The organism is Acinetobacter lactucae, assembly GCF_013122135.1.
Lineage (GTDB): Bacteria > Pseudomonadota > Gammaproteobacteria > Pseudomonadales > Moraxellaceae > Acinetobacter > Acinetobacter lactucae.
In genome coordinates this window covers 1,326,100-1,383,770 of sequence record NZ_CP053391.1, presented here as the reverse complement: position 1 = coordinate 1,383,770, position 57,671 = coordinate 1,326,100, and the positions used below count along the sequence as shown (strand labels likewise).

Sequence of the window (57,671 nt, the reverse complement as noted above, 5' to 3'; positions counted from 1 at the left end):
GCGGGGCATCCGTTTCAGCAACTAATACATCGCCATTTGGTAATACATAAAGCCAGCGTGGATGTTCAAGTCCTTTTGCAAATGCTTTTACCTTTAAACCTTCCGCTGGGGTTGGCATAACTCCACTTGGCCAGCCTTTTGCAGGTGCAATATTAACGGTCGGAAATAAACTTGATTTAGGTTCAGGTAACTTTGGATCTGGACCATAACTCTCAGTAATTGGATATTGCGAGGATGAAGCGCATCCAGCTAATGTAATTAAAACCGTAGTGCCTAAAACTGGCAGTAAAAAAAATTTAGTCATGATTTATCACCATTTATTTTTTGTCGTCTTGGAAATAGCGTAATTTATGTTTGCAATTAAACAAGCAACTTTAATGGAGTCTTTTGTTTATCGCTTGCAAAAAAGTTTCTTTATCTTTTGGCGAAATCATCACTGAACTAATTTTTCCATTTTTCATATAATAAATTTTGAGTCGATCTAATGAGAGTGCTGGAGATGAAAGTGGATTATGAGTAGGCTCTATTTGGGTAATATCATTAATATTAATTTTCCATCGGAATACCAAACTCTTAATCATTAAAGTGTTGTTTTCTACCACATAATAAGTATTAAAGATGGGGAGCCAAATAAGAAAAATAATTAAACTATAAATGACGAGATGTGGAAAATTTGAAGCTAAAGAATAATGATGATTTGCTTCATAAATTTTCATAAGGATATTGGCAGTAATAACCACAAATATTAATAAAAGCCACCAATCAATTTTTGATCTAAATTTCAAAAGTCATCCTCCACGTCTAAAACTCATTGATAACGAGTCTTTCTATATTTTTTTTATAAAATAGTTGAACTAAAAATTAGCTTTAAATGTTAATGATACAAAATCTCGATCATCTATCGTGCTAAATTCATTAGAACCAAAAAAGTTATTATAGGCAATCTCTGTTGTATATTTTTGCTGATAAGTCATAGATAACGCTGCGCTTACACTCATTTGCCCTTCTTGAAAGTTTTGGCTATATCCATAAACATCATGTCTAAAACTAAGACTTGGCGTAATCACTGTAGAGGGTAAAATATCTTGATAATTTAATGCGCCACGTAATCGGTAGCCAAATGACCATTCATTAAAAAATCCTTTTTTATTACAAAAGCGTTCATTTAAATTGTCTATTTCTGTATTTGTAAGATGAGCTGTACCATACGGCGTACATTTAAAGTCGCCTGTTTCAGGATTATAAGCACCTGTTGAAAGCTCACTACGGCCAAATGCGCCTGTCCGGCCAATCCGATGATTACCAATATCTGCAATATGGTTTAAGGCAAACTCTGTAGACCATGTCATCGAATTTGCACCCCAAATATTGAATATGCTATCAGTTGCTCCAACCGAAAATTGTGTTACGGGTAAACGTACATATCCTTGAATATATTGACCCAATCCAACAGTTTTTCCCGGGGGAGCAAATGGTGTACCTTCCGATAGCACTTGAGCATAGACAATATCTGTGCCGTTTAATTGCAAAGGTTGATTAGGCTTGTGGGTTAATTCACTAAAAACCATCGTTGTGCCAACTTTACCAGTCAGACTTAATCCAAACATTTTGATATTTTCAGGATAAATAGAAAAATAACTTGCGGTATTAAAGTGCTCTGGCCCGCGCGCTGTTACTGCCGTTCCATCAAAGTTTGCATTACGGCTATGGAAGTTGGCATAGTAAATACCTAACTCAGCATTATTTAAACTTGGTAATGTCTGTTTTAAAGCAATACCATATTGGCCGTTATCCTTTGCTTTTCTACTTTCTGCGCGTGGAATATAGGTACGTAAACGAATTGCGGTATCTGATAATTTATCTCCCCCTCCAGCAATCAGAACTGGTCCTGCGTTTTCAGGCACAAAGTCTGAAATCTCAAAGAAAGTTCCACTACCATCAACAACTGAAGGTCTAAATTTAAATTGATAGAACCCTTCTATTTTCAAATTTTTATTAATACTTGTGTCGAATGAAAACATTTCGGTTGGAATGATTCTTTCTTTTGCATCACCACCCGGTCGGTTGATTGCAGCAAAATCAAATGCACTTACCGAATTTAACCCGTTTTGGAAAAACTGAGATTTCCCCCAATTTAATGTTTGTTTGCCTAGTTTTAAATTTATGCTTTTTCCATCGCCTAGTTCAAAATTTTTCCATATATAGGCATTCCATAAATCAATACCTTTGAACTTTGCGAGCCTTGGCCACGCTGAATCATTAAAAGGTTTAAAGTCTCCTTGTCCTGTCTCATAGGCATGGTCATACCAATATTTAGTGCTAATGACCGCACCCTGCTGTTTTCCATTTAGCTTAACTTCAGTTATGCCTCTGATAATCTGTGAAATGGCATCATATTTACTAAAATTCATACGTCCATCATCACCATTCACATCAATGCTAGCGCCTTGTTTCCCTATTTTGTTTGCGTCGGGACGGTAAAGTAATGAAACGGATGGGTCTTGTGTACTCCAACTCGCACCTAGGCTTAATGTGGTTTTTGTCTCGAACTTCCAGTCTTTATCAATATCAAAACTGGCTGCATTTGCTTTAGACATAAATAAAATTAGGCTGAATGAAACACCTATTTTTTGAATATATAAAACGTGATTATTTCTTTGATTTAAATATAGGTAATGACCCATCATATTATCTTCCTATAAATATGATTTTTCTTATTTATTGCTTATTACTCAAAGCCATCCTTTGGCTTTTAAATGGTTTACACAAGCAGGTATTTTTAACTAGGCAGGTTGTTCAACTTGATCTAACTGTTGAATAAATTTTTCAGCTAAAGGCCAATAGCCAAAGCCAGATGCAGGATTTAAATGTCCCACATCACCCAAATTTACGAGTTGACTGCCCCACTTTTCTGCCATTTCACTGACAGCTTCATAACGAGCTAAATGGTCATTGGTACTTGCAACCAAAATGCTGGGAAAAGGTAATGTTTGATCTGGTAAAGGACTCCATCCTTCTTGATGAAGTGCAGTTGGGCTTGGATAATTTTCTGGCCAGCTTTGGTTTAAGTCAGGTGGAGCCACAAGTAAAGCGCCCTGAATTGCTCGTTGGTATTTTGCAGCCCAGTGTAGTGTCATCAGCACGCCTGCACTGTGCGCAACCAAAATGACAGATCCTTGTATTTGTTCGAGTTGTGCCTGAATAGCAGCAACTCTATTTTCACAATTGAGTTTATTAATTTGCACAGGTGGTACAGAGTGAACCTTTGCTAGCTTTGTTTCCAAGATCGTTTGCCAATGTTCGGAAACATGATCGCGTAAGCCCGGAATAATTAAAATTGTTGCGTTGGTTTGTATTTTTTCCATTTCGACGCCTGTGAACTTTGCCATCTAGGATGCCTAAGAATTTTTATAAAACTCCATTCACAATAAAGACTCATTTCAGTTAGTGGTGTACATAAGACGTCACGGACTTTTCATTTGATGACACATATTTTTAAAATTTCTTAAATTAATTAAAATAGTTTTTGTAATTACAAATAAGCCAAAAGAACAGATTTAAAATTGATTCGACATCACGATTGGGCTCTTAAATAAAAGCTTTTGTAATGTAGATATTTTAGTTATAACTAGATATGAGCTGTAAGGAATATGGCTGATTAAGAACAGGAGATAATAAAATGGTGCCTCTTGCGCATACCGCCTCTTTAAAAAATTATTTGGCAGTTGCTCAGCAATTAGATCTAAATCCCTACCATTTATTATCACGTGTTGGGCTTAGCCAAATTCAATTGAATGATCTTAAACAACGTATTCCTGTAGATAAAGCCATTACCTTGCTTGAAGACTCAGCCCAGATGAGTAATTGTGATGTTTTCGGTTTACATATGGCAGAGCAACGTGAAATCGCGGATTTTGGTGAACTGAGCTTATTATTAAGTTACCAATATACCTTGAGAGAAGCACTACAAACGATTGTTCGTTATAGAAATTTACTCAATAACTCACTTGAAATATATATTGAAGAAATTGACGATACGGTTGTTATTCGAGAGGAAGTGGTAACCACAACTTGTGGGTATAGCCGCCAAGCCACAGAACTTGCTTTAGGAATCACCCATCGTTTTTGTGCAGCACTCATGATGCAAAAATGGCGGCCATTAAGTGTACATTTCACTCATAACCCACCGAGTGATCTAACTTTGCATCGGCGGATTTTTGGCTGTGCACTAGAGTTTGGTAGTGACTTTAATGGCATTGTTTGTACAGCGGCTGAACTTGATACAACCAACCCTCAAGCAAATCTGGCTATGGCCAACCATGCACAGCGTTATTTAGATATTTTGCAGAATAGTAATGAATCGACCATGATTTTTGATATTCGAAAAAGTATTTATCTTCTTTTGCCAATGGGCCGCGCTACAATTGATCAAGTCGCTCAAACACATGGGATTCATGTTCGGACCTTACAGCGCCGATTAGAAGAAGCTCAAACGAGTTTTAGTGATTTAATCAATGAAGTACGCAAAGACCTCGTATTTCGTTATTTAAAAAATCTAAATTATTCACTTGCTCAGGTGTCTGATATTTTAGGTTACTCAATGCCGAGTTCTTTTACGCGCTGGTTCATTAGTCAATTTGGTATGTCACCGAACATGTGGCGTAGTCACAATAAAGCCCTGCTCAATTAATTTCTCTTTATTTGATGCCAAATGAAATCATTTAGAATATAAGGAAGTTATGGGAGAACCACTTCAGAACTTCCTTAAGAATTTAATTTTTAAAATTAAAACCACAAGCGCATAAGCCCAAGAACCAATACCACTAAAAAGATACTTTCGCCAATCATTAGAAGAATCGGTTTAATTCCAACAGATGCTAATTCTTTTAACTGAGTTTTCATTCCTAAAGCACTAATTGCAATGACTAAAAACCAGCGTGATAAATCATTAATTCCATTTTGTACCATCATGGGCACCCATCCTGTACTGTTAATACAAGCGAGTATTAAAAAGCCAACAGCAAACCATGGCAATAATGGTGGTCGTTCTCCCGTTGAATCTGCACCTTGCATGCGGGTAATCATGGCTGCACAAACAATTACTGGAAGCAACATTGCTACACGCATAAGTTTAACTACAGTGGCTGTATCACCTGTTTCAGTAGACATGCTATAACCAGCTCCCACCACTTGCGCTACATCATGAATGGTAGCTCCGAGAAAGACACCGGCAGCCTGTGGCGATAGATCTAACCACTTCGCAATCATTGGATAAACAATCATTGCTAATGTTGAAAGTGCAGAGACCCCAATGACAGTAAACAAGGTCGCTTTTTCTTTTTGGGGATGATTCGGAAAGGCAGCTGACAATGCTAGCGCAGCTGAAGCACCACAAATTGCTGTTGATCCACCAGTGAGCATGCCAAATAGTTTTTGGAAACCTAAAATTTTAGCTGCAATCACTGAAACGGCGATTGTAACAATAACCAGAGTTATGACTAAGGCTACAGGCTGCCATCCTAGTGCAGTGATTTGTCCTAAAGTGATACGCATGCCGAGTAACGCGATGCCTATTCGGAGTACGTTACGTGCAGTAAATTCGATACCTACCTTACATTTACTTTCAGCCGCTAAAAAATTTAGGCTCATACCGAGTAACAGTGCAAACAACATCACTGGCGCACCATAGTGCTCTGATAAAAAACAGGCAGCCGCAGCAACGACCGAACTGACCACAAAGCCTGGTGCTAATTCTCTTGTACGCTGGGAAAAATTTTTCAAAACTAAACTACTCATGATTTCCCCCACAGCCCATCACAATAAATACCTTGTCCTCAATCACTTCTACGGGATAGGTTGCAACTTTGAGCAAAGAAGAATTAACTAAACAGCCATTTGTTAAATCAAAACGTAGACCATGGGCACAGCACTGAATCACTCGTCCTTCTAGACGTCCGCTAAATAGCGATGCGCCCTGATGAGGACAACTGTCATCGATTGCATAAAATTGAGCCGCAACGTTAAATAGTGCGAGAGTTTTATCTCCAATTTTAAAAAAAGCCCGCTCACCTGAATTTGGAATTTTTTCAAAAGGCACTTGAAATCGGTTGGTCATATCAACTCTCCTTGTGCCAGCATTGCCTCTTGCATCGCTTGATAAAGTGCATCTGCTGATTGCGCACCCACTAAGGCTGAAGCCCGATCAAAAATAAAATAAGGCACGCCATTACCTCCTGTACTTGCAGAGATAAAATCTTGATGATCTTGAATCAGTAAATCTTTGATCATTTCACGCGGGAAACCACAGCGTTTGGCGATTTTGTATAAAGTGGTGGTATTTCCGATGTCTAAGCCATCATAAAAATATGCAGCAAAGAGTTGTTCTAACAACACATTGCACTGCTCAGGAGTTCCTATCTTTAAAGCTTTATCAAATAAGCGATGAGCTTTGGCCGTATTTGGCATTCGTTTAATTTGCTCAAAATCGATCTTGAGCCCAACTTTATTTGCAGCTTTATTGACCTGTTCTTGTCTCATACGAACTGCTGTCAAGCTACCTAACCGTTTCAAATAAAACGTTTGAAACTGTACACCTTCAACAGCTAAGTCGGGTATGAGCTGAACACCTCGCCAGTGTACGACCACTTTGACTTTGGGGTGAAGCTGATAAAATCTATTTATAGCGATCAGTAACTGACGTTTGCCGATCAAACACCAAGGACAAATAAAGTCAAAAAATACATCAATATGTAATTGCCGAATCATCATTTGTTATTCATCCCGCATTTTTGTATTTGGTTACCTAAATGATTTTTAAGCTCAGTTATTCCTTGCTGCTCAAAGCGTGCAATATCTTTGTGATAATGGCGTTTGGCATAAAAAAATACGGCTGCAGCTGCAATACTGACCAATGGCATGAGTTGAAATGCGCTATGTAATCCAATCACATCAGATACTTTGCCAACGACTAAAGGACCAAGAGCTAAACCAAGAAAATTGTTAGCAAGAGTAAGGGTTGCAAACGCAGAGCCATGAACTGAGTTGTGTGTAAGATTGGCCACCATGGCACTAGATGGCCCATTGGTTCCTAGGGCAATAAACATTCCGAGGCAGATGAGAAGTAACTGGTTACGTCCCGCAGGTACAGCAAAAGCAATTAATAAAAGAACACAACCGAGCAAGCAGTATGTAATCGCTAAACTGACTTTACGATCTGGACAGTTACGGCCCAAATAATCACACAACATGCCGCATAGAATTGTGCCTACTGCACTACATAGCAAAATGACCGCTGCCATCACACCTGCTTTGTCAGTAGTCATGCCGTAATAGCGATTGAGATAACTCGGCATCCAGACAATCACTGTGCCACCAACAAATAATTGCAGGCCACTACCAATATAAGTGGCAATGACTGAACGACTTGAATATAAAGTTTTTAAAGGGCTTTTAATGTGCTGGGCTTTACTACGAATTTTATTTTGAGGTGCTGCGTTTATTCTGTTTTCTTTCACTAAAATTGGATATAGAAAAGCCAAAATGAGACCAAACAAAGCAATGGCGCCAAAAGCCCAACGCCAACCGAAATACTGTGCGAGTACACCACCTAAAGCCACACCCAAAAACGAGCCAAATACGCCACCCGCCATAAAAGCACTGGCGAGTGTTGCACGCATTTCTCTTGGAAAAACAGCCACAACCACGGCGATTCCAACGCTGCCATAAGCTGCTTCACCCACACCAACCATAAAACGAGCAATAAACATTTGCTCATAATTTTCAGCCAGTGCACATCCTAAAGTCGCCAAACTCCATAACGTCGCCATAATGGCCAAGCTTTTCACTCGCCCAAAACGGTCTGCCAATAAAGATAACGGCAGAGTCAATAAACCCACCATTAAAGCGACAATGCCACTGAGCAAACCTAACTGACTGTCGCTGAGTAACCACTCATTTTTAAGTAAAGGAAAAACTGCGTTTAAGACTTGTCGTGACATGTAATCTGAAATGAGCAAACCGAATGTCAAAGCAAAAACAAGCCATGCATAACGACGAGGTATACTGATTGACGTATCAACATCGCTCATCTGATCTGAATACTGATGTGCATTCATACGACCTCCTTGTATTTTTTATAATTTCTATTTAGCTAGTGCAGCAGCGCACTTTTAAAGTCAAAGCGAATCAGCTGCACTACAATTGAGGTCTAAATTCCGTTAGACCTTGTCACATTAATTACGCTGTGGAACGCCCTTTTGCCCTGCTTTACGATTGGGTGCCATACCATTTGCGATTAGGGTTTCTTCGATACTGTTGTATTGCACCCCTATACGATAAATTTCGCGGGCTTCTTTTCCTGAGGCAATTTCGCGTCCTAGTTCATGAGCAATACGAACAGTTTGTTTAATTTGCTCTACAGATGAAAAACGGCGCCCGTGATGATCAATGATCGTGTCTTCGTTACCCACACGAGCATGTAAACCCATTGCCATCGACATCGTATTAAAAGGCAATACATTTTTGAGCAGAGATTCTGATGTCAACGTACATCCATCAGGTACGCGATGAATAAAATTAAAGAAATTAAATGGGTTTGGACCATCAAAACCTCCACCAATTCCAATCCACGTTAAGTTTAACGGCCCCATGTACAATCCTTTGCGCACCATACGTTCTAGCGTCTCAAGACCATGCATACCCGTTAATTGAAAGTGCGGTTGAATATTGTTTTTACATAAGCGCTTGATGTGTTCGGTGACCCATGCAGGTCCTGCAGGCACAGTCATTTCTGCATATGCTGCCTGAGTCGCTTGATGTGCCAATGATGTCCCTTCTAAATATTCTGGATAGAGCAATTCCATAATATTCATTTGTGTGGTGTTAATTGCCACCGTGACCTGATCGGGCTTTGGAGTGAGTTCGGCCAACATATGTCGGGTGTCATCACTTAACCATAGGGCCGCTTCACCTTCACTCTCTGGTGCAAATGAAATCGAACCGCCTACCTGAATAATCATGTCAGGTACAGCTTCACGAACACCTGCGATGAGTTCATTAAATTTTGACAAGCGTTTAGAGCCTTTGCCATCAAGCTCACGGACATGTAAATGCAGCACTGTCGCGCCCGCTTCATAGCACTCAACCGCTTTTTGTATTTGCTCATCCATGGTCACAGGAATATCTTCGGGAAAGTCTTCTGGCATCCATTCAGGTCCATACGGCGCAACCGTGATTACCACTTTTTCCATATTTTCTGGGTGCAATGAGTCGTCAAAGAATTGCATATGCATCTCCTCATATATTTTTAGAATTTTCAATTAGATAAAATTATTTAGCCAATAGACTTAATAGGTTGCGTCACCAATAATGCCAGCCCGCTCCATTTTTCGGTGGCAAGGTGGGTAATCCATGACTGCATAATGTTGTGTACTTCGGTTATCCCAAATGGCAATACTGTTAGGCTTCCAACGCCAGCGCACTTGAAACTCTGGAATATACGCTTGAGAAATTAAGTAACGCAGTAATTCAGCTGCACCCGGATTGGCATCTTGGCCAAATCTGACCCGTTCTTTGGTGTGATAGTTACTGAAGTGGGTCGTAAACGCGTTGACGTATAAAATTTTCTCTCCCGTTTCAGGATGAGTACGCACTACTGGGTGCTCAGCATCGGGAAACTTTGCTTTTAAGTCTAAGCGCTTTTCAGGTGGCATTGCCGCCCCAAAACTTGCTTCTATGCTGTGATAAGCACGTAAATCTGCAATCTTAGCCTTAATATCGTCGGGTAAAGACTCATAGGCCATAACCATATTGGTCCACATCGTGTCACCACCCACTGGTGGGCATTCGACACAATGCAGCACACATCCCATCGGTGGAACCTTGCGCCAGCTTGCATCGCTGTGCCAAGCATTTTCATAACGATCGACAGGACTTTCGGGATGTTTATAAATCTGTACCAAACCCGGATGATCAGGATGGCTGCCTACCGCAGGATGATCTTCTAACTGTCCAAATTTTTCTGCAAATGCAACATGATCCTGACGGGTTAAGTGCTGATCTCGTAAAAACAACACACGGTGTTTAAGTAGTTGTGTGCGAATTTCAGCAAATAATCCATCATCATAAATCGCATCAGCAAGTTTGACGCCACTGAGCTCTGCACCAATATTGCAAGTTAACTGTTCAATTTGCATAAGAAATCCCTTCAAATTACAAAGATTGATGAACCTATTGTTTTACGTGCTTCCAAATCACGATGAGCTTGCACGGCATCCTTTAACTCATAGCGCTGATTAATTTCAATTTTGATTCGTCCATGTCGAACATGCTCAAATAATTCATTTGCCAGTTCTTTCTTCTCGGCAGGATCTGCAATGTAATCTGCCAAAGCTGGACGTGTGACAAACAATGAGCCTTTCACGGCGAGTAATACCGGATCAAAAGCAGGGATTGGACCAGACGCTGTTCCTACGCAGACCAACAAACCACGGCGTTTGAGGGAGTCTAATGAACTCATAAAAGTGGCTTGACCAACACTATCGAAAACGACATTTACACCAACGCCACCTGTTAACTCGCGTACACGTTCAGCAACATTTTCATGGCTGTAGTTAATGACATGATCACAACCATGAGCTCGTGCTACGGCAGCTTTTTCTTCTGAAGATGTGGTCCCGATAACAGTCAAGCCAAGTAATTTGGCCCATTGAGAAACAATCAGCCCAACACCGCCTGCGGCTGCATGTAGTAAAATTGAATCGCCCGCTTTAAAGTCATAAATACGGCGCATCAGATAAGCAGCGGTCAGTCCTCGCATGGTCATGGCTGCCGCTGTTTCACAAGAAATTTCTTCGGGTAATTTAATTAAAGCATTTGCTGGAATTAGACGGTGGGTACTATATGCACCTAAGGTATTTAAAAAACCAGTATAAGTAACTCGATCACCTACTTTAAGCTGAGTGACCCCTTCACCTAAAGCCTCAACTACACCTGAAGCTTCGACGCCCATGCCGTTGGGCATTGGAATTTTATAAGTTCCATTACGAAAATATGTATCGGCATAATTTAAACCGACTGCCACATGACGTAGGCGTACTTCTCCAGCTTTGGGATCTCCTACTTCTACATCTTCATAGCGCATTACTTCTGGCGTTCCTGTTCCATAGAAACGTATAGCTTTCGTCAACGTCATGTCCTATTCCATATTTTGGTTTTTTATTGAGTGCCTATAAAAGCAATAACCAAAATTACAACAGATAGGATATGGGCCACTTTACATTTGACGACACAGGCTTAACGTTTAATGACAGGCAGATTATTTGAAATATTGCTAAACCCTGTTGCCAACCGTTGCCGTAGATATATGTAGATTGGCGCTATTAGAAATTTTATTTTCATTCAAGCTAAAACTCACCGCTTCTTTGGCATGAATGGCAGTCGTATCAAATAAAGGAACCGAGAATTTAAGCTCACCAATCAACATACAAATTTCGGTACAACCTAAGATAATTCCTTGGGCGCCTTCAGCTATGAGTCTCTCTACGATAGCCATGTACTTTTGCCGAGACTCTGGGTTGATCACACCTAAACAAAGTTCCTCATAAATGATGCGATGAACGATCTTTCGTTCAGCTTCATTTGGAATAACGACATCAATTCCATAATCCTGCAATCGAGTTTTATAAAAATCTTGCTCCATTGTAAAAGCTGTTCCCAAGAGTGCGACTCTACGAATGTCTTGACTCACAATTTCTTTTGCTGTCGCATCGGCAATGTGTATAAAAGGGACCGTAATTGACTCTTCAATTTGTGCAGCAACTTTATGCATAGTATTAGTACACACCAAAATACAATCTGCGCCTGCTTTTTCTAAATTTTGTGCTTGCTCAGCTAAATATGCACCTGCCTCTTGCCATAAACCCTTCGCTTGCAAGGCTACAATTTCTTCAAAATCAAGACTATTAATAATGACCTTAGCTGAATGCAATTTTCCTAATTTATGATGAACCATTTTATTGATTTGTTGATAATAAAGTGCTGTAGATTCCCAACTCATTCCGCCTAATAAGCCGATTGTTTTCATTATTTAGTCCTTCTATTTATGCAAAACTTATCTATATCTCTTATGAGTAAAGCGCAGCTAGAATAAAATTGCTTTTTTGATACTTAAAACTTTAAATGAAGTTAAAATATTTAGATTGAATTTATACTTGATAAAAAAGACATGAATATTGATATATTTAATGATAATTATGAATACATTGGGATTGCTGATAAAAAATTAGCCCATCAATTGGGACTATGGCATAGGGTATTTACTTGTCTTGTATATAACCCATCAACTCAATATGCTTATTTTCAGCTAAAAAATTGTGATAATTATACTTTTGACAGAGAACGTTTTCTTGATATCTCTGTTGGTGGACACTACGAGGCAGGTGAAACCATTGAACAAGGCATAAGAGAATGCGAGGAAGAGTTAGGAATTAAGGTGGAATTCAACCAACTTATCCCTATAGGAATTAGGCAGACTGCTTGCCATATTGCAGATAATTACATTGCAAATGAATTTCAACATATCTTCTTACTACCTCTAAATATTGAATTATCCGAGCTAAAGCCGAAAGATAAAGAGGTAGTAGGATTTGCAGAAGTCCAAATATATGATTGTATTGATTTACTCCAACATAAAGTTAATACACTACAAATAAAACAGAATATTAAAACTAAAGAAGACTTATGGGAAGTAAGTACCAAAACCATTACGTTAAAAGACTTTCCTCCAAATTATTTAGCTATTGATAAAATAATTGAGAGATTGCTCATCGCAGCTACAAGACAAATTTCCGGCGAAAATACAAACAACATTTATTGGTAAATTCAAAGTCGATTTATAAAGGAAATTTATTGATGCTTATATATTTCATAGGACCAGGAGGTGCTGGAAAAACAACTCTAGCTAAGCAATTTTCTAAAGATTTCGGTGCTATTTATTATGATTTAGATGAGCACTTTATACTTAAAATAGGAAATATTTCTCAATTTATAAACATATATGGATATAAAGAATATGCAATTCAAAATATTGAGTTGTACCAAAATTTAGTCAAAAATATAGACCATAATTTAATTAATATTGTTGTGTGTTCATCAGGATTCATGACTTATCCAAATGAACTCACAACTAATTACCGCGAAATAAAGACTCACATTGAAGATCATTATTTAACGTTTTTAGTCTTACCTTCTTTTGGGTTAGAAATTTGTGTAAAGGAAATTGTAAATAGACAGTTACAACGTAAGTATTTAAACGGATCCGCCACAAGTGAAGAACATAAGATTAGAAATCGCTTCCCTTTATATATAAATTTAAAATGTCAAAAAATCTTAACTAATGAAGCGCCTTCAAAAATAGCGTTTAAGCTATACAAACAAATTTTTTTAAATTGATAGGATCTACTTTTGAAACTATTTAATAAGAACTCTATGTTAGAGACAGAACGTTTAATGTCACGACCATTTCTTGAAGAAAACTTATCTATTCTAGAAAATTTAGCTTAGCTTAAACCCAAATCATAAAGCATAAGAATTCACGCAAACTTCACGACTAGCTCTTTAATTTAATCTTATAACGTTGGCTTGGATATCGACATGAAAATTATAACTACAGCCCTAGGACTGATAACCCTAGTAGGTTTAACCGCGTGTAAAAGTGTGCCTAGTTACTCAGGTGACTATGGCAAAGCTGAACAAAAAATTAATGGAATAGCATTAAATGACCAACAGGCACTAGATATCGGTAATCGTTTTGTTGCCGCATTTAATACGCTTGGTACCCCTTCTTTTGTGAATAATGCCAGCAATCTTTACGCTGATCAGCTGTATATCAATGACACACTCTCGCAGTTCACTCAAAAGAAAGATCTCATTAAGCATTTTGAAGGTATGAATGCTCGAGTGAGTAATGTCACAGTAAAACTCATTAGTGCAACTCATCACGAAGATACCGCCTATATTCATTGGTATATGACTTATGACTTTAAAATGCTAGGGCGATCAAAAACCATGGCTTCTTATGGAATTAGTCAAATTAAGATTAATGACCAACAAAAAATTATTTTCCAGCAAGATTATTGGGATCCAGCGAATGGCCTCTACCGTTCTTTACCAATATTTGGAGGAGTATATAAATGGGTATTGCCGTTCAAAAAAGTCGAATCTTAATATTTCTGGGAATCTTAATCGTATCTCAAGCGAACGCGGCTGAACTGAAAAAATGCAGTTCAGCGCCGTTAATGGTCACGAGTAAGAAGGTAGGAAATGTCAGTTACTTTGCTGAAGATTGTCAAAAAAATTGGCAAACTCAAAGCATCAAAATGGACTTTAGCTACAACCGAGATATTCCCGAGTGGGCATTTAAACGTGCAGCAAGCCATTTTTTAAAGAAAAATGTTAATGGCTTTGATGCTAAATCTCCACTGAATCATATTAATGAGCTATATAGGCCAATTAAGAGTGGAGATCTTTACAGTCTCTACTATCAACATGAGAACCAAAAACTAGAACTGAAATTAAACCAAAAGCTACTCGGTTCTTTAAACAATCCGAATGCAAATCAATATTTTAAAATCTGGTTTGGTCAAGAACCTTTTAATGCTAAATTAAAACAACAACTACTAAATTAATGGCTTAATAAAATCTCATGGGTAATCACTTTATCCTCATGGTTGAGGACCATTTTGAACTCGCAGCAACGGTCTGCGAATTTCTTGAAGTGCATGGTTATGTCGTCGATCATGCACGTAATTTAGATGCTGCTCGGACTTTTCTAAAATCGCAGCATTATCACCTTTTGCTACTCGATATAAATTTGCCCGATGGCTCGGGTTATGATCTATGCAACTGGCTACGCACCGAACAAGGCGTTGATATTCCCGTCCTTATGCTGACAGCAAGAGACACTTTAGATGACAAACTTAAAGGCTTTACTGCTGGAACTGATGATTATTTGGTAAAACCTTTTGATTTTAATGAATTAGTAATGCGGATTCGTGCCTTAATAAAAAGAGCTGCTGGTGAGGTCACTCATCATAAAATTCAGATTCATGATTTAATTCTTGATAGTGCAACTCAAACCGTGGTTCGTGCCGGCAATAATATCGAGTTACCCCCTATTCAATTTAAACTATTAAAAATTTTGATGCGCCAGTCTCCTAAAGTGGTAACTAAACAAGAACTCATGATGGAGCTATGGGGAGACGAAGAACCAGAAAGCGATGCGTTACGTAGTCACATCTATAACTTAAGAAAAATGGTGGATAAACCTTTTGACCCAAAACTATTACATACAGTAGCGGGTGTCGGTTTAAAAATAGCTTTAGACAGTTCTACGAGTTAACTTAAATAGACCACAACAATTAATCCCGTGGTCGGTTCCAAATCAAGTTCAGGATGAGTGGTTAAATAATATTGTCGATCAAACAACTCCACTCGCCATCCTAATTGTTTACAAAGCTTCTGTACCAATTGGAGCCCAATACCATGTCCTTTAACTTTTAAAGAGAGTTGGGAGTCATTAAGCTCTTGTACCTTCACATCATTAGGTAAAGAAATTCCAATTCCATTATCTGCAATAATCAGGCTGTTTTTCTGTTGAATGATGTCAATTTGTGAACCCTGTGAGTAGTTCAGTGCATTACGTAAAATATTACTTAAAACCATTTTTGTCATAGAGGGATATAACCAGCGTGGCTGTTCAGAACCATCAGGTTGAATATTAATATGTATTCCTTTACTCACGCTTACCGCTTCTAAACTTTCAACTAAGTCCTTCACCGTTTTGGATAATAAATTTTTCTCAGACGGTAAGCTTTTTACCGTATTACGTGCAATTGCAAGCAAGGTATCGACGAGCAACTGCATATCTTCAATTGTATTATGAAGACGAACTAAAGATTTATCATCTCCATACTTCGCCTGACACAGTTGTACATTCCCTTTTAAAATGGTGAGCGGAGTACGCAACTCATGGCTCACATCTCCCGTAAATTCTCTTTCGCGTCGAATAAAATCACTTAAAACTTGATGATATTTTTCCAAAGCTTGTTTGAGATATTCGGCTTCCATATTGCCATTGGTATTAATATCTTTAAATGGAGAAGCTTGAGTGTCTTGATGGGCCCAATCAATATTTTCTAAAGCATTCGCTAAGCGTGTAATCGGGGAAAAATAGCGTCTTGCTCTTCGATTTGACCACCACAAAAAGCTATATAAAACCGACAAACTGAACATCAGCGGTGCAAGGCCAAATAACCAGATCAGCTTGTTGACATTGCTTTCACCAAATACCAACAGAACATGCTGACCATTACGTTCACCGTATACCGTCATCCGCTCTTTACCATCAACGAATACTCGGTGCACGCCACTTTCTAAATGCATGCCGCGAAAAGGTTGAGGCGCGACCTGAGTATTCCACCGATATCCATATAAATTTTTGGTATCAGGTAAATCTGCATCCGGGTTACGTTCTATGCGTGTCCAATAATGTTCCATTTCCTGCTCTAAAGCAGTTTTAAGTAAGGAACCTTTAATGACCCAAGCACTACAAGCCAACCCGACCACGATCGATAGTGCAATCAGACCAATCTGCAACCAATAATATCGATTGAACATTTGGGCTAATGGATGACTAACTTTACCATCATGTCGAGTTCTTATCATATCTTTATCGCCGGGATAGGCTATAGAAATTACTATGATCTCTTTTTAAATAAAAAGTGACCAACAACCCATTCTTGACCTTGCTCAAAACCAAATAACTCAGCACAAGCCATGAAGAAAATACGCCAGCGTTGCCACCAAATATTGGCATCTTTTCCATAGATTTTTTTAAACAGCGGTTTCAGTTCGACTTCATGGTTATCCATATTATCAAGCCAAGCATTTGCCGTTCTCATATAGTGCTCACCCGACCACTGCCACTGTTGAGCCAACTCTAAATGCTCTTGGAAATGCAAAAAAGTGGAAGTCGAAGGCATTAAACCGCCAGTAAAGAAATACTTAGACATCCAATCATAATCTGATTTTACTTCAAAAGGATAATGTAAAAAGCGATGACAAAAAATATGACACCAGAGTAAGCCATCTGCCTTTAGCCATCGCTGAATTTTTTCAAAAAGACGTTGGTAATTACGGACATGTTCAAACATTTCAACCGATACAACTCGATCAAACTTACTCTGGTCTAATTCCAGCACATTCACATCACAAGTGAGCACTTCAACATTAGTTAAACCTCTCAATTCTGCTTGCCGAAGAATGTGCTTTTTTTGCGTTGCAGAATTTGAAACAGCTGTAATCTGTGAGCGCGGATAGTTTTCTGCCATCCACAAAGTTAAAGAACCCCAGCCACAGCCCAACTCTAAAATGTGTTGACCGTTTTTAAGTTGTGCTCGTTCACAATAAAGCTGAAGAGCCAACTCTTCTGCCTGATCTAAAGTTGTTGTTTTAGTTGGAAAATAACATGCACTATATTTGAGTCTTTTTCCAAGCACCGCTTGAAAAAACTCGGTCGGCAATTCATAGTGCTGCTCATTTGCCTTATCGGTTTCAACCGCGATTTCGCTCCGTTTTAGCATATTAAGCACATCGATGTAACGCTGTGCGCTTTGCTCAGGGTCATAACGGCCTTCTTGGATTAAGCGCTTTTTACTTAAAGCACGAATTGCAGCTCGAATTGCATGATCTGGAATCACACCACTTTCAACAATTTTCAAAGACTGATGAACAATAAAATCCATATGCGCACCTATTTTTTGGGTTTTCGCGGAATAAACATTGACGTTTTTTGTTGATAATCAAGATAATTTTGACCACGACTTTTAATTGCTTGTTTTTCACTGAATGGAATACCCGTGACGTAATATAAAAATAGCCACATCAGTAACGGATAAATCCACAATAAATATTGGCCCACTGCTAAACCAATGATTGGATAGGCAAACCAGTGCAACCATTCAAAAAAATAATTTGGATGACGTGAATAACGCCATAAACCCTGATCCATCGTTTTGCCACGATGATCTGGATTTAATTTAAATCGGTATAGCTGCTGATCAGCAATCTGCTCTCCAATGAAAGCAATCGCCATAATTACAGCTGCAATCACTAAAGCAAATTTGTATCCACTACTCCACAGAGTTGCCTCTACATTGAGCAGCGTCCACATTGGTAAAAAGAATAAAAGCACTAAAAGTGTTTGAAAAATAAAAAATAATAAAAAGCCAATATGCTGAAACTTACCCATGGCCTTACGCATGTTCGCGTAACGGCCATCTTCTTTTTGTTCAGATTGATAACGTCTTAACAGGTGCCAAAATAGTCTTAAAAACCATAAGCCGCTAAAAACACCAATAAAAAGGCGCACTTCAACCGGAGCAAATGAAATCAGTAAAGAAGATACAATAATGTTGACTGCCAGACAAAAACTCCATGCAGCATCTACTATTCCAGCTCGGCCATTTGCTGTGGCAAGTAACCAGCTTAGCAACATGATCATTAAATCTAGAATCAGTAAATTCCAAAACATGAGCAGTCTCCTTACTTGAGCTGTTTGAGTTAGTAACTGGTACTTTCAAACAACAAGTGAACATTGCTTATCACGCCTTCTTTAAAACCGCCTTCGCAATAACATAAATAGAAATCCCACATGCGAATGAAGTTTTCATCAAAACCGAGAGCCAACACTTGTTCCCGCGCTGCTAAAAACTGCGCTCGCCAGTGATGAAGTGTTTGCGCATAACTTAAACCGATATCATTTAAATGCTTTAACCTTAAACCGCTCTCAGAAGCGGTTTGAGTTAATACACTCACACTAGGAATGAAGCTACCAGGAAAAATATAGCGCTTAATATAATCAACTGTATTTAATGCTTTTTTATAGCGAAAATCTTCGATGGTAATAGCTTGAATAAAAGCTAAACCTTTCGGTTTTAAGAGGGCTTTACACCGATCAAAGTATGTCGATAAATATTGCGCACCCACTGCCTCAACCATTTCAATTGAAACCAGCTTATCGAACTTACCTTCGAGCAAGCGGTAGTCTTTGAGTTGCACATCAATTCGATGTGCCAAACCAGCCTCATTTACACGAGTAACCGCTTCATCATATTGAGCTTGTGAAATGGTAATGGTGGTTACTCTACAGCCATAATGCTGTGCTGCATAAATGGCAAAACCACCCCACCCACTTCCAATTTCAACCAAATGATCGAGTGGTTTTAAATCTAGCTTTTTACAAATGATCTCTTTTTTTAAATCAGATGCTTCTTCAAGAGTCATGTTTTCATTTTCAAAAACGGCACTTGAATACATTAAAGATGGATCTAAAAATAATTTGAAAAAGTCGTTACTTAAGTCGTAATGCTCGGCAATATTTTTACGGCTACCACTTATAGAGTTCTTTCGATTTTGATACCAAGCTTTTAGAAAAAACTGGCTCGCTTGCGCAATAACATTCTGGTTAAGTTGGTCTAACACGGCTCGATTACGTGCCAAGATCTGAATCAACTCGACAAGGTGTTCGCTGCTCCAGTCACCACGGATATAGCCTTCTGCTGCTCCTAAAACACCATTTTTTAAAATGAGATCCATCAACAAAGGATTGTGAACTTCAATCACAGCATGTAAGTCTGAAACTTCACCGACCGTCCCATTCCACGCGCCCTGAAAAGTGATCTGTCCATGACGTAGTTTGAGAAGACTCTTGAGCAGTAACGGTAGTGAGTCATCTTCACCATAAAGAAATGTTTTTATCATGTCTTATCTACCTTGATCTTTTTAGGATGACGATAAAATGGAACTTTTTTTCGCCACAACTTAAATGCCTCTAAATATATTGAAAACAGCATTTTAAAAGGCGCTAAGCTGTTGATAAGAGCATATCGATATTGCTGTGAAGGAAATGTGATGGGCTCAAGCTCAAAACGCATAGTCGCGTCAAAGACTTGTTTTTGCTCTTCAAAGAGCTGCATATGAATGACATTCTGTTGGTCAGAGAAACTAAATCGCCAACGGTAAGTCAACTGCATCGGCATGAACGGCGAAACATGAAATGACTTTTCAAAGTTAAAATCGTAAGTCTGATAATCACCCGCCTGACCCTGCTGTTTTATGCAGTCGTGTGTGTAAACTTTTCGTTCATTCCACGGGGTGTTGGTGATTTCACTAAGAATAAATAGAGGTTTTCCAAATTTATTTAAAACAAAATAAAATACGACCGAATTAAAGCGAAACCCCAAACAACGAGGCAAAGCCAACACTCGGATTTGCCAGTCTGGTCGAAGATGCAAGTGGTTATTTTGTAGTATCGCTTTCTCTACTTTTTCCCTTATAGAACCATAATACATGCTCAAAAAATCATTTTCGGATAGTTTTAATACATTCCAATGATTCACCGACCAGAGTGAACAATCTTTTGTAATATCAAGTAATTGGTCTGGATCAAACCATAAATAATTTAAAGTCGATGTAAACTGATGCGATTTCGGGCTATAGCGTCTGTGACGAATAAGTGCAGGAGCGATAGCAAGTTTATTTAATAACATTTGAAAGCTCCTTACTTATTTTCATAACGCTAAGAGTTGCTCAACAACACGTGCTGCACTGCGGGCGCCGTCTTCGTGAAAGCCCCACCCCCAATATGCTCCACAAAACGAAGTCCGATTTTGTCCATTAATGTCGTGCCAACGAGATTGAGCTTGAATCGCTTTTGCATCGAATACGGGATGACGATATTCCCGCTCCACCAAGATATCTTCGGCTTTAATTTTCATATTCGGATTTAGAGTGCAAAAAACCTGAGTAGCGCAGGATAAATTCTGCAAATTGTTCATCCAGTAGGTAAAACCATAATGGATGTCAGATGCATCATTTTGAACTTGGGATGTTGGCGTTACATGTACATGCCAGCTTGCCCACTGCAAACGACTTTTAGGCATAATCGAAATATCGCGGTGAACCACCATTCGATTATCTTGATAACCAAATTGGCTTAATATTTCCCGTTCAAGTGAAGAAGGATCTTTTAATAGACTTAGGCTATCGTCAGCATGGCTTGCAAAAATTACCCAGTCGTATTGGGCTTGTCCTTCAACAGTTTCGATCAAAACTGTTTCTGGTGAACGGCTCACAGCTTTTACTTTTGCAAACTTCCACTCAATGGATGGGCAATTCTTTTGAATAGCATGAATATAACTTGCTGAACCGTGTTTAACCGTTTGCCATTGCGGCCGCTCTTTTAGCTGTAACATGCGGTGATGCTGAAAAAAGCTCACCACAAATCGATATGGAATCTGGCCTACCTGCTCAACCGGAGCCGACCATAACGCACCGCACATCGGATAAAGATGCTCATAACGAAACTCATGACTATATTTATGGAGGTCTAAATATTCTTCAATCGATAAATTAGGATCAATATCTGCAACATCTATATCTTTATTGTCATCATAAAAGCGCAGCAAATCTGAGAGCATTTGCAGAAATTTTCGGTTTAAAAAGTTCTGCGGACGGGCAAAGAGCGACCATTTTTTTGAAGGGTTATATTGAAGTCCACTGACCAGATTATTCACCGAAAAACTCATATCGCTACTTTGAGTTTCTACACCTAATTTTTTAAGCATGTCGGTAAATAACGGATAGTTATAGTCATTAAACACAATAAAACCACTATCTACCGCGACTTTAGTGCCTTCTATCTCTAGCTCGTGAGTGTCAGTATGACCACCAAAATAGTTATTTTTTTCATACACGGTGACCTCATGTTGTTTTGACAATCTCCAAGCTGCGTAAAGTCCAGATATACCTGAACCAATAATGGCAATTTTCATAACACTTCACCGTTTTCAATTTTTTCTATCGATAGGTTTTTAATCTTTTTATATTGATAAACCTTATCTGGTACTGGCTTTAGGCCCCATACCAAACCAAATAAGGACATTAGTTTAAGTACATAAAAGGTGATATCAATCTGCCACCAATAAAAACCTTGACGCACACTGCCTGCGTAAAAGTGGTGGTTGTTGTGCCATCCTTCACCCAAGGTAATTAAAGAAAGTAGGAAGTTATTACGACTGTCATCTGGAGTATTAAACTCACGTGAGCCATAACGATGAGCGAGTGAATTAATACACAAGGTTGCATGCGTTAATAGAACAGTGGAAATCACAAATCCCCACACTAAAAGCTGTAAACCATTGGTGCCTAACTCAGGAAAGTTTTGCGCAAGCCATGAGCCCAAACCATAAATTGCTAAGGCCGTTAAAATCACAATAGGTAAACTAAATCGGTCTAACCAGATCAGCTCTGGATATTTCAACCAGTCTTTAATAACTTTTTTCCGAGTAGCAAAATTCTGCTCGTTTAAAAACCAGCCTACATGCGAATACCAAAAGCCTGCTTTCGCTGAGTGCGGGTCTTGATCGGTGTCGGTAAAGTGATGGTGATAACGGTGATGTGCTGCCCACCATAACGGTCCACGCTGCGCACTCATGGTTCCGATGAGTATAAAAACAAAATGAACAATACGTGATGTCTGAAAAGTTTTATGCGAAAGGTAGCGGTGAAAAAAAGCGGTAATTGCAAACATGCGAAGAAAATAAAACCCCAGCATGAAGATCACAGCAAACCCAGATACGCCCACCCAAAACACAGCTAAACAAGCGATATGTAATAAAATAAAAGGAATAATTCTTAACCATTGAATTTTCTTTTCAATGACATATTCGCTAGAAGCACCCACTTGCGCATTTTCTGAATCTGACCAGCTATCGATCCAGCGCAGAAAAAATTTAGACATTGATTCTTCCTGATCTAAAGCATTTCTTTTGGTTCTAATTTAGAAAATGCGCAATGAATTTTATGTGAAGATCTTAAAATTACAGATTAAATTTAAGACCTTCTTCATCAGTCATTTTTCTATTTTGACTGGGTTGTTTTAACGAGTTTAGAAACGTCGTAGCCATAGCTTTTTGCTGTTTGCAGATAAGACTGATATGTCGCCTCGTCAAGTTGCGGGCTACGTGAAAGAATCCATAAATATTTATGGCTTGGACCACCCACTAAAGCGACTTGATAATTTGGGTCAACTCTTAAAACCCAGTAATCGCCTTTTGTAAAAGGAATCCATCTAAGGCCTGATGGTAAAAAGCTCACCTTCAATTTACTGTTGCCTTGATTTTGCGGATAGGCAACGCCTTCAGATGAAATCATTTCACCTTTTTTATTAGTACAACTGTTTAAAACACCAACGGTTTTGTCCGCGTTAATAGAATAGTTTGCAGTTGTATTGGCTACACAATTACGCTGAAAAAACATCGGTAAATGCGCAATTTCATACCACTTACCTGCATATTTATTAATATCGATAGAATCAACAGCGACAGGTTTAGTATTGGTGTCAGCAAAGGTACTCAAAGGAAGCATTAAGCTAACCGCTGCAAGGCCAGTGCCGATGACAAGTGACTTAAATAATAATTTCATGACTACCCTCTTCTGTTTGTTTCATATGTTTAAACATACGCCAGAGGGCTGTGAACAAAGTGTGAATTTTAAAAATTAAGGAACATTAATAAGGATTTAATTGTATTTCTTTGCAGCATCTACAACTGGAAAATCAAGCTCAAAGCATACACCCTCGACCGTGTTATAAGCCCGATAACGGCCATGATGTAAATCCATAATAGAAGCAACAATCGACAAACCTAATCCACCTGTTTGATTCTCATCACTTCGGCTTGAATGGCATTGGTAGAATCTTTCAAAAAGATGCTCAAGTTGATGTTCAGCAATTGAAACACCTCCCGTTACCACAGTAAGACTCACCCATTGCATATGATTAATATTCTTATGTTTAGATGCGATATAAATCGTTCGCTTTTCACCGCCGTGAACCAGCGCATTTAAAATCAGGTTATAAACGGCTCTTTGAAATAAATCTGGATCTGCGAATAGCTTTTGAGCTTCTAGGTTAAAATTAAAATGACAGTCTTGTTCCTCAGCCTGATATTCAAAAATCTGGCATAGCCCATCTATAACATCGCGAATATTTATTTCTTGTTTATTGACAAGAACCATTTTCTGATCGGCTCTTGCCAAGAAAAGCATGCTATCAATCATGCGTTTTAATCTATGGTAATCGTCTAAATGAGACACCAGCAAATCTTCATATTGCTCAACCGAAAGTTCGCCAGTTAAAGCGATCTCGGTTTGCCCAATCAGATTATTTAAAGGCGTACGGAACTCATGAGCGATATCTTCAGAAAAACGGTTGAGCTGCGTATAGCCTTTTTCGATACGCTCAAGCATGTGGTTTATATCTTTAGATAGCAGCTCAACTTCTAAAGGTGAATTTGGGAGGTTTAACCGTTTCTGGAGCTGATTTACGTTAATAGAATGAGTTTGCTTACGAAGCTGTTGCAGCGACCTTAAACCTAAATGACACGCTAAAATGCAAAGCACAAAGATCGCAAACACGCCCCCTAATACATACATCAAGAGGCTTTCTTGAAAAGGTAAAAGAATATTGATACGTTCCGACCACTGTTTACCTGCAATAAGCAGATAAGGCTCGTTATTAATTTTTATAGTTTTCCAAGCAATTCGTGTTGGATATGAGTTGTTGGTTAAATCTTGAAACTGAAGACTGTTGCGCTGTGCAAGCTCAGGTAACTGAATGTGGAGCGGATTGATATTAATTAAAGTTTTGTCTTTATGGATGAGCAGAAACAAGTTGTCTTGATTACCAAGCATGTTTTGATACAGCTTAGGCCGCGCAATGATTTGCTCTACATTTTCGCTATCTTGCAGCAAAATTTCCAAACGATTAATTCTGTCTGCTAAAGCTTTATCTTGCTGCTTTAATAAAATCTGATTAATACCTAAATAGGTCATAAAGACGACTGAACATAAAATTAAGGCAGAACAAAGCGTGACCAGAAAGGTAATACGGACTTCAAGAGAACGCAGAAATTTAAAGTTCATAAGCTAACCGAAATTTTATAGCCCAAGCCACGTATGGTATGAATAAGTTTTAACTCATATCCTTCATCAATTTTGCTTCGTAAACGGCGTACCGCAACATCAATAAAGTTGGTATCGGTGTCAAAGTTAATATTCCAAACTTCGGAACCAATTTGCCTACGCGTCACGATTTGCTCTTTGTTGAGCAACAGATAACGCAACAAATTAAATTCGGTTTTACTCAGCTCAATCAAGTTGCCATTACGCCATACTTTATGACCGACCAAATCCATTTTTAAATCACTAATAGACAGTTCATTTTCTTGCAGATATTGCTGTCTTCTTAACAAACTTTTAATACGTGCCAACAGCTCAATATAAGAAAATGGCTTAGCCAAGTAATCATCTGCACCCAACTCTAACCCTTTCACTCTATCCATCACCTGATCTTTTGCCGTTAAAAAAATCACCGGAATTTTTGAAAACTGGCGTAGGACCTGTAATACGCTCCAGCCATCTATGTCGGGCAACATGACATCCAGAATAAGCAAGTCATATTGATCTGTCTTTAGCATTTCTAAACCTTGCAGCCCCAAGTGAACACACTCCGCTTGATATCCAGACTCTTTTAATCCTTTGACCAAATAAGTGGCAATCTTGCTCTCGTCTTCAATAATAAGGATACGCATTTTGTAGAGACTCATTAGAAAGATGACAACTTTGTAATGTGATTGTCATGCTTGAAATTAAGCAATTTGTTTAAGATTTTCAAAGCGACATAGAGGCAATCATTATGAAAAAATTGAACTGGCTGATGTTAGCAGCCGTGCTATTCGGTAATAGTACTTTTGCACAGCCCCCTGCTTTGAATCAAGTTTATTCCTTAGATCTAAAAACTGCGCATCTGTTAGCCGACAGTGCTAAAGAGGCATGTAAAAAACTAAATCAAAATATTGCTGTCGTTGTGGTAGATCGTGGCGGTAATCCTTTAACTGCCGAACGGCATGAGATGGTGGGTCCGCATAATTTAATGGCTGCCGAGAAAAAAGCTTATACCGCGTTATCTACTAAAACATCGACCTTAGTTTTAAGCCAAAACAGTAACCAAAATCCTGATGCAAAAAATTTAACCACAGTAGCAAATTTACTTTTGTTAGGCGGCGGCGTACCTGTTCGTTTTGAGAACCAAGTGATCGGCGCGATTGGAGTTGCGGGTGCTGGCGGCGCACAAAATGACAATCAATGTGCAAGTAAAGCCATTGAAACTGTTTTTCATTCATAAGGAGTTCATCATGACTAAATCATTTATTGCTTTATCTTCGTTATTTATGGCTTCGGCTTCGGCTACGTTTGCTCAAACTAATCCGCTAAGTGTGCATGTGTTAAATCTAGAAACGGGTTTGCCCTCTTCACAAGTTGAAGTGGTTTTAGAAAAAAACACCAATAACCAGTGGGTAAAACTCAACCAGCAAGTGACCGATTCAAATGGTCGTATTACTGCGCTCTATCCACAAAATAAAAAACTAGAGCAAGGTGTTTATAAAGTTACCTTTAAAACTGAAGACTGGTTTAAAAAGAACAAACAACAAACTTTTTTTGCCGAAGTACCTGTAATTTTTAAAGTAGATGGAAGCGTAAACCACTACCATATTCCTTTACTACTTAGCCCTTACGGTTATTCAACCTATCGCGGCAACTAAAATAAAAACCCCTTTATCTGTTGTGCACAAATAAAGGGGTTGATTAAAAACAATGGGTTTTACGAACAAACCCCATTGCTAATAACCGATTTTTTGTTTGAATCCAGCGCCACAATTGAAGCAGAAACCGTATTAATAATTTGAGTCATCGCCTCACTTGAAGCATTCACAATCGCATCCATCTTTTTAGCTTTTTGATCAATCGGCTGTTTAAATGCAATTCGACAATTTAACTGAGATCCTGCATTCGTAATGACTTTTGCATTATTTGACTCTAATTGAGTTGGCGGTATTTGACGCTTCACTACCCAAGACACAGCAATATTAATATAGCTTTTATCTACAATATCAAAATGAGAAAAGTCTGTAGAAACTCGATATAAAGGTTGGTTGTTTCCAGCAAGACCACTGCTATAACTATCAATTGCCCCTAATTTTTGCTGTAAACCCGCCGACAAGGTATCGCGTAATTGCGTGCCCATAGTCGATGTCCAGCGTTCGTTATTTAAAACCGTAGACTTACCACTACTGTCTTGGAGCACCAGAGGTGCACGGTCCAATCGGTCTGGAATGCCGACGGGTAATACCTCAATCACCTGCACAGTTGATTTTGTAGCCGCAGTAATTTTAGGGGACATGGTGTAATAGTTTGGCGTTGGCGAACTCGAACATGCCGTCATGGCAACTGTCGTTAAAAACAGGCCGCTCCCAAGCAGCCATTTGACTGCTTTGGGATGTTGAAAAGATAGAGTATTTTTATTTTTCATCATCGGTCTCTGGTGTCTTACCACGAATAATTGATTCAGGATGTTGTTCAATATAGTCTGCCATTAACTGTAATGAAGCTGCCGCACGTGTCATTTGCTGTAAAGCTTTGCGTACGTCTTGTTGTAACGGCGCATCACTCGACAAAATAGACTCAGATGATCTTACGGTTTTACGGACATCGTCTAGCGTTGCTTGTAAACCAGGTGCAACTTTTCCATCTAACTGTTTAACCAGTTTATCGGTAGAGGCAATGGCTGTGTTCATATTGTTGAGCGTTTTACGTACATCTTGCCCAATCTCAACCAACGGGAATTTCGTTAACTTGTCAGCAATCTGAGAAACTTGTGCTTGTAAGCCACTGAGTTCGGTCTGTGTAGTTGGAATCACTACACGGTCATCACTCAAAATTTGTAATTTGGCTGGTTTAGCTTTAGGGAACTTATCTAGGGCAATATAGTTTTGACCCGTGAGTAAGTTGCCTGTTCTCATTTGAGCACGCCATCCATGTTCAACAAAGTCTTTGAAGATTTCACTATTCGGATTAAGTGCCAAACCTTTTTCAACACGTGAAGGATAAAAGACCGCATCAACACGCATACGCATCTGCTTATAGTCGTTAGTAAATTCGGCATTAATCGCTTTAACATTACCAACTTCAATGCCCATGAAGTCAATTGGCGCACCTACAGATAGTCCACGTAATGAATGATCAAAGTACATAATCACACCACGAGGTTGTCCATCCGGATCTTTCAATGCATCAGATTTTGAATCCCAAAGATTAAAGCGGCTATGATTTGCTGCTGTGGTCGCATGTGAGTTTTCAGGGTATCCAAAAGCAATACCACCCGCAACAATACTTGCAAGCGACTGGGTATCTAAATTAAAGCCAGAAGCATTTAAGGTCACATCAATCCCACTTGCCTGCCAGAAACGTGCATCGGTGGTCACAAACTTGTCATAAGGTGCTCGAATAAACGTTTGCAGCTCTACACTTTTACCATCATCGGACAATTTATAGGCCGTAATTTGCCCCACATTAATTCGACGATAATAAATTGGAGAACCTACATCTAAAGACCCCAAATCATCTGCATTTAAGAAAAATTCTTTGCCCGGCACATCGGAAGTAATTACTGGCGGTGTCTCTAAGCCAGTAAATTCGAGTTTTTTCTCTTCCGACTTACCACCGTCCACTTCAATATATGAACCTGACAATAATGTGTCTATTCCTGAAACCCCACTCGTCCCAATACGTGGTCGCACGACCCAAAACCGTGAATCTTTTGCTGCAAAGTTACTCGCATCTTTACGCAAATCAATTCGGGCAATCACGTGTGAACGGTCTTCTGAAAGATCAATCTGGCGTACTACGCCAATATCCACCTGTTTATAACGAACTGTTGTTTTACCAGCGACCAGTCCCTCAGCCGTCCTAAAAGATACGTCAATTGTAGGGCCGTGAGACAAGAGCGCTTTTACAGCTAATGAAAGCGCAATTAAAAGAGCGATCAATGGGATAAGCCAAATTAAAAGAGGCTTCCACCGACTTTTCTTTTCTTGGGGTTCTGGTAAATCATTCATGCTATCCAGTTCAACATCGGTATCACGACGATCTGAGTTACCAGGGGTTATTTCATTTTCAGACATACTCATTGTTCTTTTATTGACTGGGATTAATGGAATCATTATTCAACGGCGGATGTTCTGCCTGAATAATCTTTGGTTTTTTTGAAGCAAAAGAAGAAGGTTTATTTGTATTTTGAGATGCATAGAAGTTATCCCAAATCAGTCGAGGGTCGAAACTTAAGGATGCAAACATGGTTAACACCACAACCGCACCAAAAGCAATCGAACCCGGCCCTGCTAAAATCGTAGCAAGCGATTGAATCTGAATAAGCGCTGTTAAGAGCGCTACCACAAAAACATCAATCATTGACCAACGACCAATAAACTCGACAACTCGATATAATTTAACGCACTGCTCAGGTAAAAATTTCCAAGCTGACGATTGTTGAAGATATACTGCTACCAATAAAAAATACAAAATTAGTAGCTTCAACATGGGAATAAAAATACTGGCCATGAAAATGACCACGGACACCAGATAGTCTCCGCTTTTCCAAAAGTAAATGACACCACTCATGATGGTATCTTGCTGACTACCCAAAAGTGAGTCGGTCACCGTCATTGGAAGTACATTGGCTGGAATATAAAGAATGGTTGCAGCCACCACTAAGGCAAAAGTTCGGTTTAAACTCGCTGGCTTACGTGAATGCAGTACGCTATTACAACGAATACAACGTAAAACTTGATGGCTTTGGTTGAGTCGCCTTTTTTCACTATGTGCAGAATTTACAATGCCACAGCAGTGACACACAATTAATGAAAGATCTTTGGCTCTCGGATATTGCTTAAGCACCGAACCTTGCTGTGCACTTTGTACTTGGGTCACATTTTTTATCGTTTTCATGGCAGTGACCTATCAATTTCGTTCCATATATCACTCACCTTTATGGAAGTAATATAAACCAACAAGACACTCAAGATCGCAAATGCCCATAACGCAATCTCGGGAATCACCAACACCATTCCGATTAACTTCACAAGCGTAACCAAAATCCCGATTAAGAACACCTCAACCATTCCCCACACTCTCATAAAATAAAGTGTGCGTAAGGCAAACACCAAAAATGCGGGTCTTCTCTTCAATATACTCACTGTACCTAACACATAGGAAAGTAATAAAAGATAGGAAAGCGGCACAATAAAAGTAGTAATTAAGATGAGCACGCCAACGAAAGCCCGATCATAATGAAACATCACCCAAACCGCACCAAGTAAAGTGGTTTCAGAGATATTTCCCTGCAATTCAATTTTTACGATAGGAAAGCTATTGGCAAGAATAAATACAATTAGGGCTGTTAAGATTAAAGCCAACAAGGTCGAAAAAGGTTTGGTGTGCCGATAGAGTTCAGCACCGCAGCATACGCAATAAGCTCTTTTTCCATAAGCAAGCGGGGTTCTGCGATAGACTGTATCGCACTCCTCACAACCTGCTAATTCTTTAAGCCGCATAGTCATACTCTGAAATTTATAGTTTTAACTGTGTCACACAAAACTCTTTTTATTACTAAGGTAAATTAAAATATAAATCAATCGAAAAACTATCCAAGTCATCATAAATTTTGAGATGAAAATTACCGGATATTATTCAATATATTATTGAAAGTTCTGAATAACCTATAAAAACTGTATAGTTAAATTTAAAAATAGAACCTAAAAGTCAAAAGCTTAAGCTGAGATAACACAGTTTTTATGGCCAAAATATTCAAGATCAGCATCTCAGAGGATAGCTCCATCCAGAATTTAGCATTCCTGAACAGTACGGCATGTGAGTTCTTGAGAAAACAGTACGAAAAAATAACGTATTAGACATACATACAGACAAAGATTTAATTAAAAATATGAGGCTCACAGAGTAGTTCTAAAGTTTTTTAATACCCTTAACCCTCTCTTTTCAATATGATAATTTTAATTAGAATATAAAAACAAAACATTAACCACTTTTATCTTCAAATATACATTCCATTCAAGAACGTCAATTTCAAATCTTCTATTTTCCTTTTAAAATAAATGTCATTATGAAGATTAATTTAAATATATTAAAAATTAATTTATGCGACACAATTATCAAAAATTCAATTTTAAGTAGATTATTTTTTAATTTATAAAAAAATTAGGACCAGCCTAGCAATTAAAAATTAATTACTTAAATATCAATATACTAACAATTTATTTTCAAAATTAGATATAAGAAAGACTCTTTAATTTCATAAAATATTCTTTATATTATTGTAAATAAATTTTACCTTCCATTAAAAATTAATAGTTGATTTAAACACTCAGAATTACTGCCAAACCTTGGGTCACACGTATTTTAAGCACATTATTTTATATAATTAACCTTAAGAAAAACACCAGACTTGAAGGTTTGCTTAAGTAATTTTCATACTGTATTTTAAAAATGAAAAATAAATAAATTTATATATTAAAGATAGATCTAATAATAAAAGTGAGATCAAAATGATTGAATGGTTACAAAGTGTCTTAAAACACAGCCCCGAAATATTATTGTTCTTATCACTCGCAATAGGCTTCTGGATTGGACAATTCCAGTTTGGAAAATTTCAATTTGGCGGAGTCGCAGGCTCCTTACTTGTTGCAGTCGTTTTAAGTCTTATTGGCGTACCTGTCGATAATGGCGTTAAAGCAATTTTATTTGCCCTCTTCATTTACGCTGTAGGCTTTGAAAGCGGCCCTCAGTTTTTTAAATCGCTTGGGCCACAGTCCATAAAAGAAATTCTTTTAGCAGTATTTATGGCAGTGTGTGGTTTAGTCACTGTTTTAGTAATGGCTAAAATTTTTCATCTCGATAAAGGCTTGGCTGCGGGTCTCGCTGCGGGTGGCATGACTCAATCAGCCATTATTGGGACTGCGGGAGATGCAATTTCTAGACTCGATCTCCCACTCGCAGAAATTCAAAGACTTCAAGCAAATGTCGCGATTGGCTATGCGGTCACTTACATTTTCGGTTCATTGGGAGCAATTATTGTGTGTGTGAATATCTTGCCTAAGTTTATGGGTAAAGAAATTCACGACGATGCTTTAAAAGCTCAAAGTGAGCGACTCAAAGGTGCTTTTGAACTCGCACCGGGCCAAGAACTGGCAATGCCAGAAATTGTGGGCCGTATTTATAAAGTGAAACAAGCCAATGGGCACACTATTGCGGAGATTGAAGCAAAAGAATCGAGTATTACGATTGAACGTTTAAAACGTAAAGATCAGTTTATTGATGTTGCTCCCGAGCTAACTTTACAAACAGACGATGTCATTTTACTGGTTGGTCGCCGTGCCAATGTAGTTTCAGTTGCCGAGCAAATTGGGAGCGAATTACAGTCATCGCAAGGTATGGAAATGATTATGGATACCAGCGATGTCATCCTTAGAAACTCCAAATACCTCAACCGTACTTTAGGAGACATTAAGACCAATACGCCTGCGTATTTAAAGCACGGTATTTATGTGCTTGCGATTAAACGTAAGGATGAGCCACAACCTTTAAGTGATGACACCGTTTTACGCCAAGGCGATGTGGTCACCGTATACGGTACAAAAAGCGACCTCGACCGCTTGGTGAAAGAAGCAGGTAAAGCCCTACCTGAAAGCTTAAAAACGGACTGGATTTTCCATGGTGCTGGCCTTGTGGTCGGTTTGGTGATTGGTCTTTTTGTAATTCGTTTGGGTGATGTGCCATTAACACTTGGTGCTGGTGGTGGCGCTTTACTATCAGGTCTTCTGTTTGGTTGGATTCGAAGTCGAAATCAAGTGCATGGCAATATGCCTTTAGCAGCTTCACAGCTTCTTAAAGATTTGGGACTTGCAGGCTTCGTTGCTGCCGTCGGCCTACAATCAGGTTTACAGGCAATTCAAACCATTAAAGAAAGTGGTCTTTCACTCTTTATGATTGGAGTTGTGGTCACACTGGTTCCTCTCCTACTTTCCATGCTCTTTGCTCGTTATGTTCTACGTTATAACAACGTTGCAATCATGGCAGGTGCACTATCTGGTTCACGCAGTGCAAACCCTGCATTTGGGGCAATCTTAGACAAAGCAGGAAACTCGATTCCGACCGTTCCATTTGCAATTACCTATGCCCTAGCAAATGTGTTTTTAACCTTACTCGGACCACTGATCGTAGGCTTGGCCTGATTTTATACATTGAATTAGAAATTTTATTCATCTCACTATAATTAAGGAGACGTCCCATGGGGAAAGTCGATTATTCTAAATATGCAAAACTCAGCCCATTTGAACTAAAAGATAATTTAATAGAATTAGCTCAAAGCAGAACTGACAGAATGATGTTAAATGCTGGGCGTGGTAATCCGAACTTTCTTGCGACGATCCCACGTAGAGCATTCTTTCAACTGGGTCTGTTTTCTGCAACCGAATCCGAATTTTCATTTTCTTATATGCCGGAAGGTCTAGGTGGCTTCCCACGCCCCGTTGGACTCCAGTCACGTTTTGATAACTTCATTTTGGAAAACCGTGACAAACCTGGCGTTGTCTTTTTAGGCAAAGCCGTGTCTTATGTACGCGACCAGTTAGGTTTAGACCCAGACCTTTTTTTACTTGAAATGGTTGAAGGGATTTTAGGCTGTAACTATCCAGTTCCAGACCGAATGCTCAGAGTCAGTGAAACGATTATTAAAGAGTACGTCTTACGAGAAATGGGCGTACAAGGCATGCAAAAAAGAGACTTAGATTTGTTTGCGGTTGAGGGTGGAACAGCCGCAATGGCCTATATTTTTAACTCATTAAAAGAAAATAAAATTATCAAAAATGGCGACCGTATTGCCATTGGTAGCCCTATTTTCACGCCATATCTTGAAATTCCAAAACTTAATGACTACCAGCTTGAAGAAGTATTAATTGCGGCAGACCCTAAACTCGATTGGCAATATCCAGAGTCGGAACTTAGAAAGCTAGAAGATCCGTCTATTAAAGCGTTCTTTTTAGTCAACCCAAGTAACCCGCCATCAGTAAAAATGAGTGATGAAGGACTTGCGATTTTGGCTGATATCGTCAAAAAACGCCCCGATCTCATCATTTTAACCGATGACGTTTACGGTACGTTTGCCGATAACTTCAAATCACTTTTCGCGATCTGTCCTGATAATACAATTTTGGTTTACTCATTCTCTAAATACTTTGGTGCGACTGGTTGGCGACTTGGTGTCATTGCACTTTCAAATAACAATGTGCTTGATAAACAAATTGCGAATTTATCGAAAAAAGAAAAGAAAGAACTTGAAGAACGCTATTCATCTTTAACCACTGATCCAGCAAGCATTAAGTTTATTGACCGCTTAGTTGCCGATAGCCGAAATGTTGCTTTGAACCATACCGCTGGTCTGTCTACCCCGCAGCAAGTTCAAATGGTTTTATTTGCCTTGTTTAACATGATGGACTCACGCCAAAGCTATAAAAAAGCAGTTAAATCTGTTGTTCGTGAACGCGATGCAGCACTTTATAGACAGCTTGGCGTCGAAGTTCCAACAGATCCAAATGCTGTGGACTACTACACCCTAGTCAACCTTGAAAATACTTCACGAACTCTCTATGGAGATGAGTTTGCAGATTGGGTCATGAAAAATAAAAATCCAACCGAGCTATTGTTTAGAGTTGCCGATGAAACGGGAGTGGTTTTATTACCGGGTTCTGGCTTCGGTGTGCAGCACCCTTCTGCCCGTGCATCATTAGCTAACCTGAATGAATACCAATATGCTGCAATTGGTGATTCTCTAAGACGTTTTGCAGATGAAGCTTATGCAGAGTATTTAAAAACTAAAAAAGGCAAATAAGCCCCTATATAAAGTGAGGCTCTAGCAGCCTCACTTTTTTCTTTCTGTTCTTTAATTTGCTATTTCAGCTTTTTAATTTAACGGGTTCAATTTAAACATTTATCTTTAAAAAGTAATCCAGCAACTGATCAGGCTCTTCATTTTGACTTGAACTTAAAAGCCCAAAAATCGCACCATCAATCATAAATACAAAAATATCCGATTCTTCATATGTGGCCCTTTTTTTAGATTCTCGCAAAACCCAGAAAATTTCATTTTTAAGCCATCGCCTATAGCGAATGGCGGTTTGATAGGCGTTTGGATAAAGCTTTTTAGTTTCAAAAATCGCTTTAAATAACAGGTAATAGGCACCATTTAAGTCGGCATGTAAAAGATAAATTTGTCTGAGCTTAAGAACTAAATCTGGATATTGACGAGATTCGCTCACCGCCCTCACTTTTGCTTTTAAGTGCTCTTTTTGAACTAACAAACACATTTCAATTAATCTTTCTTTTGAATGAAAGTAGTTGTAAAAGGTGGCTTTAGACATTTTAGTCTCAAGAATAATTCGGTCCACCCCAACCTTATTGAAACCATATTGTTTAAATAAGTCCGCGGCTATGTAAAGCGCTCGCGTTGCTCTAAATGAAATTTCTAAATTTTTCATGTATACCGCTTAAAATAATTTTTTGTTGTATATAAAAGAGACAGAAATGCCGCCACTCCTAAAATGAGTGCTAAAAACAGGCATGCAAAAGCCGCACAATAATAGTGTGCTCGCCTATCTCGGGTTTATTGTTGCTATGTTTTAGTCGTAACGATTCTTAAGGTGCAAAACCTAGAGTCGATTAAGCCGTTTTAAAGACTGTTTAAGCGGTATGGATAGAGAGAATTTGGCAAAGACCAATAAAGAAAAAGAATTAGTACGCATAGAGGACTCCTCATGTCTAAAGAAGTTCTACCGAATTACTGTCAAATAATTATGGTGGCAGAACGAGAGAAGGTTGACAGACTGGTTAGACGCCAGCACACCCGAAAGTGTCCCTCTCCCGTCCTACCTCTACGGGAGGAGACGAGGAGCTTACACACAGAACTATTCCTCAGATGAAATAATTCTGATGCGGTCTAAATCAGCCTGTCAAAGCCGGCTGGCAATGTAGGCCAGCAGGCAAAGGATAGTGCCCAACCCTATTACAGTCAAGCACACAAAATGACATCTGTTTTAAAATAGATCATTAAAAAGTAAGGATAAATAATTAAAATCTATTGTTAAATTGAGTTATAAAACAGATATTTTCCAGTTCGTTTAAAACTGTAGATAAACAACCAAGCTTTAAAACGATTTTATCTTCGGTCAATATATTCCAGATAGCCCCTTCCTACTAATGGCTGATCATAGAATTCGCCTTGCCATGCATACGAAGAAACGAAACCAGCAGCCAGTCCAAAACAATATGGAGTGTCTACATGTGCTGAAATATCTAAAACTTTTTGATTGTTGTGATACGCAACCCAGCGAAAAGTATTTGGTACATTCATTGAAAAATTATCAGGAGTAATTTGTGGCTCCTCTTGAAGACTCGTTACTTCAAAAAGGGTATCTCCGTTGTATTGAATTGACGTTCCATCTATATGACGGTAGTAAACAGAAGTCATAATCGGTTGATCTTCATAGCAAATAAAAGCTAACAACAACTGCTGTTCATGATCAATATTGATGACTTGATAGCTAAAAACTTTCACAGGGAATTGTATATTTTCAACTAACCATTTGTTCTTTAGCATTGAGGTTGCTATAGCTTTCCAAGACTCCAACGTGCAAAGTCCTTGAACTGTCTCACTATTCCCCTTCTGTTTGATATGACCTTCATACTGCATGAGCACACTAAAGTGCTTATAAAAGTCACTGTAGGCAAACCATGAAATAGCTTTTGTAGGTTTTAAATAAAGTTCTAACTCCAAGTCTTCTCTTTTGGTAATTAATATAAATCCATCACCGTCCTCATGCAGGACAGTTTGATTATCAAAATTAATCCCAAAAGGAGTTTGGCTAAACTTAATATCATTTTTAATAGAAAATGTTCTGTAGGCTTCAGATGTTGTTGATAAAGCCGTTCCATGTACCAACGAAGCTGTATCACCTTTCCCATCTTTAGACATTTGATAGTTAGTGTCTGTAATCGTAAATCCGACATAACCTAGAACGGAAGCCCAAGATAAGTATCGAAATGGCTCAGGTAAGTCAGGTATCATCACCCCGTAATGTGTACTACCAAAACGTTTATAAAGCGTATGAGGACTGAGTTCAAACTCTTTTGGCAATGTTGGCTGCCGCTCAGATGTAACAGCTCCCAACAATGAGCCAGAAATCTTTGCAACTTTTTGATTGGCTTTATCCTTAAAACTCTTTGGTAATCTATGGCTTGAGATCAGCATTGTTTTAAAATCCTTTATTTTAATTTGCTTAAAACAGAGTTCCATATTAGAACCTGATTATTTGCAATTGAATGTTAATAAAGGACATCTTGATCTAAGCAAATGACAATTTTTATTAAAGAAAATATTTTCGCCACATGACGTCTAGACGTCTAAAGAATAAAAAAATTAAATAGAAGGCATTAAAACAAAAAAGCCAACTCTTTCGAATTAGCCCTAATTACCTCACGACCACGTCTGTGAAAATTGCTTTTGATTTTATTATTCGCAACAATCTTCATCAATTTTTGTTATGAGTTTAAATTAGCCTTTCTTTATGACAATTCAATTAAAAAAATTCCAGAATCTGCTCAAAAACAAACTTGATACATAAAAGATATTTTTTCGAGAAGTCGATCACAATTTAAAGAGGTGGTTATTATAAACACCTACACAGCGCAAGGTTTAAATCTACTATGCTTGAGTTATCTAATTGTTAAGTATGTATGATGGAACAGCAAACTTTATTACAAGAACTGAATTCACTCATTGAATACTACTCAAAAAGAACCGATTGCCCACCTACTCGAATCCGCATCGGCTATAGGGCTTATGCAAAATTGATGCAGTGCCCGCCTTTTGCTGATGAAGTAATGAACTCAGCCCTAGATCCAAATAAGCGAAAATATAAGAAGTTAAAAATTAAAATTACCAAAGATGATCATCAATTAGAACTAGAATAAGTTTATAAGATTTTAAATTAGCAAAGTTTCAACTCTACTTGTTCGAATTCTTTGGGGTAGAAACTCAGTTAAAGGCACAGCCTTAGAACACTTATAGTCATTCTGTAAAAGCTCTTCTAAACAGAACTTTTACAGATATTTTTATACTAATTAACGCTCTCGTTATCTGAGGCATCTTCTTTATTTAAAATCCGCCCTTCTTGTTTCGGACGAATTAACGGTGCAGTTGGTCTTGGATGATGAGCATGTGTATATTGCATACCAACTCCAGCATATACATCGTCTGCCGCAATTTCAGTTTCAAATCGCTCATTATCAAGATCTCGAATTTCCTCGCTAATTCTTACGACTTCGTCTTCATCTACACCCAGTTCTTGTAAAATCACTTCACCAAACTTAATCGCAGACTCAAACGTTTCACGGATCATAAAGTCTACTTTTTGTTTGACTAAATGCAATGAATGCTCACGGTCATATGAACGCACTAATAATTTCGCTAAAGGAAATTCATGGGTAACAAGTTCAACAATTCGATTGGTCGTTTCCTTACTGTCTACACACACCACAATCGCTTGGGCTGTTGCTGCACCCGAAGTATGTAAAATATCTAAGCGGCAACCGTCGCCATAATAAATTTTAAAACCAAATTTTTCTGCGTTTTGAATCATGTCAATATTATTATCAATAATGGTGACATCTACGCCTCTTGCCAATAAGAGTTGACTAGTGACCTGCCCAAAGCGTCCAAATCCAATCATTAAAACGCTACCGCTTAAACCATCGGCAACATTTACGTTTTCTAGTGAAACATTGGCTTTAGTTTGAGTAAAACGTTTAAAAATAATACCTACAATTGGCGTCAACACCATTGAAAGTACAACAATAGCGGTGAGGTTAGATTTAACAGTACTATCGATGACTTGTGCACTGAGGGCGGCAGAGAAAAGTACAAAGGCAAACTCGCCTCCTTGAGCCATAAGTAATGCGCGGTCCAATGCTTCCGTGTGTGGACTTTTAGTTATTCGGGCCACTATATAAATCATGAGCGCTTTGACAAACATTAGAGCAATTACCCCACTCACAATGAGCTGCCAGTTTTGAGCGACAACTGATAAATCCAATGACATACCCACGCCAAGGAAGAATAGGCCTAACAAGATTCCTCGGAATGGTTCAATATCCGCTTCAATTTGATGTCTAAATGTTGATTCAGATAAAAGTACACCCGCTAAGAAAGCCCCCATCGCCATGGACAAACCGCTGACTTGCATGAGTAATGCTGCGCCCAACACCACCAATAATGCGGCGGCAGTCATGACTTCTCGGGCTTTGGCAGCAGCCAAGAGTCTAAATAACGGGTTAAGTAACCAATACCCTGCCGCAATAAGACCTGCGATTGCGACTAAACCAACTCCTATGTTTTGTAGACGTACCGATGTGCTTTCGACCACATGATTCGGTGCCATAAAAGCAACAATAGCCAGCAATGGCACAATTAATAAATCTTCAAATAGTAAGATGGCTACAATCTTTTGCCCACGTGGCTGAGTCAAATCGCCGCGGTCACCCAACAACTGCATCACAATCGCAGTCGAAGTTAGTACGAACCCTGCTGCCCCAATAAATGCCACTTGCCACGTAAACCCAAATAATAGCCCTACACCAGTCAAAACCAGTGCACAAATAATGATCTGTAGCGTACCAAGGCCAAAAATTTCGCGTCTAAGACTCCACAAATGTGAGGGTTGCATTTCTAAACCAATCACAAAGAGGTACATCACAATTCCTAACTCGGCAATATGCAAAATTGCAACAGAATCTTGAAAAAAAGCAAAACCGAATGGGCCAATAATTAGACCCGCAATTAAATAACCTAATACTGAACCTAAACCAATACGTTTAAAAATAGGGACTGCAATGACAGCCGCTGCCAATAAAACCACGGGGGCAACCAAGCTAATTGAATGTGCTTCTGAGCTCATACATTTCTCATTTTATTTATCTGCGAATTATTCTAAGTGAAACTTGGTGTAAGGGCGATTACTAGTTTTGAGAAAAAGTATCCTAAAAATAAAATGGCTTAAATCATCCGAAAATAAAAATTGAGCCTAGAGATACAAATCAAATATTCATAGACAAACACCCATAAAAAAAGCCCTTACGGGCTTTTTTTTAATTAAGCAATAAATTTCAACATGAGCTGAATAACCGTTGCATTAATTAAGTCGACAAAGAATGCCCCACAAAGTGGAACAATCAAAAAGGCCTTATGCGATGGACCATACATGTTGGTAATGGCTTGCATGTTTGCAACGGCGGTTGGTGTCGCCCCCATACCGAAACCACAATGACCTGCTGATAACACTGCTGCATCATAGTTTTTGCCCATAACACGGAATGTCACAAATGCTGCATATAGCGCCATCGTAATCGTTTGAGCACCCAAAATTACAACTAATGGGCCAGCTAAGTCGGCAAGTTGCCAAAGCTTTAATGAAAGCAATGCCATTGCTAGATAGAGTGACAACGACGCATTACCAAATACATCAATCGCACGGTCGAAAATATCAATTTTCAACACGCTCTCTAAAATATTTCTTAAGATAACACCGCCACCGAGCGCCCAAACGAAAGTTGGTAACTCAAACCATGTTCCCTTACTAAAGCCAGTCATAAATTCAGCAAATGCTAAACAGGCTGCAAACATACCCAGTGTAGTAATTGCATTATCGGCAGTAATTAAACGAACTTGATGCGGGTTTTCAAACGGAGCAAGGTCATCTGAATTTTGTTCAAGATGCGTATCACGATTTTGAATTTCAGCATTGGTTTTTGCTTGAGCAAGGCCATAACGGTTGATGAGTAATTTGGCTAAAGGACCACCAATCACACCACCAATAATCAAACCAAAAGTCGCACTCGCCATGCCTAATGCTAAAGCACCTTGAATACCATGTTGGGTTTCTAAAATTTCACCCCATGCACCAGCTGTACCATGACCACCTGTTAAAGTAATTGAACCCGCAATTAAACCAATAAGTGGATCAAGACCGAGTAAAGTCGCAAGACTCATACCTACAGCATTTTGCACAACAATAAATGAAGCTACACAAACCAAGAAGATGACTAAAGCCATACCACCTTCTTTAAGCTTCATAAAATTGGCACTTAAACCAATTGAAGCGAAGAAAACGAGCATAAAGCTGGTTTGTAATTCACTACTAAAAACAATGCTGTACCCCCACAAAGTGTGGATGAGTAAAGAAACTATGGCTGCCACCAAACCACCGGCTACAGGTTCGGGAATATTGTAGCGTTTTAAAAAATCAATACGATTAACAAGAAAGCGGCCTAATAACAAGACGATAACCGCCGAAATTAGTGTATAAAAACCATTAAAAACAAATTCCATATATACTACTTTCTGATTACATTCCTAACGGATTGTAAAATAATTATATTTTATTTTTTATTATTTAAAAAAAACACAAACAAACTTTACAAAATCCCTCTTTATTTAAGAATATTTAAATAAATCAAAATATTATTTTGAGTATTGGGTAAAAATCATGATGCATTCTCTCCCAAACTTCTTATATTGATTCAATAATTTTTTGCATAACGTTCTCTCACTTGATCCAGCAAAGCCTGCAAAGTAACCCCTTCTTTAGCCAACTGGCGCTGTAAGTCCTTCTGATTAAACATAAACTACTTCACTTCAATTTGATAAGTTTTTTCACTTCATTAAATTTAGTTATCGATATCCTAATAAGCCCTTATTCAGTTGATTAAACTGTTCTTCTAAAAAATCCAATAACCGTTTAATGGCAGGCAATAATCCTTTTCTTGAAGCATAAGCTGCGTGGACAATACCGCTTGTAGGTTTCCATTCAGGTAAAACCACAATCAGTTCTTTACGCAAAAGATATTCGTGAGCCATCATGATCGGCAAAGGAGCAATACCTAAACCATGAATAACGGCCTGCAACACCCCAGTCATGTCATTCACAATTAAATCAGGGTCATGCTGGAAGTGAGTTGTTCCATGCTCCTGATGGTGAAGTACCCACACACTTTGTTGTTCTGCATTACCAAGCCCAATGGTTCTGAACTGATGCAATTCATCTAAAGTTTGAGGTATGGGCTGCTTAGACAAAACTCGAGGGTGTGCAACTAAACACTGATCACTGGTCACAAATTTTTTCATTACCAAACCACTATCTTTGAGTGGCGGATAGCGAACACGAAAAGCAATATCGATTCCTTCATTTAAAACATCGACATTTCGATTGGTCACATCAATATAGATTTTTATTTTTGGGAATTGCAGCATAAATTTAGTCAGAAACTCACCCATGTGATGATGCAATAAGGCAGGTGGACAAGACACTCGAATCGTTCCACGCGGTTCTGACTGATTTAAATCAATAAATTCTTGGGCATTTTCAGCATCAATTAAAATGGCGTGACAATATTGATAATATTGTTGGCCGAGTTCTGTGACGCTAAATTGTCTGGTAGAACGATGTAATAATCGCACACCCAGCCTTTCTTCTAAAAGTGCAACTCTTCGGCTAAGTTTAGATTTTGGAATATCCAGTGCCCTAGCTGCAGCAGAATAACCACCATATTCAACAATCTTCGCAAAGTAATATAGATCGTTTAAATCCTGCATTTCCTACCTCTTGTTGTTCAAATAATAGAACACTGAAATCAAATTTCGGCAGCTTCTAGGCTCATATTTTCGTTATATCTTAATTAAACAAGAAGTGAATAACTATACAAAAGCAGTTATCCCCCTGTTTTATTTAGTCATCCTTCCAACTTTAAATTTATCGAAATAAAGTGGAGCATAAAATGAGTACACCAGCAAATTTTAACGGTCAAGCACCCGTAATCGACCCAAACAATGTCGCGATGTTACTAATCGACCATCAAAGTGGCTTATTTCAAACGGTAAAAGATCTTACAATTCCTGAGTTACGTGCAAATGTAGTTACACTGGCTAAAGTTGCAACGCTATGTAATGTGCCAGTGATTACCACTGCTTCTGTTCCTCAAGGTCCAAATGGTCCCTTAATTCCAGAAATTCACCAATTTGCTCCTCATGCACAATATGTTGCCCGTAAAGGTCAAATTAATGCTTGGGATAACCCCGACTTTGTTGAGGCAGTCAAAGCAACAGGTAAAAAACAACTCATTATTGCAGGTACAATTACCAGCGTATGTATGGCTTTCCCAAGTATCAGTGCTGTTGCTGAAGGTTTCCAAGTCTTTGCGGTGATTGATGCATCTGGAACATATTCAAAAATGGCCCAAGAAATTACATTAGCTCGAGTTGTACAAGCTGGTGTGGTGCCAATTGATACAGCGGGTGTTTGTTCAGAGCTGCAAAAAACTTGGCATCGTAGTGATGCGGCAGATTTTGCAGCAGCCTATAGTGCAATTTTCCCACCATACCAAATGCTCATCGAAAGCTATCAAAAAGCACAAGACGTTATTAAAAACAATGAAATGCTAGATTCTGAAAGAACCTAATTCATCAGTTTTTTCAGCTTAAATGTCCAATCTACTAGGGTTGGACATTTAAAATTAAATGTATACATAATCAAGTTATGAACTAAATCCAAGCTGTGTTTTCTTATTTAAGAATAATTCTTTTTGATACCTTTAAAGCAAAATCCTGTCTTTTAGGTCACTGAACTCATCTTTCATTCCATTTACTATCCGTAAGAGACCAGCTCGTCACTGCTCTGGGCAACATCTTTATAGGTTTTATATTCAATGAGTTTATTGCTTAAAGTTCGTCAGAACGTTCCACAGCTACAATCTATTAAAAAATCTCTTCAGACACGTGCTGGTCAAAAAATACCTCACATGCTGATCAATGCATCAGATCTCTTTTTCCGAGGTCCTCAAATTGCCCTGTCAGGAAAAACACCTTTTGATGTAATTTACAAGCATGAAATTATTAGCTTACGCCATTATAGAAATGAGACTGATACGGCCACACCTAAACACCGCGTACCGTTAGTGATCGTTCCACCGCTAGCAGTGAACATGCTCATTTATGATTTGTTTCCTACTCGCAGTTTTGTGCGCTTCTTTCTAGCACAGGGTTTTGATGTCTATCTAATTGACTGGGGTATACCAACCCGACACCAAGCAAAATATAACTTCGGCACCTACATTAAAGTTTTTATGCCAGAAATGTTAAAGCAAGTTCGCCTGCACAGTGGTCAGCAACAGCTTTCTTTACATGGTTGGAGTTTAGGTGGCGCACTTTCGCTCTGCTATACCGCATTATTTAAAGATAAAGATATTAAAAATCTAATTATTCTTGCTTCCCCTATCGATACACATAAAGCAGGTTACATGGGGAAACTCTATGGCAGTCTTACCAAACCCGCCGAATGGGTTCGTAAACATACACCGTTTCGTATTCGCCATCATGTACCAAGTGAAGCATTTCATATTCATGGCTGGCAAAACACGCTTGGTTTTAAATTAACAGACCCGATTGGAAATTTGAAAACATATTGGGAACTTTTTAAAAATCTGGATAATAGAGAATTTATTGTCGACCATGCAACCTCTAGTTCATTTATCGATAATATGCTGGCCTATCCGGGTGGAGTCATGCGCGACATTATCCTCCGCTTCTGGATTGATAACGAACTGTCGAAAGGTGTAATTAAATTTGGTGAGCTTACAGCCTATCTAAAAGATATTGAATGTTCGGTACTCGCAGTGGGTGGCAGCACAGATATTATTGTGACCGCTGATGCTGTTAAGCCACTTATGGATTTAATTAGTAGCCAAGACAAAACCTTTAAAGTCGTACCCGGTGGGCATATGGGTGTAGTTTCTGGTAGCCAAGCACCGACTACAGTTTGGCCAGAAGTGAGTCAATGGTTAGTTGAGCGCTCAGGTTAATCCATTAAAATATTAGCGAAAACCATTCTAATCAACCTTAGGCTGGTTTTAATTGCCACTAAATTTTTAAAGTTTTGCACAAATCTTCTAGAACTGCATTGATCTCTTTTGTAACGTTCTAGAGGCTAAAGTTAAAAATTTATGGGTCAAAGATTATGAGTAACTGGGTGGATATTTCAAAAGATACCAATACAGGTATTGAGACAATCCGCGCCCATTTTACCGGTCATGCTTATGATCCACATTGGCATTCAAGTTATTTAATTGGTGTAACTGAATCTGGCGTTCAACAATTTCATTGTCGTAAAAAGCAAATCAATAGTCATGCTGGACAGGTTTTTATGCTTGAGCCAGAAGAAATTCATGATGGGCATGCACCTGCATCTGATGGATTTACCTATCAAATGCTTTATCTACATCCAGAATGGTTAAAACAACGCATTCAGGGCTTGTTTCATAACAGCCCCGATCACTACGAGTTAGTTATTGATGCACCATTAAAGTCCGATGAACAACTCGCAATCATCACTTCACAAGCATTTCGACATTTGCATTATAAAGAAATGAATATTGTAAAAGACAATAGTTTAGATGTACTCATACAATATATCTCCCAAGGAAAGTGGTTAAAAAGAGCTCAGCAATCATCATCTATACATGTCCCTCGAGTCGCCCATCAAATCCGAGATATTCTGTATGACCATTTATTTGAGGATATTGGATTAGAAGATATATCCCATATGATGGGATTAGACCGATATCATATTCATCGTATTTTTAAAGCAAGCTTTCACTTAGCTCCCCCACCAATACCTCATTCAACTCAGACTAGCTCGAGCAAGAGAGTTACTTGCTAGAAGTATCTCGCCTGCACAAGTTGCTTCTGACTTATGTTTTTCTGATCAGAGCCATTTAAGTCGTTGGTTTAAACGTTGTTATGGATTAACACCAGCAGCCTATAGAAAAATCTGCACAAATCTTCAAGATTAAAGGTCCAAAGTATTTCATCTTATACCTCCTTTTTACTCGAGCCGATAAGATGGAAAATCTCACTGCATTTTCGTTATTTGCTATTGTGGCCTCAATTACCCCTGGCCCAACAAACTTTTTAATTTTAAGTTTAAGCAGTCATCATAAAATTTCCAAAACACTTCCTGTCATTTTTGGTTCTTGTATTGGCGCATCTTTACTTGTGTTAGTTGTTGGAGTAGGTCTAGGTACGACCATTCTTGCATACCCCCTAATTCAAAAAATAATGACATGGAGTGGTTTAATCTGGCTCACTTTACTAGCATGGAAATTATATAACTACAATCCTGTTATTTCTTTAAAACCCAATGAAGAACAACCATCCATTGGCTTTATTGCCGCTTTTTTAATGCAAGCAATTAATCCTAAAACATGGATGATGGCTTTTGCCGTAATTAGTGTATACACCGAACATGGTCAGGACATCATATTGAATGTTTCCATTTTGTCCTTTATTTTTTTACTTGTAGCATTTCCTTGCCTCTATATATGGGCTTTAATAGGCAGTTTAAGCAATCGATTACTTTCAAAACCAAAGCATGTGAACATGTTTAATAAATTGATGGCATTGATGCTATTAATCTCTATCTGGTGGCCAATTCTATCTATATCTTAATTATCAAAATTTAATAAAAAATAGATAAGGAAGTCTTTTTTAATCAATATATTTTAAGTATATAGCCTTAAATTATTAATTAAAAAAATCTAATAATTATATTTCTATCAACTCTTTTTTAATAAGAAGATTTCAAAATTTCAATTTTTTATATAAAAAAACACACCCTCCTAATTGGATGTTACTTTTTGTTATTTATGTAAAGCTCAATCCAATATTAATTTTAAACAAATATATGAAATATATAATTTTAAACCTAAGGCAACTTTGTAAAATTTGTATATTTTTTAATCAAATGTAGGTAATTTCTCACAATTATGTAAGCCAAAACTTACAGCACAACTCATTGTTTTTCTTATAATTAATTTCAGTACATATAAGCACTCTTTACTATTAAATAGAAAGCTTAATATTAATAAAGAGATCTGGAGAAAATGATAAAGTCATCTTTATTAATAGAAAAACTCTTAATAATAGAAAAAGAATCTCAAAAATTAATATGTACTATCTTTCCTCTGGAAACAGAGGAAAGATTCCTTTTTAATCATCAGATAGGGTATAGAAAATGTTTATTGCAAAAAATATATTTGTATATTTACTATCAATGTTAGCTTTATGCTTACTGATTATTTTTTTTAACTATCTCGGAATGAACGAGACGATTAATCTTCTTCTCTCTTCCGCGCTTTTTGGGATATTTATTACCTGGTACTACAAAGGTAGTGGACTATGCCTTGCTTTATTTAGTTTTTTTTATTGGGCAATGTTCGTCATTAGTCAAAGCTTAGAAGTGATATGGATGCTCGCAACTTCAGTAATCGTATACCTAGTGATGACTAAAATACTACCTAAACTTAAGACCATCCATATCGGTGTAATAGCCAAATAGCTAGAATGGGTTCACTCCCCGATTCACCATACCCACTTTCTTAGCTGTCTTAATTTTAGTTTGCTCAGCAATAACCAATTCATTGATGAAAGCTTTTAAATTTTGCTCATCGAGACGAATCGGATTAAAAGTACTTTCTCCCATTTTTAGAAAGAAAGATTCAATATTAGTATTACGTTGTACATATTTCATTGACCATCTTTGAAAAGAGTTTTGTTCAATGGAATATGTACACAACCATTTAACATTATGATGTCTTTCATCATTTGCAATTTTTTCAAATAATCTTTCCACCACCTCCTGCTCACCTTCTAAACATTGAAAGAAAGCATTATCGGCATAATAGAGCACTCCACAGATCTGATTCAAATCATTGAAATCTCTAGCTTCTGTCAAAATATCACGTAAATCTTGCAATAAATCTTCATTTTTTTCGTTTCGTTGACTGGCGTAGCACAGGCGAACGTTCATTAGCAATTCCGTGAAATATAAAATTTCTTCATTTAAAGATTTTTTAATCTAACATACATTTCTTACTAATAATTTATATTTCACACATATTCTAAAGTTTAAGTTAAAAATATGTTCGACTATTAACTATAAAAGCTTAATAACTAATGATTTATATTAACAAGAAAATAAAAAGCCCTCCTATTGAGGGCTTTTAAAGCTCTAAAAGAACTATAAATTTCTTTAAAAGCTAAAATAAAAAAAAGCACTAAAAAGTGCTTTTTTTGTTTGCTGAATATTATTGTGGAATAATATTTACAGCATTTGGGCCTTTTTGCCCTTGAGTAACAGTAAACGTTACACGTTGACCTTCGTGCAAAGTTTTGAAACCTGAACCAGAAATTTCTTTGAAGTGAGCAAACACATCTGGACCATTATCTTGTTGAATGAAACCGAAACCTTTAGTTTCGTTAAACCACTTTACTGTACCACTTACTGTATTAGACATGATATATCCTACTGATTTCTAATATTTTAGAATCATTAAACAAATAATGACCCTATCATAACTTTGAAAAAAGAATAACAAATTGAGCTTAATATCTTAAAAAACGAAGGATTATGACTAAAACTACGATACTTAAAAGAAGATTTACTAACAAGACTTTTTTCTAGTTAACTAAATCATACAGGAAATAAATTTGTATTCAAGGCTTTTATTTAAATAATTTCCAAAAAGTGAGTTAAATAAATATAAAACAATAGCTTAAAAAAATATTAAGAAATTCAAGATATTGCTTGATTAAAGAATAATCTATCATTCAATAAAATATTGTAAAACAAAAAAGATTGAAATATTTATTTATAAAATTGTTTAAACCACAATAAAAAGTTATTTTTAAAAACTATAGATAATAAAAAACTCCTAAATAGGAGCTTCATCTTTTATTAAATGGCAGAGGATCAAGGACTCGAACCTTGACGAACGGTTTTGGAGACCGTCATGCTACCATTACATCAATCCTCTATATTCATGACTAAACCCATTAGATTTAATCATAAAAAAAGCAAGATCATTGTCTTGCTTCTTTCAATGGTGGGGGCGAAGAGACTCGAACTCTTACACCTTGCGGCGCTGGAACCTAAATCCAGTGCGTCTACCAATTTCGCCACGCCCCCATCTGGGACATTTATTTAAAATAAATGTGGCAGAGGATCAAGGACTCGAACCTTGACGAACGGTTTTGGAGACCGTCATGCTACCATTACACCAATCCTCTTCCAAGATCTAGATGACTTAACATCTACATCGAACTTTAAGCTTTTAACTTAAAGTGGTGGGGGCGAAGAGACTCGAACTCTTACACCTTGCGGCGCTGGAACCTAAATCCAGTGCGTCTACCAATTTCGCCACGCCCCCGATGGCTGTGTATATTAGCGATAAGATCTAACAGTGACAAGTGTTTTTTTTCTAAAAAAAACTAACCGTGTAAATTGTATACAGATACTAGATCAATGATTTTTATCAATTTGAATCTGCTTTAAGCAATTTATTGCTTCATCGGCATTTGAAAACCGATTTTGATGCTGTTTTTGTAATAAACCTGTGAGCAATGGATAAAAATTGAGGAACTGCGGAGGCAATCGAATGCTTAAATTTTGGCAATGTAGTATTGCCCATTCGAGATAACTGGTTGCTTCTAAACGAGTTTGGGTTAACCATTCATATAAAACGATACCCAATGCATATAAATCGCTTTGTATGCTCTTATACCCTCCTCGAAATAGTTCAGGAGCCATATAACGAGGTGTTGCATCTATGCTTGAATCTTGACTTGAGATGGGCCTCGTTTTCTCAAAATCAATCAAATAAGGCTTTTGCTGAAACTTTCTAAAATGTTCTGCCTTAATATCTCCATGAATCCAGCCAAATTCATGCAGTTCAGCAAGTTTGTTTATTGCTAACCAAATCTTAAGATATACATCGGTTAAATCAGTTTCATCATTCAATACACCAAACCACATATCACTATCAGGTAAAATCAGAACTTTACCTAAAGACTGGTCTAACTGAGGAATTGAACCGACCTCGATCAGTTTATAAGGTAAGAGCCATGGAGATTTTTTAAGATTAATTTCTTCGTAAAATAATTGCTCATGCAAGAAATCTTGCTCGCTTTGAGCATAAGTTTCAGGCAAATGATATTTTAACCAGTAATTCTTGGCGTCTATGGAACATGTCCATAGACGCCGTCCTAACGCCGCACTTACTGGTTTTGTCACACAGGTTAAGTTTTCTATTTGAGAAGCAAAATCATGCTTCAGCATAATAAGACTCAGGCTGTTGTTTCTTTTCTTCAAAACGCAAAACTTCTAGACAATGCTGAATCGTCTTGCCAATACGAGCATGTGTCTCAATTGAAGAAATTTTTGGCCAAGTCGCGCGCTCCCCTTCTCTTTGCAAACGTTTAAACAAATGTGGACGGGGGTTTTGTAGTGTATAGGCATAATGGCTTAGGCTATATTTGGCAATAATATTTACATCCCCATAATAACGCTGCCCCATTACGCCATATCCATGATCTAACAATCTTCTGACTGGAGAAATAGACCCAAGTCGTTGACGCGTAAAATCCATCATGCCCATTGATAACACTTTACCTTGGCGTCTTAGAATTCTTTCAGGCCAACTTAATACGTCTTTACGAAAGCGGTCCGCATCACTTTGCATAAATGGAACAATATGTGGGTTAACCTGACTCGCAATCGTGTAGTTTAAATTATAAAGCCGTGCCATTCTTTCTTGAGGGAAATCGCTTCTTACGCTTCCATCTACCCATTTTGTATTTGCCATATACGGCGTATGTTCACCATCATAACGTTTACTGGTTAGACGTACTGGCGGGAATAAAATTGGCACCGCACACGAAGCCAATACCGCACTCCAGACCAAAACATTTGGCGTCATAATGGCATTCATAATTCTTGGATTTTCTGTAGCATCATACGGCGCCACAGCAACATTAATGTTCAAACCTGATTTTTTAAAAGCCTCTTCAAACGTAAGATCGCCTAAATTTTCAATAAGGAATTTTTTTAAATAATGAACATCGGCAATTCCACCATTGCCTTTAATGAGTTCACGAAGTTTTCTAAAATGAAAAGCATCACTAAAGAATTGTTCGCCATTTAATAAGTTTTGAATATCTTCACTGGCAGAGGTTCCCAGCATGCCTGTCATAATTGCCCCAGCACTTGAGCCAGAGAGCACTTTAGGCATTAAGTCTTGTTCAATTAAAGCTTTACACACACCTGTATGAAAAAGACCTAAAGTCGCTCCACCCGAGAACATTAGTGCAGGTTGACCATATGCCTTTTCACAATTTTCAAAAAACTCAATTTTTTCTTTTCTTTGAAAGGTGATGCATTCACTTGAAGCAATGTAAGCCAAGCTTTGACTAACTTCTTCAATATAGTCTTCAATTAACTTTTTTGTACCCACATGCGTTGCAGCAAAAAGCATCGGGTGTCCAATATTTGCAATATCGTAGGTTAGACCTTCTTTAAGTAAATAGATGAGGTCTAGTGTTCGATGTTGCTGACGATACCTTTTGAGCAAGGTGTAGCGATAAGAAATGAGCTCGGCATCGAAGTAAGGTGAACTATTATCAAACTTCCACTCTTGCACACCTGTTTCTTCATCTAATTTTAATGCAAAAGACTTCCACTCTTCGTAAGATTCAGCCATGTCTAATTGACGTTGTAATTTTTTGATACGGTAAGCCTGATGTGGATTCATATCACTTCGTAATTTTTCAAACATATTTCGTCCTCATCTTCTCAGATGATTTTACTGAATAGACATTGCAACACTATGCTCGGTCTGACCATTTCAATCAATTGCAAAACCGATAAACTGTATAGGCAATAAGTTTTGTCAGCCTGTTAATTTCGGTGTTAGTATCCTAGTAAATTACTGTTTAACATGATTGATTAACCATGGCTACCATTGATTTACCGGATAATTTAGTTCAAACATTATCACTTGTATTAAATCAGCTACAGCAAGTCTTACCTGAACCTCGACAAGAAACAGATTTTACTGCACCTGCTTTTAGATGGGAAAATCAGCAACTTAAAGCCATCTACACACCAAAAAATATTTATCTTGATGACCTAAAAGGCATTGAGCGTCAAAAAGAAAAAATCATTCAAAATACTTTGCAATTTTTAAATGGCCTACCAGCAAACGATGTACTTTTAACTGGGTCACGTGGTACAGGAAAATCATCTATCGTTCGTGCTTTATTAACTGAGTACGCCGCTCAGGGGTTACGTTTAATTGAAATTGAACGTGATGATTTAGCAGACTTACCTAAAATTCAAAAACTCATTCAAAATCGACCTGAAAAATATATCGTCTATTGTGATGATTTAGCTTTTAATGCTGAAGATGAAAATTATCGTAGTTTAAAAAGTGTATTAGATGGTTCATTACAGTCAGGTTCAAGTAATTTTATTATTTATGCAACCAGTAATCGTCGCCACTTGTTACCAGAATTCATGCATGAAAACACACCCGTAACCAAGGTCGATGTTCCTCAATATACTGAACTACATCCACAAGAAGCGATTGAAGAAAAGATTTCTTTGTCAGATCGTTTTGGTCTATGGCTATCTTTTTATCCAATGGATCAAAATCTATATTTAGAAATCGTTGAGCATTATCTTGATAAAGCGAACATGCCTTTTAATGAGGAAGTTCGTGCAGAAAGTCTACGTTGGTGTCAAATGCGGGGGCAGCGCTCTGGTCGAGCTGCTTATCAGTTTTCAAAGCATTGGATTGGTTTAAATGCTTTAAAAGAGTTGTCTAACAATTAAATAAAATGTCCCGCAAAGCCTTAGCTTTGGCCTATAAACCGCTTAGCTTTGGCAGTTGTTTTTCATAACCTAAAATAAAGATAGTCCTTCTTTAGGTTTATATATGAAAAAGCAATTGCCAAAAATTTCTACAGTCAGTAAAGCGCTTGGTAAAAGTTTATTACTTGCACAAGGCGTTTTAGACCAAGCAAAAAAATATTCAACTCTTCCTTTTACTCAAGCTCGTATCATCTGCCCACGAGTTAACGAAAAATATTATAGCTGGTCACATTACGGTATCTTTTTCCCACTTTTACCAGAACCGCATCGTTACCTCAATCTTATGATTTTAATCGGTACACCAGGTGCGCTTGCTTTTGACCATGATGACATCATTACTGGAAATCCTAGAAAAACAGCTACTTTCTTTTCAAGTACAGCCGCTCTTGAGCAAGCTTTACTGAAGGCTTATATCATTCCTGAAGATACAAAAATTAATAAAGACGGAAGCTTACTAGAACTAGGTCAAGAAATTTCAATTCAAGGAAAATTCCCTCAAATTCACATTAATGGACATTATGATGGATTTGATTTTGACTTTGAGATCGATATGACTTCACATGTTTCATGGTTTATAAAAACACCAATCTATGATCATTTTAGTTTATTGGCAAAGTTTAAAGGTTTTTTAAACTATCAAGAAAAACGCATTGAAAGTGAAGGACTTTGTACTTACGAATATGCGCGAGCAGTTGGCCCTCACTCTTTTATAAATAAACTTATTCCTGATGCACATAAACTGCCACTTGATTTTTTTACTTATCAAATCATCAATTTAAACGAGGCCACTCAGCTTCTTCTTACCAAAGCGGATATCGTAGGGCAAACAGCTGCATATACCCTGCATATTAGACATTTGGACCAGCCAGCTGAAATCTACACTGATGTAAGCTTTGATATTATTTCGCATCAAGTTGATGACTTCATTTCACCTACAGGGCAAAAAATGCGGCTTCCAAAATATTTTTCTTGGATCGCTCGAAATGATGCAAAACAAATTATCTTAAACATTCAGGCAGAAATTGACTGCCCATTCCGCTATGGTCATGGGCGAGGTTATGCAAGTAGTTATATGTTTACGGGTAATTATTTTGGTAATGAAGTGCAAGGCCGTGGTTACATCGAATATATTGATATCGAAAATCAACAAGCCTTTGAAGATGAATAATTTTACTCAGGAACAGTAAGTTCAGTCATTGGCCAGCGAGGCGTGGTGGTTACAGCTAAACCATCATGCTGTCCTGCTTTTAAACGCTGATAACCTGCAAAAGCAATCATTGCCCCATTATCAGTACATAAAGCGGGTTCGGCATAATAAACTTGCGCTTTAATTTTCGCCAAAGAAGTTTCCAACTGTTCACGTAATCGTAAATTTGCACTTACGCCGCCTGCAATCACTAAACGTTTAAGTCCAGTTTGTTTTAAAGCTTTTACCGATTTTTTTACTAAAGTATCTACAATTGCTTCTTGGAATGAAGCAGCAATGTCAGCGTCTCGATTTTCACCATTCAATTTTTTCAATTGAACAGAAACGGCTGTTTTTAAACCACTAAAAGAAAAATCTAGGCCTTGATGAAGCATAGGTCTTGGAAATTCAAACGCTAATGGATCACCAGATAATGCAAGTTTTGCGATATTTGGCCCACCTGGATATGGCAGACTCATCATTTTTGCAACTTTATCAAAAGCTTCGCCCGCAGCATCATCAATAGACTCACCCAATAACTCATATTGACCAATAGCGTGAGCTGCCATCAATTGTGTATGTCCACCTGAAACTAACAATGCTACAAACGGAAATTCAGGTGGTTGACTTGAAAGTAATGGTGCCAACATATGCCCTTCCATATGGTGCACACCAATAGCAGGCTTATTTAAAGAAAAAGCTAAAGTTCTGCCAAACAGTGCCCCTGTCATTAAGGCTCCCATTAAGCCAGGACCACGTGTATAAGCAACTGCATCAATCTCTTGTTTTTTTACCCCGCTTTGCTCAAGCAATTGATTCATTAAAGGAATTAATTTACGAACATGGTCGCGTGAAGCAAGTTCAGGTACTACCCCACCATATTCAGCATGAAGTTTAATCTGGCTATAAAGAACCTGTCCCCGTAAGCCGAGTTCGCTATCATAAAGTGCCAACCCTGTTTCATCACAAGAAGTTTCCAAGCCTAAAACAATCATCAAAACTGCCTTTTATATGAGTCAAAATATTGCAATCGCTATTATAGACTTGTGATATGAGTTGTAAATGAGTAAAATACTGACCTTCACTTGTGATCCGGCGCAATAGTGTGCCTGATCTTATCCATAATCTAGAGGATTTTACATGCCACAAGTTAAGTTGAAAGAAGGCGAACCAGTTGACGTAGCTATCCGTCGTTTCAAACGTTCATGCGAAAAAGCTGGTGTTTTGGCTGACGTTCGTAAACGCGAATTCTACGAAAAACCAACTCAAGAACGTAAGCGCAAAAAAGCTGCAGCAGTTAAACGCTACCAAAAGAAATTGGCTCGCGAATCTGTACGTACTACTCGCCTTTACTAATTAATTTGTGATTGACTGCTGAATTATGACTACTTTAAAAAACCAAATTACTGATGCATTAAAAACTTCTATGCGTGCCAAAGATATGGCAACAGTGACGGTTTTGCGTAGTCTACAAGCGGCAATTAAGCAAATCGAAGTCGATGAGCGCAAAGAGCTTGACGACGCTCAGGTTCTTGCGGTCATTGAAAAGCAAATTAAACAACGTAAAGAATCGATCAAAGCCTTTGAAGGTGCTGGTCGTAATGATTTAGCTAGTAAAGAACAAGCCGAAGCTGAGATTATTTCTCAGTTTCTACCAGAAGCTATGACTGAGGAAGAGCTTGATTCTATCATTGAGCAAACGATTGCTGCTCAAGAAGCAACTAGCATGAAAGATATGGGTAAGGTGATGAATTCTCTACGTCCGATCATAGCCGGGCGTGCCGATCCTGCTCAAGTTTCAGCAAAAATTAAAGCTAAATTAGCTTAATCCCCTTCTTCTCTTATATCTTTTTAGTTCAGACTTTCATTTACTTGTAAGTTTTAAAAGATCTGTGTCTGCGAAAATCATAAGATCAAACTAAAAGATCCTAAATTTTCATTCGTCGCTCATCTTGCATTTGTTTCAAACGACTGTCTATTCTAGCCGACATTGCTTGATTATCTTTTGCCAATCGCTGAGCGTGAAGCATTGATTTAATTGCATTTTCTTCACTACCTGACCAATATTCCGCTTCAGCCCGATAGCGTAGAACATTAACCGCTCTTAAAGGTCCGTTCTTATCCAAATTTGCGGCTTGCTGTAAAAATTGCCAACCTTGTATATCTCTTGGATTCTTATTAATAAATCTTTGGACTAGGGTTTGAACTTGCGCAAATTTCCCTTGGCGTAGCAAAACCTCAGCTAACTTATAACTAAAAGCCCTATTTTCAGGCATTGTCATTTGGGTAGCAGCAATCGTGGTATAAGCTTGATCTAGCTTGTTTTGACCCAGATAAATATCTGTCTGCAATAATGTCACAAGAGGCTTTCCACTAGATTTCACTTGATCTAAAGTAGACTGTGCCTGCACATAATCACCTTGCCTTGTATAAAATGCTGCCAAAGCAATCAGGCCAGCAATATTTTTTTGGGACGCTAAACTTTGTAGTTGGTTTTCAGTTGCCTGATTTGCAACCACCATGGTGTACCATTTTAAAATCTCAAAATCAGCATCATATATTCGGTTTTTAACTCTAGGCATCTGGTTTGCACGAAGGCGAGCCTCGCTCATACGTTCAGTCGTCAATGGATGAGTCAGCCAAAAATCCGGTAAAAAGCTCACTCGACTTGTAGCTCTATGCATTGTTTCAAAGTAATCTGCCATACTTTGAGGGTTATAACCTGCCGCATACATATATTGCATGCCGATACGGTCTGCTTCACGCTCTTGATTTCGACTATATGTTAATTGCTTGTCCATCAGTGCAGCTTGCGTACCCAACATTACTGCTGCACCTGCATCACCACCACCCTGTGCAGCTATAGCCACCCCTGCTAAAAGCCCAGCTAGACTTAGCAATGTTTGACCTTTAAAGGCTTCTTCTGAGCGACTAAAATGTCTTTGTGATACATGTGCAACTTCATGCGCCATCACCCCAGCAATTTCATCAATGTTCCGCGCTGAGGCAATAAGTCCAGTATTCAGTGCAAATAATCCACCCGGAACAGCAAATGCATTAATTTGTGGATCTTTAATAACAACTAACCCAATCGGCTGCCCAAGCTGAGTTTCACTTAAAATACCTGAAAATACCTGAAAAAATTGACCTTCCAGCCAAACATCTTGAATAATTGGCATTTGTTTATGAACTTCACGGAAAACTTTTTCACCAATAAACTTTTCTTTTTGTTGATCAAGCAGACCAATCCCACTACCAATATTTGGAATTTCCACCTGATTTGCAGATGGTTGAGAGTCAAAAGGCTGCGCGTACGATACAGTTGCCGTCAAAGTCGTACTTAAAATAATTGGCAAAAATCTCAAAAGTTTTTCTCTATTAAAATTAAACCATCAAAAAAGTCTATTGATATAAAACATAAAAAATTATGTTCGATCAATAGACTTTTACTATAACACTCGAGATAGTTTAGTTTTGCAATGAAGTGTTATTTATCACTTATACAAAATTTGGATTTACCAAATATCTAGGAGTTTTATCTTCTAAGGCTTCAACTAGATTTTTATAAGCAAGGTTTGCCATTTTTTTGCGGG

Annotated in this window: 57 protein-coding genes, 4 tRNA genes and 1 pseudogene (2 of these 62 only partly in view); 20 read left to right on the top strand and 42 right to left on the bottom strand. The window is 38.0% G+C overall.

Annotated elements, in window-relative coordinates:
- The 4 genes from HLV59_RS06445 to HLV59_RS06430 all read right to left on the bottom strand — a co-directional run.
- On the bottom strand, positions 1-304 hold the beginning of the coding sequence (locus tag HLV59_RS06445) for a PQQ-dependent sugar dehydrogenase (protein WP_171429572.1). Its footprint begins 1,070 nt before the window's first position; 304 of the gene's 1,374 nt are visible here — the first part of the coding sequence; the start codon lies at positions 302-304; its stop codon lies beyond the left edge, outside the window.
- 70 nt (positions 305-374) lie between these two features.
- Positions 375-785: a PH domain-containing protein gene (locus HLV59_RS06440; protein WP_171429571.1), complete on the bottom strand. Its 411-nt coding sequence runs from the start codon at positions 783-785 to the stop codon at positions 375-377.
- Between the two features lie 69 nt (positions 786-854).
- Entirely contained in the window at positions 855-2,684 is a 1,830-nt protein-coding gene (locus HLV59_RS06435) for a DUF1302 domain-containing protein (RefSeq protein WP_171430587.1), read from the bottom strand.
- 99 nt (positions 2,685-2,783) lie between these two features.
- The gene (locus HLV59_RS06430) at positions 2,784-3,389 is read right to left on the bottom strand and encodes an RBBP9/YdeN family alpha/beta hydrolase (RefSeq protein ID WP_171429570.1); all 606 of its coding nucleotides are present in this window, start codon (positions 3,387-3,389) and stop codon (positions 2,784-2,786) included.
- A 290-nt stretch (positions 3,390-3,679) separates the two neighbouring features.
- Between HLV59_RS06430 and HLV59_RS06425 the strand changes: the two genes are divergently transcribed.
- Positions 3,680-4,690 carry an AraC family transcriptional regulator gene (locus HLV59_RS06425; RefSeq protein WP_057105352.1) on the top strand — a complete coding sequence of 337 codons (1,011 nt, stop codon included), beginning with the start codon at positions 3,680-3,682 and terminating at the stop codon, positions 4,688-4,690.
- A 95-nt stretch (positions 4,691-4,785) separates the two neighbouring features.
- Here the strand turns inward: HLV59_RS06425 and HLV59_RS06420 are convergent, their stop codons facing one another.
- The 8 genes from HLV59_RS06420 to HLV59_RS06385 form a co-directional block, all read right to left on the bottom strand.
- Positions 4,786-5,796, bottom strand: a complete 1,011-nt coding sequence (locus tag HLV59_RS06420; protein ID WP_081173274.1) for a YeiH family protein — start codon at positions 5,794-5,796, stop codon at positions 4,786-4,788.
- On the bottom strand, positions 5,789-6,097 hold the full coding sequence (locus tag HLV59_RS06415) for a Rieske (2Fe-2S) protein (protein ID WP_171430586.1): 309 nt from the start codon (positions 6,095-6,097) through the stop codon (positions 5,789-5,791). Before HLV59_RS06415 ends, HLV59_RS06420 begins: the two co-directional genes overlap by 8 nt.
- 14 nt (positions 6,098-6,111) lie before the next feature.
- Positions 6,112-6,768, bottom strand: a complete 657-nt coding sequence (locus HLV59_RS06410) for a DsbA family oxidoreductase (RefSeq protein ID WP_171429569.1) — start codon at positions 6,766-6,768, stop codon at positions 6,112-6,114.
- The gene (locus tag HLV59_RS06405; RefSeq protein WP_171429568.1) at positions 6,765-8,114 is read right to left on the bottom strand and encodes an MFS transporter; all 1,350 of its coding nucleotides are present in this window, start codon (positions 8,112-8,114) and stop codon (positions 6,765-6,767) included. The genes HLV59_RS06410 and HLV59_RS06405 overlap by 4 nt, the downstream gene beginning before the upstream one ends.
- Positions 8,115-8,231: 117 nt before the next feature.
- Positions 8,232-9,284: a BKACE family enzyme gene (locus HLV59_RS06400; RefSeq protein WP_171429567.1), complete on the bottom strand. Its 1,053-nt coding sequence runs from the start codon at positions 9,282-9,284 to the stop codon at positions 8,232-8,234.
- A 60-nt stretch (positions 9,285-9,344) separates the two neighbouring features.
- On the bottom strand, positions 9,345-10,193 hold the full coding sequence (locus HLV59_RS06395) for a TauD/TfdA dioxygenase family protein (RefSeq protein WP_171429566.1): 849 nt from the start codon (positions 10,191-10,193) through the stop codon (positions 9,345-9,347).
- An 11-nt stretch (positions 10,194-10,204) separates the two neighbouring features.
- On the bottom strand, positions 10,205-11,191 hold the full coding sequence (locus tag HLV59_RS06390; RefSeq protein WP_171429565.1) for a quinone oxidoreductase family protein: 987 nt from the start codon (positions 11,189-11,191) through the stop codon (positions 10,205-10,207).
- A 138-nt stretch (positions 11,192-11,329) separates the two neighbouring features.
- The gene (locus tag HLV59_RS06385) at positions 11,330-12,082 is read right to left on the bottom strand and encodes an aspartate/glutamate racemase family protein (protein ID WP_171429564.1); all 753 of its coding nucleotides are present in this window, start codon (positions 12,080-12,082) and stop codon (positions 11,330-11,332) included.
- A gap of 141 nt (positions 12,083-12,223) precedes the next feature.
- On the opposite strand from HLV59_RS06385, the gene HLV59_RS06380 reads away from it, so the two are divergent.
- The 5 genes from HLV59_RS06380 to HLV59_RS06360 all read left to right on the top strand — a co-directional run bounded on the left by HLV59_RS06380 (position 12,224) and on the right by HLV59_RS06360 (position 15,397).
- Positions 12,224-12,877, top strand: coding sequence for an NUDIX hydrolase (locus HLV59_RS06380; protein WP_171429563.1), 654 nt, complete (start codon positions 12,224-12,226; stop codon positions 12,875-12,877).
- 32 nt (positions 12,878-12,909) lie between these two features.
- Positions 12,910-13,449: a shikimate kinase gene (locus HLV59_RS06375; protein ID WP_171429562.1), complete on the top strand. Its 540-nt coding sequence runs from the start codon at positions 12,910-12,912 to the stop codon at positions 13,447-13,449.
- Between the two features lie 201 nt (positions 13,450-13,650).
- Positions 13,651-14,223, top strand: coding sequence for a nuclear transport factor 2 family protein (locus tag HLV59_RS06370; RefSeq protein ID WP_061874618.1), 573 nt, complete (start codon positions 13,651-13,653; stop codon positions 14,221-14,223).
- Complete coding sequence (locus HLV59_RS06365; RefSeq protein ID WP_171429561.1) at positions 14,190-14,684, top strand: chalcone isomerase family protein; 495 nt, start codon at positions 14,190-14,192, stop codon at positions 14,682-14,684. The genes HLV59_RS06370 and HLV59_RS06365 overlap by 34 nt, the downstream gene beginning before the upstream one ends.
- Before the next feature lie 17 nt (positions 14,685-14,701).
- Positions 14,702-15,397, top strand: coding sequence for a response regulator transcription factor (locus HLV59_RS06360; RefSeq protein ID WP_111854289.1), 696 nt, complete (start codon positions 14,702-14,704; stop codon positions 15,395-15,397).
- Here the strand turns inward: HLV59_RS06360 and HLV59_RS06355 are convergent.
- The 10 genes from HLV59_RS06355 to HLV59_RS06310 form a co-directional block, all read right to left on the bottom strand.
- Positions 15,394-16,722, bottom strand: a complete 1,329-nt coding sequence (locus HLV59_RS06355) for a sensor histidine kinase (protein ID WP_171429560.1) — start codon at positions 16,720-16,722, stop codon at positions 15,394-15,396. The two genes, HLV59_RS06360 and HLV59_RS06355, sit on opposite strands and share 4 nt — an antisense overlap.
- 32 nt (positions 16,723-16,754) lie before the next feature.
- Positions 16,755-17,801, bottom strand: a complete 1,047-nt coding sequence (locus HLV59_RS06350; protein WP_171429559.1) for an SAM-dependent methyltransferase — start codon at positions 17,799-17,801, stop codon at positions 16,755-16,757.
- An 8-nt stretch (positions 17,802-17,809) separates the two neighbouring features.
- The gene (locus HLV59_RS06345) at positions 17,810-18,589 is read right to left on the bottom strand and encodes a DUF1295 domain-containing protein (protein WP_171429558.1); all 780 of its coding nucleotides are present in this window, start codon (positions 18,587-18,589) and stop codon (positions 17,810-17,812) included.
- A 29-nt stretch (positions 18,590-18,618) separates the two neighbouring features.
- On the bottom strand, positions 18,619-19,818 hold the full coding sequence (locus HLV59_RS06340) for an SAM-dependent methyltransferase (protein ID WP_171429557.1): 1,200 nt from the start codon (positions 19,816-19,818) through the stop codon (positions 18,619-18,621).
- Positions 19,815-20,606 carry a DUF1365 domain-containing protein gene (locus tag HLV59_RS06335; protein ID WP_171429556.1) on the bottom strand — a complete coding sequence of 264 codons (792 nt, stop codon included), beginning with the start codon at positions 20,604-20,606 and terminating at the stop codon, positions 19,815-19,817. The genes HLV59_RS06340 and HLV59_RS06335 overlap by 4 nt, the downstream gene beginning before the upstream one ends.
- A gap of 21 nt (positions 20,607-20,627) precedes the next feature.
- A complete protein-coding gene (locus tag HLV59_RS06330) occupies positions 20,628-21,890 on the bottom strand; it encodes an NAD(P)/FAD-dependent oxidoreductase (protein WP_171429555.1) in 1,263 nt (420 codons plus the stop codon).
- On the bottom strand, positions 21,887-22,858 hold the full coding sequence (locus HLV59_RS06325; RefSeq protein WP_171429554.1) for an acyl-CoA desaturase: 972 nt from the start codon (positions 22,856-22,858) through the stop codon (positions 21,887-21,889). Before HLV59_RS06325 ends, HLV59_RS06330 begins: the two co-directional genes overlap by 4 nt.
- A gap of 119 nt (positions 22,859-22,977) precedes the next feature.
- Positions 22,978-23,541 (bottom strand): lipocalin family protein, encoded by a 564-nt coding sequence (locus HLV59_RS06320; protein WP_057105373.1) that lies wholly within the window; start codon positions 23,539-23,541, stop codon positions 22,978-22,980.
- Positions 23,542-23,637: 96 nt separating this feature from the next.
- Entirely contained in the window at positions 23,638-25,041 is a 1,404-nt protein-coding gene (locus HLV59_RS06315) for a heavy metal sensor histidine kinase (protein WP_171429553.1), read from the bottom strand.
- Positions 25,038-25,709: a heavy metal response regulator transcription factor gene (locus HLV59_RS06310; RefSeq protein WP_081173250.1), complete on the bottom strand. Its 672-nt coding sequence runs from the start codon at positions 25,707-25,709 to the stop codon at positions 25,038-25,040. The genes HLV59_RS06315 and HLV59_RS06310 overlap by 4 nt, the downstream gene beginning before the upstream one ends.
- Positions 25,710-25,834: 125 nt before the next feature.
- On the opposite strand from HLV59_RS06310, the gene HLV59_RS06305 reads away from it, so the two are divergent.
- Together HLV59_RS06305 and uraH are read left to right on the top strand one after the other, a co-directional pair.
- Entirely contained in the window at positions 25,835-26,302 is a 468-nt protein-coding gene (locus tag HLV59_RS06305; protein WP_125697910.1) for a GlcG/HbpS family heme-binding protein, read from the top strand.
- Between the two features lie 10 nt (positions 26,303-26,312).
- On the top strand, positions 26,313-26,720 hold the full coding sequence (uraH, locus tag HLV59_RS06300; protein WP_062849930.1) for a hydroxyisourate hydrolase: 408 nt from the start codon (positions 26,313-26,315) through the stop codon (positions 26,718-26,720).
- Between the two features lie 59 nt (positions 26,721-26,779).
- On the opposite strand, the gene HLV59_RS06295 is transcribed toward uraH, so the two are convergent.
- From HLV59_RS06295 to HLV59_RS06280, 4 genes are read right to left on the bottom strand one after another with little or no spacing between them, the layout of a single operon-like run.
- On the bottom strand, positions 26,780-27,487 hold the full coding sequence (locus tag HLV59_RS06295; protein ID WP_171429552.1) for a PqiC family protein: 708 nt from the start codon (positions 27,485-27,487) through the stop codon (positions 26,780-26,782).
- Positions 27,477-29,144, bottom strand: a complete 1,668-nt coding sequence (locus tag HLV59_RS06290; RefSeq protein WP_031948870.1) for a PqiB family protein — start codon at positions 29,142-29,144, stop codon at positions 27,477-27,479. Before HLV59_RS06290 ends, HLV59_RS06295 begins: the two co-directional genes overlap by 11 nt.
- A 7-nt stretch (positions 29,145-29,151) precedes the next feature.
- Positions 29,152-29,961, bottom strand: coding sequence for a paraquat-inducible protein A (locus HLV59_RS06285; protein WP_171429551.1), 810 nt, complete (start codon positions 29,959-29,961; stop codon positions 29,152-29,154).
- Positions 29,958-30,566 (bottom strand): paraquat-inducible protein A, encoded by a 609-nt coding sequence (locus tag HLV59_RS06280; RefSeq protein WP_057105384.1) that lies wholly within the window; start codon positions 30,564-30,566, stop codon positions 29,958-29,960. Before HLV59_RS06280 ends, HLV59_RS06285 begins: the two co-directional genes overlap by 4 nt.
- 1,008 nt (positions 30,567-31,574) lie before the next feature.
- Between HLV59_RS06280 and aspT the strand changes: the two genes are divergently transcribed.
- Entirely contained in the window at positions 31,575-33,260 is a 1,686-nt protein-coding gene (gene aspT, locus HLV59_RS06275) for an aspartate-alanine antiporter (RefSeq protein ID WP_081173247.1), read from the top strand.
- A gap of 56 nt (positions 33,261-33,316) precedes the next feature.
- Entirely contained in the window at positions 33,317-34,915 is a 1,599-nt protein-coding gene (locus HLV59_RS06270) for a bifunctional aspartate transaminase/aspartate 4-decarboxylase (RefSeq protein WP_005073522.1), read from the top strand.
- A 91-nt stretch (positions 34,916-35,006) separates the two neighbouring features.
- Here the strand turns inward: HLV59_RS06270 and HLV59_RS06265 are convergent, their stop codons facing one another.
- Complete coding sequence (locus HLV59_RS06265) at positions 35,007-35,561, bottom strand: TetR/AcrR family transcriptional regulator (RefSeq protein WP_171429550.1); 555 nt, start codon at positions 35,559-35,561, stop codon at positions 35,007-35,009.
- A gap of 677 nt (positions 35,562-36,238) precedes the next feature.
- Entirely contained in the window at positions 36,239-37,330 is a 1,092-nt protein-coding gene (locus HLV59_RS06260) for a DUF6670 family protein (RefSeq protein WP_171430585.1), read from the bottom strand.
- A 488-nt stretch (positions 37,331-37,818) separates the two neighbouring features.
- Here HLV59_RS06260 and HLV59_RS06255 point away from each other — a divergent pair, with 488 nt between their 5' ends.
- Entirely contained in the window at positions 37,819-38,052 is a 234-nt protein-coding gene (locus HLV59_RS06255; protein WP_025470664.1) for a hypothetical protein, read from the top strand.
- 146 nt (positions 38,053-38,198) lie between these two features.
- Here the strand turns inward: HLV59_RS06255 and HLV59_RS06250 are convergent, their stop codons facing one another.
- From HLV59_RS06250 to HLV59_RS06240, 3 genes are all read right to left on the bottom strand, one after another.
- Complete coding sequence (locus HLV59_RS06250) at positions 38,199-40,034, bottom strand: monovalent cation:proton antiporter-2 (CPA2) family protein (RefSeq protein WP_171429549.1); 1,836 nt, start codon at positions 40,032-40,034, stop codon at positions 38,199-38,201.
- 194 nt (positions 40,035-40,228) lie between these two features.
- Positions 40,229-41,464, bottom strand: a complete 1,236-nt coding sequence (gltS, locus tag HLV59_RS06245) for a sodium/glutamate symporter (RefSeq protein ID WP_016145860.1) — start codon at positions 41,462-41,464, stop codon at positions 40,229-40,231.
- A gap of 342 nt (positions 41,465-41,806) precedes the next feature.
- Entirely contained in the window at positions 41,807-42,727 is a 921-nt protein-coding gene (locus HLV59_RS06240) for a LysR substrate-binding domain-containing protein (RefSeq protein WP_031948875.1), read from the bottom strand.
- A gap of 182 nt (positions 42,728-42,909) precedes the next feature.
- Between HLV59_RS06240 and HLV59_RS06235 the strand changes: the two genes are divergently transcribed.
- From HLV59_RS06235 to HLV59_RS06215, 5 genes and pseudogenes are all read left to right on the top strand, one after another.
- Positions 42,910-43,590: a hydrolase gene (locus HLV59_RS06235; RefSeq protein WP_171429548.1), complete on the top strand. Its 681-nt coding sequence runs from the start codon at positions 42,910-42,912 to the stop codon at positions 43,588-43,590.
- A 246-nt stretch (positions 43,591-43,836) separates the two neighbouring features.
- Complete coding sequence (locus tag HLV59_RS06230) at positions 43,837-44,988, top strand: alpha/beta fold hydrolase (RefSeq protein ID WP_057106480.1); 1,152 nt, start codon at positions 43,837-43,839, stop codon at positions 44,986-44,988.
- Positions 44,989-45,143: 155 nt separating this feature from the next.
- Positions 45,144-45,978 (top strand): annotated as a pseudogene (locus tag HLV59_RS06225) (AraC family transcriptional regulator).
- A gap of 49 nt (positions 45,979-46,027) precedes the next feature.
- A complete protein-coding gene (locus HLV59_RS06220; RefSeq protein WP_081173236.1) occupies positions 46,028-46,633 on the top strand; it encodes a LysE family translocator in 606 nt (201 codons plus the stop codon).
- Positions 46,634-47,198: 565 nt separating this feature from the next.
- Entirely contained in the window at positions 47,199-47,522 is a 324-nt protein-coding gene (locus HLV59_RS06215; RefSeq protein ID WP_031948880.1) for a hypothetical protein, read from the top strand.
- On the opposite strand, the gene HLV59_RS06210 is transcribed toward HLV59_RS06215, so the two are convergent.
- The 8 genes from HLV59_RS06210 to HLV59_RS06175 form a co-directional block, all read right to left on the bottom strand.
- Positions 47,523-47,993, bottom strand: coding sequence for an AnBLUF65 family BLUF photoreceptors (locus tag HLV59_RS06210; RefSeq protein WP_031948881.1), 471 nt, complete (start codon positions 47,991-47,993; stop codon positions 47,523-47,525).
- Between the two features lie 277 nt (positions 47,994-48,270).
- Positions 48,271-48,480, bottom strand: a complete 210-nt coding sequence (locus HLV59_RS06205; RefSeq protein WP_003650775.1) for a cold-shock protein — start codon at positions 48,478-48,480, stop codon at positions 48,271-48,273.
- Positions 48,481-48,925: 445 nt separating this feature from the next.
- Positions 48,926-48,999: transfer RNA gene (locus HLV59_RS06200), tRNA-Trp, on the bottom strand.
- 67 nt (positions 49,000-49,066) lie between these two features.
- Positions 49,067-49,151 (bottom strand) — tRNA-Leu (locus HLV59_RS06195).
- 27 nt (positions 49,152-49,178) lie between these two features.
- Positions 49,179-49,252, bottom strand: a tRNA-Trp gene (locus tag HLV59_RS06190).
- A 55-nt stretch (positions 49,253-49,307) separates the two neighbouring features.
- Positions 49,308-49,392, bottom strand: a tRNA-Leu gene (locus HLV59_RS06185).
- A 92-nt stretch (positions 49,393-49,484) separates the two neighbouring features.
- Positions 49,485-50,300, bottom strand: coding sequence for a protein kinase domain-containing protein (locus HLV59_RS06180; protein ID WP_171429547.1), 816 nt, complete (start codon positions 50,298-50,300; stop codon positions 49,485-49,487).
- Positions 50,287-51,795, bottom strand: a complete 1,509-nt coding sequence (locus tag HLV59_RS06175; protein ID WP_031948883.1) for a DUF3336 domain-containing protein — start codon at positions 51,793-51,795, stop codon at positions 50,287-50,289. Before HLV59_RS06175 ends, HLV59_RS06180 begins: the two co-directional genes overlap by 14 nt.
- A gap of 176 nt (positions 51,796-51,971) precedes the next feature.
- Here HLV59_RS06175 and HLV59_RS06170 point away from each other — a divergent pair, with 176 nt between their 5' ends.
- Both HLV59_RS06170 and HLV59_RS06165 read left to right on the top strand, forming a co-directional pair.
- Positions 51,972-52,853 (top strand): ATP-binding protein, encoded by an 882-nt coding sequence (locus tag HLV59_RS06170; RefSeq protein WP_081173234.1) that lies wholly within the window; start codon positions 51,972-51,974, stop codon positions 52,851-52,853.
- A 103-nt stretch (positions 52,854-52,956) separates the two neighbouring features.
- Entirely contained in the window at positions 52,957-54,060 is a 1,104-nt protein-coding gene (locus tag HLV59_RS06165; RefSeq protein WP_171429546.1) for a DUF6670 family protein, read from the top strand.
- Between the two features lie 2 nt (positions 54,061-54,062).
- On the opposite strand, the gene tsaD is transcribed toward HLV59_RS06165, so the two are convergent.
- The gene (gene tsaD / locus HLV59_RS06160; protein ID WP_016145870.1) at positions 54,063-55,073 is read right to left on the bottom strand and encodes a tRNA (adenosine(37)-N6)-threonylcarbamoyltransferase complex transferase subunit TsaD; all 1,011 of its coding nucleotides are present in this window, start codon (positions 55,071-55,073) and stop codon (positions 54,063-54,065) included.
- A gap of 145 nt (positions 55,074-55,218) precedes the next feature.
- Between tsaD and rpsU the strand changes: the two genes are divergently transcribed.
- Positions 55,219-55,434: a 30S ribosomal protein S21 gene (gene rpsU, locus HLV59_RS06155; RefSeq protein ID WP_001136722.1), complete on the top strand. Its 216-nt coding sequence runs from the start codon at positions 55,219-55,221 to the stop codon at positions 55,432-55,434.
- A gap of 25 nt (positions 55,435-55,459) precedes the next feature.
- Positions 55,460-55,906, top strand: coding sequence for a GatB/YqeY domain-containing protein (locus HLV59_RS06150; protein ID WP_002115302.1), 447 nt, complete (start codon positions 55,460-55,462; stop codon positions 55,904-55,906).
- 100 nt (positions 55,907-56,006) lie between these two features.
- On the opposite strand, the gene HLV59_RS06145 is transcribed toward HLV59_RS06150, so the two are convergent.
- On the bottom strand, positions 56,007-57,434 hold the full coding sequence (locus HLV59_RS06145; RefSeq protein WP_081173232.1) for a M48 family metalloprotease: 1,428 nt from the start codon (positions 57,432-57,434) through the stop codon (positions 56,007-56,009).
- A gap of 142 nt (positions 57,435-57,576) precedes the next feature.
- Positions 57,577-57,671, bottom strand: partial view of a 2-hydroxyacid dehydrogenase gene (locus tag HLV59_RS06140; protein ID WP_151747631.1) — the end only. The gene runs 871 nt beyond the window's last position; 95 of the gene's 966 nt are visible here — the last part of the coding sequence; its start codon lies off the right edge, out of view; the stop codon is at positions 57,577-57,579.

Coding starts and splice junctions, on each gene's coding strand:
- HLV59_RS06435 (WP_171430587.1), bottom strand. CDS start 2,684: ATGGGTCATTACCTATATTTAAATCAAAGAAATAATCACGTTTTATAT.
- HLV59_RS06430 (WP_171429570.1), bottom strand. CDS start 3,389: ATGGCAAAGTTCACAGGCGTCGAAATGGAAAAAATACAAACCAACGCA.
- HLV59_RS06425 (WP_057105352.1), top strand. CDS start 3,680: ATGGTGCCTCTTGCGCATACCGCCTCTTTAAAAAATTATTTGGCAGTT.
- HLV59_RS06420 (WP_081173274.1), bottom strand. CDS start 5,796: ATGAGTAGTTTAGTTTTGAAAAATTTTTCCCAGCGTACAAGAGAATTA.
- HLV59_RS06410 (WP_171429569.1), bottom strand. CDS start 6,768: ATGATGATTCGGCAATTACATATTGATGTATTTTTTGACTTTATTTGT.
- HLV59_RS06405 (WP_171429568.1), bottom strand. CDS start 8,114: ATGAATGCACATCAGTATTCAGATCAGATGAGCGATGTTGATACGTCA.
- HLV59_RS06400 (WP_171429567.1), bottom strand. CDS start 9,284: ATGCAATTCTTTGACGACTCATTGCACCCAGAAAATATGGAAAAAGTG.
- HLV59_RS06395 (WP_171429566.1), bottom strand. CDS start 10,193: ATGCAAATTGAACAGTTAACTTGCAATATTGGTGCAGAGCTCAGTGGC.
- HLV59_RS06390 (WP_171429565.1), bottom strand. CDS start 11,191: ATGACGTTGACGAAAGCTATACGTTTCTATGGAACAGGAACGCCAGAA.
- HLV59_RS06385 (WP_171429564.1), bottom strand. CDS start 12,082: ATGAAAACAATCGGCTTATTAGGCGGAATGAGTTGGGAATCTACAGCA.
- HLV59_RS06380 (WP_171429563.1), top strand. CDS start 12,224: ATGAATATTGATATATTTAATGATAATTATGAATACATTGGGATTGCT.
- HLV59_RS06375 (WP_171429562.1), top strand. CDS start 12,910: ATGCTTATATATTTCATAGGACCAGGAGGTGCTGGAAAAACAACTCTA.
- HLV59_RS06370 (WP_061874618.1), top strand. CDS start 13,651: ATGAAAATTATAACTACAGCCCTAGGACTGATAACCCTAGTAGGTTTA.
- HLV59_RS06365 (WP_171429561.1), top strand. CDS start 14,190: ATGGGTATTGCCGTTCAAAAAAGTCGAATCTTAATATTTCTGGGAATC.
- HLV59_RS06360 (WP_111854289.1), top strand. CDS start 14,702: ATGGGTAATCACTTTATCCTCATGGTTGAGGACCATTTTGAACTCGCA.
- HLV59_RS06355 (WP_171429560.1), bottom strand. CDS start 16,722: ATGATAAGAACTCGACATGATGGTAAAGTTAGTCATCCATTAGCCCAA.
- HLV59_RS06350 (WP_171429559.1), bottom strand. CDS start 17,801: ATGGATTTTATTGTTCATCAGTCTTTGAAAATTGTTGAAAGTGGTGTG.
- HLV59_RS06345 (WP_171429558.1), bottom strand. CDS start 18,589: ATGTTTTGGAATTTACTGATTCTAGATTTAATGATCATGTTGCTAAGC.
- HLV59_RS06340 (WP_171429557.1), bottom strand. CDS start 19,818: ATGATAAAAACATTTCTTTATGGTGAAGATGACTCACTACCGTTACTG.
- HLV59_RS06335 (WP_171429556.1), bottom strand. CDS start 20,606: ATGTTATTAAATAAACTTGCTATCGCTCCTGCACTTATTCGTCACAGA.
- HLV59_RS06330 (WP_171429555.1), bottom strand. CDS start 21,890: ATGAAAATTGCCATTATTGGTTCAGGTATATCTGGACTTTACGCAGCT.
- HLV59_RS06325 (WP_171429554.1), bottom strand. CDS start 22,858: ATGTCTAAATTTTTTCTGCGCTGGATCGATAGCTGGTCAGATTCAGAA.
- HLV59_RS06320 (WP_057105373.1), bottom strand. CDS start 23,541: ATGAAATTATTATTTAAGTCACTTGTCATCGGCACTGGCCTTGCAGCG.
- HLV59_RS06315 (WP_171429553.1), bottom strand. CDS start 25,041: ATGAACTTTAAATTTCTGCGTTCTCTTGAAGTCCGTATTACCTTTCTG.
- HLV59_RS06310 (WP_081173250.1), bottom strand. CDS start 25,709: ATGCGTATCCTTATTATTGAAGACGAGAGCAAGATTGCCACTTATTTG.
- HLV59_RS06305 (WP_125697910.1), top strand. CDS start 25,835: ATGTTAGCAGCCGTGCTATTCGGTAATAGTACTTTTGCACAGCCCCCT.
- uraH (WP_062849930.1), top strand. CDS start 26,313: ATGACTAAATCATTTATTGCTTTATCTTCGTTATTTATGGCTTCGGCT.
- HLV59_RS06295 (WP_171429552.1), bottom strand. CDS start 27,487: ATGAAAAATAAAAATACTCTATCTTTTCAACATCCCAAAGCAGTCAAA.
- HLV59_RS06290 (WP_031948870.1), bottom strand. CDS start 29,144: ATGAGTATGTCTGAAAATGAAATAACCCCTGGTAACTCAGATCGTCGT.
- HLV59_RS06285 (WP_171429551.1), bottom strand. CDS start 29,961: ATGAAAACGATAAAAAATGTGACCCAAGTACAAAGTGCACAGCAAGGT.
- HLV59_RS06280 (WP_057105384.1), bottom strand. CDS start 30,566: ATGCGGCTTAAAGAATTAGCAGGTTGTGAGGAGTGCGATACAGTCTAT.
- aspT (WP_081173247.1), top strand. CDS start 31,575: ATGATTGAATGGTTACAAAGTGTCTTAAAACACAGCCCCGAAATATTA.
- HLV59_RS06270 (WP_005073522.1), top strand. CDS start 33,317: ATGGGGAAAGTCGATTATTCTAAATATGCAAAACTCAGCCCATTTGAA.
- HLV59_RS06265 (WP_171429550.1), bottom strand. CDS start 35,561: ATGAAAAATTTAGAAATTTCATTTAGAGCAACGCGAGCGCTTTACATA.
- HLV59_RS06260 (WP_171430585.1), bottom strand. CDS start 37,330: ATGCTGATCTCAAGCCATAGATTACCAAAGAGTTTTAAGGATAAAGCC.
- HLV59_RS06255 (WP_025470664.1), top strand. CDS start 37,819: ATGGAACAGCAAACTTTATTACAAGAACTGAATTCACTCATTGAATAC.
- HLV59_RS06250 (WP_171429549.1), bottom strand. CDS start 40,034: ATGAGCTCAGAAGCACATTCAATTAGCTTGGTTGCCCCCGTGGTTTTA.
- gltS (WP_016145860.1), bottom strand. CDS start 41,464: ATGGAATTTGTTTTTAATGGTTTTTATACACTAATTTCGGCGGTTATC.
- HLV59_RS06240 (WP_031948875.1), bottom strand. CDS start 42,727: ATGCAGGATTTAAACGATCTATATTACTTTGCGAAGATTGTTGAATAT.
- HLV59_RS06235 (WP_171429548.1), top strand. CDS start 42,910: ATGAGTACACCAGCAAATTTTAACGGTCAAGCACCCGTAATCGACCCA.
- HLV59_RS06230 (WP_057106480.1), top strand. CDS start 43,837: ATGAGTTTATTGCTTAAAGTTCGTCAGAACGTTCCACAGCTACAATCT.
- HLV59_RS06220 (WP_081173236.1), top strand. CDS start 46,028: ATGGAAAATCTCACTGCATTTTCGTTATTTGCTATTGTGGCCTCAATT.
- HLV59_RS06215 (WP_031948880.1), top strand. CDS start 47,199: ATGTTTATTGCAAAAAATATATTTGTATATTTACTATCAATGTTAGCT.
- HLV59_RS06210 (WP_031948881.1), bottom strand. CDS start 47,993: ATGAACGTTCGCCTGTGCTACGCCAGTCAACGAAACGAAAAAAATGAA.
- HLV59_RS06205 (WP_003650775.1), bottom strand. CDS start 48,480: ATGTCTAATACAGTAAGTGGTACAGTAAAGTGGTTTAACGAAACTAAA.
- HLV59_RS06180 (WP_171429547.1), bottom strand. CDS start 50,300: ATGCTGAAGCATGATTTTGCTTCTCAAATAGAAAACTTAACCTGTGTG.
- HLV59_RS06175 (WP_031948883.1), bottom strand. CDS start 51,795: ATGTTTGAAAAATTACGAAGTGATATGAATCCACATCAGGCTTACCGT.
- HLV59_RS06170 (WP_081173234.1), top strand. CDS start 51,972: ATGGCTACCATTGATTTACCGGATAATTTAGTTCAAACATTATCACTT.
- HLV59_RS06165 (WP_171429546.1), top strand. CDS start 52,957: ATGAAAAAGCAATTGCCAAAAATTTCTACAGTCAGTAAAGCGCTTGGT.
- tsaD (WP_016145870.1), bottom strand. CDS start 55,073: ATGATTGTTTTAGGCTTGGAAACTTCTTGTGATGAAACAGGGTTGGCA.
- rpsU (WP_001136722.1), top strand. CDS start 55,219: ATGCCACAAGTTAAGTTGAAAGAAGGCGAACCAGTTGACGTAGCTATC.
- HLV59_RS06150 (WP_002115302.1), top strand. CDS start 55,460: ATGACTACTTTAAAAAACCAAATTACTGATGCATTAAAAACTTCTATG.